Annotated in this window: 54 protein-coding genes, 2 tRNA genes, 1 other RNA gene and 3 pseudogenes (1 of these 60 cut by a window edge); 26 read left to right on the top strand and 34 right to left on the bottom strand. The window is 67.7% G+C overall.

Features of this window, described 5'->3' with window-relative positions:
• Positions 1–43, bottom strand: the start of a protein-coding gene (locus tag ON37_RS01070; RefSeq protein ID WP_040715436.1) for a serine hydrolase. 866 nt of this gene lie to the left of the window's left edge; the window shows 43 of its 909 coding nt (coding positions 1–43); it begins with the start codon at positions 41–43; its stop codon lies off the left edge, out of view.
• Between the two features lie 2 nt (positions 44–45).
• Positions 46–939, bottom strand: a complete 894-nt coding sequence (locus ON37_RS01065; protein ID WP_083892625.1) for a LysR family transcriptional regulator — start codon at positions 937–939, stop codon at positions 46–48.
• A gap of 128 nt (positions 940–1,067) precedes the next feature.
• Here ON37_RS01065 and bla point away from each other — a divergent pair, with 128 nt between their 5' ends.
• Positions 1,068–2,018 carry a class A beta-lactamase gene (gene bla / locus ON37_RS01060; protein ID WP_040715487.1) on the top strand — a complete coding sequence of 317 codons (951 nt, stop codon included), beginning with the start codon at positions 1,068–1,070 and terminating at the stop codon, positions 2,016–2,018.
• Between the two features lie 105 nt (positions 2,019–2,123).
• Here bla and ON37_RS01055 read toward each other — a convergent pair whose 3' ends face one another.
• Together ON37_RS01055 and ON37_RS01050 are read right to left on the bottom strand one after the other, a co-directional pair.
• A complete protein-coding gene (locus ON37_RS01055; RefSeq protein WP_210742390.1) occupies positions 2,124–2,831 on the bottom strand; it encodes a DUF8020 domain-containing protein in 708 nt (235 codons plus the stop codon).
• Positions 2,832–3,160: 329 nt separating this feature from the next.
• A complete protein-coding gene (locus ON37_RS01050; protein ID WP_040715433.1) occupies positions 3,161–3,868 on the bottom strand; it encodes a DUF8020 domain-containing protein in 708 nt (235 codons plus the stop codon).
• Between the two features lie 177 nt (positions 3,869–4,045).
• Here ON37_RS01050 and ON37_RS01045 point away from each other — a divergent pair, with 177 nt between their 5' ends.
• On the top strand, positions 4,046–5,197 hold the full coding sequence (locus ON37_RS01045) for an LLM class flavin-dependent oxidoreductase (RefSeq protein ID WP_040715431.1): 1,152 nt from the start codon (positions 4,046–4,048) through the stop codon (positions 5,195–5,197).
• Between the two features lie 24 nt (positions 5,198–5,221).
• Here the strand turns inward: ON37_RS01045 and ON37_RS01040 are convergent, their stop codons facing one another.
• Positions 5,222–6,544 (bottom strand): carotenoid oxygenase family protein, encoded by a 1,323-nt coding sequence (locus tag ON37_RS01040; protein ID WP_040715429.1) that lies wholly within the window; start codon positions 6,542–6,544, stop codon positions 5,222–5,224.
• Between the two features lie 57 nt (positions 6,545–6,601).
• Positions 6,602–7,177, bottom strand: a complete 576-nt coding sequence (locus ON37_RS01035) for a hypothetical protein (RefSeq protein ID WP_040715427.1) — start codon at positions 7,175–7,177, stop codon at positions 6,602–6,604.
• Between the two features lie 112 nt (positions 7,178–7,289).
• Between ON37_RS01035 and ON37_RS01030 the strand changes: the two genes are divergently transcribed.
• Positions 7,290–7,835, top strand: a complete 546-nt coding sequence (locus tag ON37_RS01030) for a PadR family transcriptional regulator (protein ID WP_040715426.1) — start codon at positions 7,290–7,292, stop codon at positions 7,833–7,835.
• 173 nt (positions 7,836–8,008) lie between these two features.
• Here ON37_RS01030 and ON37_RS01025 read toward each other — a convergent pair.
• Positions 8,009–8,584: pseudogene (locus tag ON37_RS01025) on the bottom strand (HhH-GPD-type base excision DNA repair protein); the annotation flags it as partial.
• Positions 8,585–8,724: 140 nt separating this feature from the next.
• On the opposite strand from ON37_RS01025, the gene ON37_RS01020 reads away from it, so the two are divergent.
• The gene (locus ON37_RS01020) at positions 8,725–9,564 is read left to right on the top strand and encodes a methyltransferase domain-containing protein (protein ID WP_040715424.1); all 840 of its coding nucleotides are present in this window, start codon (positions 8,725–8,727) and stop codon (positions 9,562–9,564) included.
• Positions 9,565–9,642: 78 nt separating this feature from the next.
• On the opposite strand, the gene ON37_RS01015 is transcribed toward ON37_RS01020, so the two are convergent.
• Both ON37_RS01015 and ffs read right to left on the bottom strand, forming a co-directional pair.
• The gene (locus ON37_RS01015; protein WP_040715422.1) at positions 9,643–10,929 is read right to left on the bottom strand and encodes an aspartate aminotransferase type Ic; all 1,287 of its coding nucleotides are present in this window, start codon (positions 10,927–10,929) and stop codon (positions 9,643–9,645) included.
• A gap of 121 nt (positions 10,930–11,050) precedes the next feature.
• Positions 11,051–11,145, bottom strand: an RNA gene (ffs, locus tag ON37_RS31430) — signal recognition particle sRNA small type.
• Between the two features lie 167 nt (positions 11,146–11,312).
• Here ffs and ON37_RS30715 point away from each other — a divergent pair.
• From ON37_RS30715 to ON37_RS01000, 3 genes are all read left to right on the top strand, one after another.
• Positions 11,313–12,311, top strand: a complete 999-nt coding sequence (locus tag ON37_RS30715; RefSeq protein WP_051031018.1) for a hypothetical protein — start codon at positions 11,313–11,315, stop codon at positions 12,309–12,311.
• 55 nt (positions 12,312–12,366) lie between these two features.
• A tRNA-Ser gene (locus ON37_RS01005) sits at positions 12,367–12,451 on the top strand.
• 244 nt (positions 12,452–12,695) lie between these two features.
• Positions 12,696–13,094, top strand: a complete 399-nt coding sequence (locus ON37_RS01000) for a subtilase-type protease inhibitor (RefSeq protein ID WP_040715481.1) — start codon at positions 12,696–12,698, stop codon at positions 13,092–13,094.
• Positions 13,095–13,159: 65 nt separating this feature from the next.
• On the opposite strand, the pseudogene ON37_RS00995 reads toward ON37_RS01000, so the two are convergent.
• Positions 13,160–13,543, bottom strand: a pseudogene (locus ON37_RS00995) (winged helix-turn-helix transcriptional regulator); the annotation flags it as partial.
• Between the two features lie 76 nt (positions 13,544–13,619).
• On the opposite strand from ON37_RS00995, the gene ON37_RS00990 reads away from it, so the two are divergent.
• Positions 13,620–14,555, top strand: coding sequence for an NADP-dependent oxidoreductase (locus ON37_RS00990; protein ID WP_040715477.1), 936 nt, complete (start codon positions 13,620–13,622; stop codon positions 14,553–14,555).
• A 10-nt stretch (positions 14,556–14,565) separates the two neighbouring features.
• Here the strand turns inward: ON37_RS00990 and ON37_RS00985 are convergent, their stop codons facing one another.
• From ON37_RS00985 to ON37_RS00975, 3 genes are all read right to left on the bottom strand, one after another.
• Entirely contained in the window at positions 14,566–14,931 is a 366-nt protein-coding gene (locus ON37_RS00985) for an ArsR/SmtB family transcription factor (RefSeq protein ID WP_040715420.1), read from the bottom strand.
• 7 nt (positions 14,932–14,938) lie between these two features.
• On the bottom strand, positions 14,939–16,183 hold the full coding sequence (locus ON37_RS00980; RefSeq protein WP_040715418.1) for an MFS transporter: 1,245 nt from the start codon (positions 16,181–16,183) through the stop codon (positions 14,939–14,941).
• 366 nt (positions 16,184–16,549) lie between these two features.
• Positions 16,550–17,203, bottom strand: a complete 654-nt coding sequence (locus ON37_RS00975; RefSeq protein ID WP_083892618.1) for a maleylpyruvate isomerase family mycothiol-dependent enzyme — start codon at positions 17,201–17,203, stop codon at positions 16,550–16,552.
• A 95-nt stretch (positions 17,204–17,298) separates the two neighbouring features.
• Here ON37_RS00975 and ON37_RS00970 point away from each other — a divergent pair, with 95 nt between their 5' ends.
• Complete coding sequence (locus ON37_RS00970) at positions 17,299–17,703, top strand: MarR family winged helix-turn-helix transcriptional regulator (RefSeq protein WP_051031027.1); 405 nt, start codon at positions 17,299–17,301, stop codon at positions 17,701–17,703.
• Between the two features lie 127 nt (positions 17,704–17,830).
• The gene (locus ON37_RS00965; RefSeq protein ID WP_157171315.1) at positions 17,831–18,178 is read left to right on the top strand and encodes a hypothetical protein; all 348 of its coding nucleotides are present in this window, start codon (positions 17,831–17,833) and stop codon (positions 18,176–18,178) included.
• Between the two features lie 25 nt (positions 18,179–18,203).
• Here the strand turns inward: ON37_RS00965 and helR are convergent, their stop codons facing one another.
• The 3 genes from helR to ON37_RS00950 form a co-directional block, all read right to left on the bottom strand.
• The gene (helR, locus tag ON37_RS00960) at positions 18,204–20,393 is read right to left on the bottom strand and encodes an RNA polymerase recycling motor ATPase HelR (RefSeq protein ID WP_174362051.1); all 2,190 of its coding nucleotides are present in this window, start codon (positions 20,391–20,393) and stop codon (positions 18,204–18,206) included.
• Between the two features lie 216 nt (positions 20,394–20,609).
• Complete coding sequence (locus ON37_RS00955; RefSeq protein ID WP_040715413.1) at positions 20,610–22,040, bottom strand: WS/DGAT/MGAT family O-acyltransferase; 1,431 nt, start codon at positions 22,038–22,040, stop codon at positions 20,610–20,612.
• 164 nt (positions 22,041–22,204) lie between these two features.
• A complete protein-coding gene (locus ON37_RS00950) occupies positions 22,205–22,411 on the bottom strand; it encodes a DUF397 domain-containing protein (RefSeq protein WP_040715411.1) in 207 nt (68 codons plus the stop codon).
• 402 nt (positions 22,412–22,813) lie between these two features.
• On the opposite strand from ON37_RS00950, the gene ON37_RS00945 reads away from it, so the two are divergent.
• A complete protein-coding gene (locus tag ON37_RS00945) occupies positions 22,814–23,284 on the top strand; it encodes a DUF309 domain-containing protein (RefSeq protein WP_040715472.1) in 471 nt (156 codons plus the stop codon).
• Positions 23,281–24,201 carry a tRNA glutamyl-Q(34) synthetase GluQRS gene (gene gluQRS, locus ON37_RS00940; RefSeq protein WP_040715409.1) on the top strand — a complete coding sequence of 307 codons (921 nt, stop codon included), beginning with the start codon at positions 23,281–23,283 and terminating at the stop codon, positions 24,199–24,201. The genes ON37_RS00945 and gluQRS overlap by 4 nt, the downstream gene beginning before the upstream one ends.
• Before the next feature lie 17 nt (positions 24,202–24,218).
• On the opposite strand, the gene ON37_RS00935 is transcribed toward gluQRS, so the two are convergent.
• Positions 24,219–24,758 carry a DUF4190 domain-containing protein gene (locus tag ON37_RS00935; protein ID WP_040715408.1) on the bottom strand — a complete coding sequence of 180 codons (540 nt, stop codon included), beginning with the start codon at positions 24,756–24,758 and terminating at the stop codon, positions 24,219–24,221.
• 49 nt (positions 24,759–24,807) lie between these two features.
• Here ON37_RS00935 and ON37_RS00930 point away from each other — a divergent pair, with 49 nt between their 5' ends.
• Complete coding sequence (locus ON37_RS00930; protein ID WP_040715406.1) at positions 24,808–25,581, top strand: queuosine precursor transporter; 774 nt, start codon at positions 24,808–24,810, stop codon at positions 25,579–25,581.
• Between the two features lie 47 nt (positions 25,582–25,628).
• Here ON37_RS00930 and tgt read toward each other — a convergent pair whose 3' ends face one another.
• The 5 genes from tgt to ON37_RS00905 form a co-directional block, all read right to left on the bottom strand.
• On the bottom strand, positions 25,629–26,873 hold the full coding sequence (gene tgt, locus ON37_RS00925; protein WP_040715404.1) for a tRNA guanosine(34) transglycosylase Tgt: 1,245 nt from the start codon (positions 26,871–26,873) through the stop codon (positions 25,629–25,631).
• Between the two features lie 67 nt (positions 26,874–26,940).
• Positions 26,941–28,887 carry an ABC transporter ATP-binding protein gene (locus ON37_RS00920; protein WP_040715402.1) on the bottom strand — a complete coding sequence of 649 codons (1,947 nt, stop codon included), beginning with the start codon at positions 28,885–28,887 and terminating at the stop codon, positions 26,941–26,943.
• A gap of 70 nt (positions 28,888–28,957) precedes the next feature.
• Positions 28,958–30,694, bottom strand: coding sequence for an ABC transporter ATP-binding protein (locus ON37_RS00915; protein ID WP_040715400.1), 1,737 nt, complete (start codon positions 30,692–30,694; stop codon positions 28,958–28,960).
• 151 nt (positions 30,695–30,845) lie between these two features.
• A complete protein-coding gene (locus ON37_RS00910; protein ID WP_040715398.1) occupies positions 30,846–31,328 on the bottom strand; it encodes an RrF2 family transcriptional regulator in 483 nt (160 codons plus the stop codon).
• Complete coding sequence (locus ON37_RS00905; protein WP_040715397.1) at positions 31,328–31,924, bottom strand: TetR/AcrR family transcriptional regulator; 597 nt, start codon at positions 31,922–31,924, stop codon at positions 31,328–31,330. Before ON37_RS00905 ends, ON37_RS00910 begins: the two co-directional genes overlap by 1 nt.
• A 207-nt stretch (positions 31,925–32,131) precedes the next feature.
• Here ON37_RS00905 and ON37_RS00900 point away from each other — a divergent pair, with 207 nt between their 5' ends.
• Both ON37_RS00900 and ON37_RS00895 read left to right on the top strand, forming a co-directional pair.
• Positions 32,132–34,504 carry an MMPL family transporter gene (locus ON37_RS00900; protein ID WP_040715396.1) on the top strand — a complete coding sequence of 791 codons (2,373 nt, stop codon included), beginning with the start codon at positions 32,132–32,134 and terminating at the stop codon, positions 34,502–34,504.
• A 258-nt stretch (positions 34,505–34,762) separates the two neighbouring features.
• Positions 34,763–37,072 carry an MMPL family transporter gene (locus tag ON37_RS00895; protein WP_040715470.1) on the top strand — a complete coding sequence of 770 codons (2,310 nt, stop codon included), beginning with the start codon at positions 34,763–34,765 and terminating at the stop codon, positions 37,070–37,072.
• 25 nt (positions 37,073–37,097) lie between these two features.
• Here the strand turns inward: ON37_RS00895 and ON37_RS00890 are convergent, their stop codons facing one another.
• A complete protein-coding gene (locus tag ON37_RS00890) occupies positions 37,098–38,033 on the bottom strand; it encodes an LLM class F420-dependent oxidoreductase (RefSeq protein ID WP_040715469.1) in 936 nt (311 codons plus the stop codon).
• 256 nt (positions 38,034–38,289) lie between these two features.
• On the opposite strand from ON37_RS00890, the gene cutA reads away from it, so the two are divergent.
• Complete coding sequence (cutA, locus tag ON37_RS00885) at positions 38,290–38,622, top strand: divalent-cation tolerance protein CutA (protein WP_040715395.1); 333 nt, start codon at positions 38,290–38,292, stop codon at positions 38,620–38,622.
• Here the strand turns inward: cutA and ON37_RS00880 are convergent.
• Positions 38,603–39,844, bottom strand: a complete 1,242-nt coding sequence (locus tag ON37_RS00880; RefSeq protein ID WP_051031016.1) for a helix-turn-helix domain-containing protein — start codon at positions 39,842–39,844, stop codon at positions 38,603–38,605. The genes cutA and ON37_RS00880 overlap by 20 nt on opposite strands.
• A 249-nt stretch (positions 39,845–40,093) precedes the next feature.
• Here ON37_RS00880 and ON37_RS00875 point away from each other — a divergent pair, with 249 nt between their 5' ends.
• The 3 genes from ON37_RS00875 (at position 40,094) to ON37_RS32650 (ending at position 40,967) form a co-directional block, all read left to right on the top strand.
• On the top strand, positions 40,094–40,402 hold the full coding sequence (locus ON37_RS00875) for a hypothetical protein (protein ID WP_040715394.1): 309 nt from the start codon (positions 40,094–40,096) through the stop codon (positions 40,400–40,402).
• Positions 40,403–40,439: 37 nt separating this feature from the next.
• On the top strand, positions 40,440–40,676 hold the full coding sequence (locus ON37_RS00870; RefSeq protein ID WP_040715393.1) for a hypothetical protein: 237 nt from the start codon (positions 40,440–40,442) through the stop codon (positions 40,674–40,676).
• 93 nt (positions 40,677–40,769) lie between these two features.
• Complete coding sequence (locus ON37_RS32650; RefSeq protein ID WP_157171313.1) at positions 40,770–40,967, top strand: hypothetical protein; 198 nt, start codon at positions 40,770–40,772, stop codon at positions 40,965–40,967.
• A gap of 87 nt (positions 40,968–41,054) precedes the next feature.
• Here ON37_RS32650 and ON37_RS00865 read toward each other — a convergent pair.
• The 3 genes from ON37_RS00865 to ON37_RS00855 all read right to left on the bottom strand — a co-directional run bounded on the left by ON37_RS00865 (position 41,055) and on the right by ON37_RS00855 (position 42,224).
• A tRNA-Ser gene (locus tag ON37_RS00865) sits at positions 41,055–41,145 on the bottom strand.
• A gap of 63 nt (positions 41,146–41,208) precedes the next feature.
• A complete protein-coding gene (locus ON37_RS00860) occupies positions 41,209–41,691 on the bottom strand; it encodes a nucleoside deaminase (RefSeq protein ID WP_051031014.1) in 483 nt (160 codons plus the stop codon).
• A complete protein-coding gene (locus ON37_RS00855) occupies positions 41,688–42,224 on the bottom strand; it encodes a tRNA adenosine deaminase-associated protein (RefSeq protein WP_040715392.1) in 537 nt (178 codons plus the stop codon). Before ON37_RS00855 ends, ON37_RS00860 begins: the two co-directional genes overlap by 4 nt.
• 58 nt (positions 42,225–42,282) lie before the next feature.
• Here ON37_RS00855 and ON37_RS00850 point away from each other — a divergent pair, with 58 nt between their 5' ends.
• Positions 42,283–43,233 carry a prephenate dehydrogenase gene (locus tag ON37_RS00850; RefSeq protein WP_040715390.1) on the top strand — a complete coding sequence of 317 codons (951 nt, stop codon included), beginning with the start codon at positions 42,283–42,285 and terminating at the stop codon, positions 43,231–43,233.
• Positions 43,234–43,237: 4 nt separating this feature from the next.
• Here ON37_RS00850 and ON37_RS00845 read toward each other — a convergent pair whose 3' ends face one another.
• The 3 genes from ON37_RS00845 to ON37_RS00835 form a co-directional block, all read right to left on the bottom strand.
• The gene (locus ON37_RS00845) at positions 43,238–43,813 is read right to left on the bottom strand and encodes a putative glycolipid-binding domain-containing protein (protein WP_040715388.1); all 576 of its coding nucleotides are present in this window, start codon (positions 43,811–43,813) and stop codon (positions 43,238–43,240) included.
• A 118-nt stretch (positions 43,814–43,931) separates the two neighbouring features.
• The gene (locus ON37_RS00840; RefSeq protein WP_245552917.1) at positions 43,932–45,911 is read right to left on the bottom strand and encodes an ABC transporter ATP-binding protein; all 1,980 of its coding nucleotides are present in this window, start codon (positions 45,909–45,911) and stop codon (positions 43,932–43,934) included.
• Positions 45,835–47,742, bottom strand: a complete 1,908-nt coding sequence (locus ON37_RS00835) for an ABC transporter ATP-binding protein (RefSeq protein WP_306306443.1) — start codon at positions 47,740–47,742, stop codon at positions 45,835–45,837. The genes ON37_RS00840 and ON37_RS00835 overlap by 77 nt, the downstream gene beginning before the upstream one ends.
• Positions 47,743–48,042: 300 nt before the next feature.
• Between ON37_RS00835 and ON37_RS00830 the strand changes: the two are divergent.
• From ON37_RS00830 to ON37_RS00820, 3 genes and pseudogenes are all read left to right on the top strand, one after another.
• Positions 48,043–49,191: pseudogene (locus ON37_RS00830) on the top strand (DNA cytosine methyltransferase); the annotation flags it as partial.
• A gap of 105 nt (positions 49,192–49,296) precedes the next feature.
• Positions 49,297–49,713 carry a very short patch repair endonuclease gene (locus ON37_RS00825; RefSeq protein ID WP_040715384.1) on the top strand — a complete coding sequence of 139 codons (417 nt, stop codon included), beginning with the start codon at positions 49,297–49,299 and terminating at the stop codon, positions 49,711–49,713.
• A gap of 142 nt (positions 49,714–49,855) precedes the next feature.
• On the top strand, positions 49,856–50,641 hold the full coding sequence (locus ON37_RS00820) for a DUF998 domain-containing protein (protein ID WP_083892616.1): 786 nt from the start codon (positions 49,856–49,858) through the stop codon (positions 50,639–50,641).
• Here the strand turns inward: ON37_RS00820 and ON37_RS32645 are convergent.
• Both ON37_RS32645 and ON37_RS00815 read right to left on the bottom strand, forming a co-directional pair.
• A complete protein-coding gene (locus tag ON37_RS32645) occupies positions 50,589–50,744 on the bottom strand; it encodes a hypothetical protein (protein WP_157171312.1) in 156 nt (51 codons plus the stop codon). The two genes, ON37_RS00820 and ON37_RS32645, sit on opposite strands and share 53 nt — an antisense overlap.
• A 75-nt stretch (positions 50,745–50,819) precedes the next feature.
• Positions 50,820–52,379 carry an esterase-like activity of phytase family protein gene (locus tag ON37_RS00815; protein WP_040715383.1) on the bottom strand — a complete coding sequence of 520 codons (1,560 nt, stop codon included), beginning with the start codon at positions 52,377–52,379 and terminating at the stop codon, positions 50,820–50,822.
• Between the two features lie 113 nt (positions 52,380–52,492).
• Between ON37_RS00815 and ON37_RS00810 the strand changes: the two genes are divergently transcribed.
• Positions 52,493–53,269 carry a maleylpyruvate isomerase family mycothiol-dependent enzyme gene (locus tag ON37_RS00810; protein ID WP_040715381.1) on the top strand — a complete coding sequence of 259 codons (777 nt, stop codon included), beginning with the start codon at positions 52,493–52,495 and terminating at the stop codon, positions 53,267–53,269.
• 9 nt (positions 53,270–53,278) lie between these two features.
• Here the strand turns inward: ON37_RS00810 and ON37_RS34605 are convergent, their stop codons facing one another.
• Together ON37_RS34605 and ON37_RS00800 are read right to left on the bottom strand one after the other, a co-directional pair.
• Positions 53,279–53,533: a hypothetical protein gene (locus tag ON37_RS34605; protein ID WP_040715380.1), complete on the bottom strand. Its 255-nt coding sequence runs from the start codon at positions 53,531–53,533 to the stop codon at positions 53,279–53,281.
• Positions 53,534–53,560: 27 nt separating this feature from the next.
• Positions 53,561–54,103: a PIN domain-containing protein gene (locus ON37_RS00800; RefSeq protein WP_245552914.1), complete on the bottom strand. Its 543-nt coding sequence runs from the start codon at positions 54,101–54,103 to the stop codon at positions 53,561–53,563.
• A gap of 620 nt (positions 54,104–54,723) precedes the next feature.
• Here ON37_RS00800 and ON37_RS00795 point away from each other — a divergent pair.
• Both ON37_RS00795 and ON37_RS32640 read left to right on the top strand, forming a co-directional pair.
• Positions 54,724–55,530 carry an alpha/beta fold hydrolase gene (locus ON37_RS00795; protein WP_040715461.1) on the top strand — a complete coding sequence of 269 codons (807 nt, stop codon included), beginning with the start codon at positions 54,724–54,726 and terminating at the stop codon, positions 55,528–55,530.
• Positions 55,531–56,162: 632 nt separating this feature from the next.
• Positions 56,163–56,444 carry a hypothetical protein gene (locus tag ON37_RS32640; protein WP_157171311.1) on the top strand — a complete coding sequence of 94 codons (282 nt, stop codon included), beginning with the start codon at positions 56,163–56,165 and terminating at the stop codon, positions 56,442–56,444.
• Positions 56,445–56,719: the final 275 nt, after the last annotated feature.

Genomic DNA, 56,719 nt, shown 5'->3' with positions numbered 1-56,719 from the left:
TCAGTTCCGTGCGTGCCCGGCGCAGTGCCGTCGAGACGCCCACGTTCAGCTCCGTTCGTTCGCGACGACGGCATCGGGCACACCCAGACAGCGTCCGATCGATTCCGGCGCCACCGCGCGGATGCGTTCGGCGTCCTCGGGCAATCCGGCCGCGATGTCGTATCCGCGGGCCGGTTCCAACTCACCGATGGCTCGCCAGTGCAACCCCAGGTCCGCGGCCTGAGCGGGTGAGCACAGCAGCAGGTCCGCACTGTCGAAGACCTCGGCGACCGCGGTCACCAGCGATCGGGCCACCACGACCTGCGCCGGCCGCAGCCCGAGCGCATCCCGGCAGCGGGTGATCCGATCCCGGATGTGCGGCAGATCGTCCTCCGGCTGGATCCACACCCGGCGCCGCCGCTGTCCCTCCGAAAGCCGCAGTACCCGAAGGGTTTCCAGATAAATCGGGGTGCGATCCGAGCCGGTGGCGTCGGCCAGCCCCAGGGGCACCCGCCAGGCACCGCGATCGTCGGGCACCGCCACTATCGCCGCCCGGACCTCATGGGTGCGGACGAGCTCCGCGCGGCGGGGCGGATCGGCCGGTTCCGGTTCCAGCCGCACATCCGCCTGCCGGCAATCGGCGATCAACCGGGCCACCGGCACCGGACCGCAGATGGCGGGCAGCGCCAGCCGAAACGGACGCTGCCGGGCGCGTTCGGCGTGCAGGTCCAGGGCTTCGGCCGCTTCCACCAACCGTCGCGCCGAGGGCAACATCTCGCGGCCGAACGAAGTCAGCGCGGCGGTGCGCGAGGTTCGCTCCAGCAGCCGAGCGCCGAAGTGGCGTTCCAGCGCCGCGATTCGCCGGCTGGCCACCGACTGCGGGATCTGCGCGGCGGCCGCCCCCGCCGTGAAACTGCCGAGACCGCTCACCGCGACGAATGCCTTACAGGCGGCCACCATGTCCACGACCGCGCAGTCTATGCCGAATCGGCATTGATCCCGCCACAACTGTCTTGGACAGCATGCTCTGGGTCCTGCCACTCTGGCTGCGAGCGCTCACCGCCACCCGCACGCCAGGAATGGATACGATGACTTCTCGCCGCACCAGGCCCCCGCGCGTCCGCCGCGCGACCGTACTGATCGCGTTCGCCGCCCTCGTGCCGCTGAGTGCTTGTGGCGCCGACACCGGCGCACCGGCCACCCCGGCGGCCACCTCCACCTCGGCAGTTCCCCTTACCGGCGAATCGCTGGGCGAACTGCACCATCTGGAAGCCCGGCTACGGGGACGGCTGGGCCTCTACGCCCTCGACACCGGAACCGGCCGGACCGTCGAATACCGTGCCGACGAGCGCTTTCCGTACTGCTCGACATTCAAGGCGCTCGCCGCGGGCGCGCTGCTGAGCACGCTGCCGCCGGCCGAACTCGATCGCCACGTCAGCTACACCCGGGCCGATCTGGTTCCCAATTCCCCGATCACCGAACCGCACGTCGAACAGGGCCTGACGCTGCGGGAGATCCTCGATGCCGCCGTCCGGTTCAGCGACAACACGGCCGGCAATCTGATGTTCGCCGAACTGGGCGGACCGCAGGGCCTACAACAGCGCCTGCGCGATATCGGCGATGCGACCACGCGGATGGACCGCACCGAAACCAGTCTCAACGAGGCCGTTCCGGGAGACGAACGCGACACCTCGACGCCCCGCGCGCTGGCCGCCGATCTTCGTCACTACGTGCTGGATCCGTCGGTGGCCGCCGACGACCGCGAGGTCCTGACCGGGATGCTGCGCGCCAACACCACCGGCGGTGCGCTGATCCGCGCCGCCGTACCGACGGATTGGCAGGTGGGCGACAAGACGGGCGCGGGCGCGTACGGAACGCGCAACGATGTCGCCGTGGTGTGGCCGCCGGGGCGGGCACCGATCGTGCTGGCCGTACTGACGACCCGCGATCGGCCGGACGCCGAATACGACAATGCCGCCGTCGCCCGCGCCGCCGCGATCGCGGTCGCCGGCCTGGACGGCCCGCCCGTGCCGCGCTGAGCGATGGACAACGTTGCGGCCCATGCGGGTCCGTAGCGCGGAGACGCCGGGCGCCCCGGGTCGGTGCCGATCGACCCGGGGCAACCCGGCGGATACCGTTTCGCCCTACTTGGCCGGAGCCGCAGGGTGGAACGGCGCGTTGATGGTCGTGAAGTACTGGACCGCCGCCAGGATCGCCACGGGTGCGGTCACCAGCAGCTGCCCCGCGAGGGTGCCCAGGGCACCGACCGCCACGATGCCGCCCAAGCAGCCGACCACCGCGGCGGGCACGAAGCCGCCGAACAGCCCGACGATCGCCGCCGAGGCCACGGTCGCCCCCGCGATACCGCCGAGGACGCAACCGGCCGCGCCGCCGGTGAGGCCGCCCACCAGCGTGCCGATGGTGGCTCCCGTGGAGATGGTGTTCACCATGCGAGTCCAGGCCGCCTGCTCACGGTCGTACGGCGTCTTCCACGGCGCGCTGTCCTCGAACGGCAGCGCGACCGGCTTGTAGACCGCATGCTGCACGTCGAACTGCGGCGTCAACGTCGCGGTGCGGCCCGAAATGTCCGCGGCGATCGGGAATTCGAAATCGTCTACCCGGAACTTCAATTCGGTGCCGGCCAATGTCGTTCCGTCGGCGGCCTTGATCTTGAATACGCCGTTCTCGTTCACCAGTGAGCCGGCGTCGGTCGAGATGACGGTCGACTTCTCGGTGGTCGTCGCGGTGTATCCGACGGCACCGGAATCCACTGCCGGCGCCGCTTGTACGCTTCCCGCCGCGACGCCGGTCGCGGCGGCGACCGCGACCGCGACCGCGGCGAATTTCCTCATCTGCACTGCTCTGTTCCTCATCTTTCGGCTGCGGCTGATTCGCGCAGCGGCTGGCCGTCCTCGTATCGCGGAGCCATACATCGCCGGGGGTAACCGAATGCATTCGTCCGGATCGGCGTATTCCAGTGTGTGCGAAAGAAAGAAATACAACGAGGTTAACAACCAGTGCGATTCGAATAGACGAGACGCTGCAAACTAATTCGATCTCACAAATTAAAAGAGCGTATCCGACTTAATTTTTCGCACAAAAAAACACCTCCGCACCGAGTGGTGCGGAGGTGTTTTCGCTCGATGACCGCCCGAGGCTCAGCGCCGGCCGGGCAGCGGGCTCACTTGGCGGGAGCCGGCGCCGGCGGGTTGAACGGCGCGTTGATGGTGCTGAAGTACTGCACCAGAGCGCCGATGGCGACCGGTGCGGTCACGAAGATCTGACCGGCCAGCACACCCAGGAAGCCGACGGCGGCGGCACCGGCGACACAGCCACCGAGCGGGCCGAGGCCGAACAGGGTGGCCAGCGCACCGGTGGCGACGACACCGAGGGCAGCGCCCGCGATGCAGCCGACCGCGGCGCCACCGATACCACCGACCACCGTTCCGATGGTGGCGCCGGTGGCGACGGTGTCCTTCAGACGGGTGAAGGCCGCGACCTCACGCTCGTAGGGGGTCTTCCAGGGGGCCGACTCCTCGAACGGCAGCGCGACCGGCTTGTACACCGCGTGCTCCAGATCGAACTGCGGAGTCAGGGTGGCGGTGCGGCCCGAAATATCGGCAGCGATCGGAAATTCGAAATCGTCCACCCGGAACTTCAATTCCGTTCCCGCCACCGTGGTTCCGTTCGCGGCCTTGATCGTGAACACACCGTTCTCGACGGCCAGGGACCCGGAATCAATGGTCACGGTCGCCGATCTGTCGTCGCTGGAAGCCCGGTAACCGACGGCGTCCGCGGGTGCGGCGGGAGCGGCGTTCACGGTTCCCGCCAGGGCGCCCAGGGTGGTTGCGACCAGCGCCGTGAGTACGGCGAATTTCCTCAATTTCACTGCTACTGAATCCTCAATCTTCCGACTGCCGGCGGGGCCGGGCAGTACAGGTAGCCGTGTCCGGCACGACACACGGCTCGGGACAGTTTGCGGACATACGACGGAGCCGAACCAGAGTAAGAACCAGCCCGATTTCAACCGGTGACTCGCTCCAGGTCGTCGGCCATCATCGCTCGAATGAGTCTGTCGTTCCACTGGTTCCTTCCCACCTATGGCGATTCCCGCAATCTGGTCGCCGGCGGCCACGGCACCTCGATGTCCGGTGACCGCCCGGCATCGCTGCGCTATCTGAATCAGATCGCCGGGGCCGCGGAGGAGAACGGCTTCGAGGCAGTGCTCACGCCCACCGGCGCATGGTGTGAGGACGCGTGGCTGACCACGGCGATGCTGGTGGAGACGACCGAGACGCTGAAGTTCCTGGTCGCTTTCCGGCCCGGCGTGGTGAGCCCTACGCTGGCCGCGCAGATGGCCGGCACCTTCCAGCGGCATTCCCGCGGGCGGCTGCTGCTGAACGTGGTCACCGGCGGCGAACCGCACGAGCAGCAGGCCTACGGCGACTTCCTGGACAAGGAGCAGCGGTACGAGCGCACCGGCGAATTCCTGCACATCGTGCGGGAGTTGTGGGAGTCGGTGGAGCCGGTCACCTTCGAGGGCCGGCATCTGCAGGTACGCAACGCGCAGTTGAACAATCGACCGGACCCCATTCCGCCGGTGTTCTTCGGCGGCTCCTCGGCGGCGGCCGGGCCCGTCGCGGCGCGCTACGCCGACACATATCTCACCTGGGGTGAGCCGCTGTTCGCGGTGAGCAAGAAGTTGGAGTGGATTCGCCGCCTCGCGGTGGACCAGGGCCGCATCCTCGATTACGGCCTGCGCATCCACGTGATCTCGCGCGACACCTCCGAACAGGCCTGGGCCGAGGCCGACCGCCTGCTGGCGGCGGTGAATCCCGCGGATATCGAACGCGTACAAGCGAATCTGGCCAAGAGCGAGTCCGAGGGCCAACGCCGGATGCTGGAACTGCACGGCGGCAGCACCGATCGGCTCGAGATCGCCCCGAATCTGTGGGCCGGGGTGGGGCTGGTGCGTGGCGGCGCCGGAACGGCTTTGGTCGGCTCACACGAAGAGGTGGCCGAGCGCCTGATCGAATACTCGCGGCTCGGCATCACCCACTTCATCCTGTCGGGGTATCCGCACGTCGAGGAGGCGTACTGGTTCGGCGAGGGGGTGCTGCCGATTCTGCAGCGGCGCGGACTCTGGCAACCGCCCGCGGACCGCGAAACGCGCGTCGCCGCAACACCGTTCGCCACCGCGGCCGCGAGCAGTAGCTGACGGCCGCCCGGTCGGCGATGGTTCTCATCGCGGGTCGGCGATCCAGCTGCCGTGGAATCCCGCGGGCACTCGCCTCGGTAGCCGGATCGCGGCGGTGCGGCTGAGATCGCCGGCATCGAGCACCACCAGCTCGGAACCGTGCCCGGCGCGGTCGGAGACTATCGTCAGCAGCCAGCCCTCGTCCTCGGCGCGGGCGTCGGCCGCGGGCACGAAAACCGCTTCGCCGGGCGCGAACTCGGCGCCCAGCTCGTGTGCTGTCGAGTTGCCTCGGTGCAGATCGTATTTCACGATCGCGGAATCGGCGGCGGCGTACAGGTAGCGGGCGGGCAGGCCGGTGCGGGCTTCGTCGTGCGTAGGGAACTCGACGTCCCGGTCGTCGCATGCGGTTTCGGTGACGGTGCCGGCGTGGATATCGAGTATCCAGCGGTGCAACGCCGCGGTGGCCGTCCCGGGCGATCCCGTACCGCCACCTCCGATTCCGGACCACAGGGCCGAGAAATCCGCCGGGGCGTACCGCACCGCGTCGAGTACGACCCGGCCGTGGGCGTCCTCGTGGGCATTGCCGACATGGAAGACGTAGCAGGGGTCGATGTCGAACCACCGCACCGGGCCGCCGGCGCGCGGCATCACCCCCAACCGCGCCGGATAGGTGTCCTCCCAGCGAAACGGCATGCTGCCCAGCAACTTCGGGTCGAAGACGACCGGCAGATCCAGCCACACCACGTACTGCTCGGTGATCGCGAAGTCGTGCATCATCGTCGGTCCGCCCACCTCGACGACTCGGCTCTCCACCAGTTCGCCTGCCGCCGAGAGACGGTGATATGTCAGGTACGGCGGCGCGAAACCGTAACCGAAGAAGAGCAGTTCGCCGGTGCGTGGATCGCGTTTGGGATGCGCGGTCATCGCGGTGGTGAGGCGGCCGCCGAAATCCCGGCAGCCGGCGGTCTCCACCTCCGGCGTCAGCTCGTAGGGCAGGCCGTTCTCGACCAGGGCAAGGATCCGGCCGGCATGCGAGATCACATGGGTGTTGGCCGGCACCGCCGCGCGATCGAGGGTGCCGTCCGCGCGTACGAAGGGCGCGTCCGAGGTGAATCGTGTGGTCCGCACCCAGCGATTGCGGTACCACTCCGCGCGGCCGTCGCGCAGCCGCACCCCGTGCACCATGCCGTCACCGGCGAACCAGTGTGCGCTCGGGCGGCCCGGTCGCGGGTTCGGCCCGTTGCGGAAGTACCGGCCGGTCAACTCCACCGGCAGGACCCCGTCGACCGGAAGATCGTGGGCCTCGATTTCGTCGGATACCGGTGCGAGCAATCCGGTCAGCCACGGAGCCGTCGACGATTCGGACATGGATATTCCTCTCTGGATGGGCGGATCGGTTCGGGTCGGACGTCGGGCGGCGGCCCCTCACGCGGTGGGGTTCAGCGCGGTGACCGACCGACGGCGGACGAGTTCGGGGTAGCGAGCGGTGAAGAGGGCGGCCACGGCGACGAAGCCGACCTTGCAGACGATCAGGGCGGCGAGGGCATGCGGTGTCCGGTGCTGAACGTAGGCCGACAACAGCGCTTCGGCGGTGAAGCACAGCGCCCACACCGTCGTGATGATCACGTTGGTACGCACGAAAGCGGTGGTGCCGGCGATCTGCTCGGGTACCCGGCGGCGCGCGATACCCAGCGTGAACGGCCGGCGCAGCGCCAGACTCAGCCACGCGGTCGCGGCCAACCAGCCCATTGCCAGCGCCGTCCCGTAATCGAGCACCGGCGAATCGGGCCTGGCTACCGCCACGAGCCCGAACAGTGCCATGAATCCGGCGGTGGACAGGTCCAGGATCAGTTCGTCGAGGCCGCAGCCGGCGCGGCGACCGACACCGATCAGCACCCCAGCGCTGATCAGACCGCCGATCGCGCCGACACGGTTATCCACACCGCTCCCCACCGCGAGCACGATCCACGGCACGAAGCTTCGGGCGTAGTACTTCCACACGGGCTGCGACCTTTCGTCGACCTACATGTCACATCTGACATGTCGAAGTTAGAAGGTGCGGCCACAACATGTCAATACTGAAATGTCAGTGTCGACATGTTAGGTTCGAGGCATGAGCCTCCGATACGCCGTGCTGGGGCTGCTCGCCGACCGCGGCGCAGCCAGCGGCTACGACCTGCTGAAGATCTTCGAGATCTCGCTGGGCAATGTCTGGCCGGCGACCCAGAGCCAGCTCTACGGCGAACTGGGCAAACTCACCACCGACGGCCTGATCGAGGTCACCGAAGAGGGCCCGCGCGGGCGCAAACAGTACGAGATCACCGAGTCTGGCCGAAAAGAGTTGCGGCACTGGATGATCGAGGTCGAACCACAACCGGTGCGGCGCGACGAGGCGATGCTGCGGGTCTTCCTGCTCGGCACCGTCGAACCGGAACAGCGCCGCGCCTACCTCCGCAAATCGGCCGCGAGACTGGAGCGGCGACTGGCCGAACTGCGCGAGCTGGAACGCAGTATCGACTGGGACGACGACGACCTGTCCCATTACGGCCGGCTGGTGATGGATTACGGCAAACAGCTGCTGGCAATGCGCGGCCGCTGGTTCGCCGCAGCCGCCGAACGGCTCGAATCCGCATCCGGCGAGACGGCCCGCACACCGTAGCCGACGATCCGCGGCGCCCCTGGCCGGAGCACCGTGGCATGGAACTACTTCGCGGACCGAGCTTTTGCGGTCCCGGGCTTCACGGCCTCGGGCTTCGCATCAGTGCCCTTCGCAGTCCGGGCCCTCGCAGTCCGGGCCTTCGTGGTCGCCGTCTTCGTGCTCTTCGCGGCGGCGCTCTCCTTGGCCGCCGCCTTCATCTGCTTCTTGAAGGCCCGAACCTCGAGCAGCGAGTCGCTGTCGACGATATCGGCGGCCGAGCGGCGGGAGTTCGGCTCGGAATAGGCGCCCGCGGCCTGCTCCCAGCCCGCCGGACGCACGCCGAGTTGTTTTCCGAGCAGCGCGAGGAAGATGCGCGCCTTCTGATCGCCGTAACCCGGCAGCTCCTTCAGCCGCCGCAAAACCTCTTTCCCGTCCGGATCGTCACGAGTCCAGATCTCCGAGGTCTTGCCGTCGTAGTGTTCGACCACGTAGCGGGCCAGTTCCTGGGTACGCCGGGCCATCGACCGGCCGTAGCGGTGAATGGCGGGCGGGGTGGCCCCCAATTCCTCGAATTCCTCGGGATCGGCCGCGGCGATCTTGTGGACATCGAACCCGTCCATCCGGTCGGCGATCTTCTTCGGACCGCGAAAAGCGTGTTCGAGCGGAAACTGCTGATCCAGCAGCATCCCGGTCAGCAGGGCGAAATCGTCCTCCGACAACAGCTTGTCCGCCTCCGGCTCCTGCGCGAGGCACAGTTTGCGGCTCACCATGTATCGATCATGGCAGACGGCCGGATTTCCGCCTACCGGCCACCGTGACCGACCTCACATGCCTACCCACCCGTAGGTTCTCCGCGCGCGTAGGGTGAACAGCCATGCCCGACACTTTGGCAACACCAACGGTGGAAGATATGGCGCCCACACACAGCTCCTCGGCAGACGGTTCCTCCCGTTCGGGTCTGCGACCAGACCGTTTCGATCGCGCGGGTCGCGACCAACTCATCGACGTCAACGATCTCCAAGCCGCACTTCCCGGTATCCGGGGCCTGCGTCGCTGGGCACACGATGCCCTGGCCGTCGCACCCGGCGAGAGCGCGGTGGACATCGGATCCGGCACCGGCTCGGAAGTCATGGCCTTCGCCGACGCGGTCGGCCCGACCGGCGAGGCGGTCGGCGTCGAGCCCGATCCGAACCTGCTGGCCGCCGCGGAACGCCGCGCCGCTCAGCACAATTCGTCCGCCCGTTTCGTCCCCGGCGACGCCTACGGCCTGCCCTTCGGCGGCGACACCTTCGACGCCGCCCTGTGCGAGCGGGTATTTCAGCATCTGACCGCCCCGGCCCGAGCGGCCGGTGAAATCGCCCGGGTGCTGAAGCCCGGCGGACGCGTGGTGGTGATGGACAGCGACTGGGGAACCGCCATCGTGCACCCCGGCGACCGGTCGGTCGTGCGCGAGGTGATCGAAACCCTGATCACCAACACCACCAACCCGTTCTCCGGGCGGCGGCTGCCGGGCCTGCTCACACAGGCCGGGCTCGTCGTCGACGACATCGGTTCGCATGCGCTGGTCCAGGACGCCGCCGCCGGTGCCGGTGCGCTGGTCGCCCGCATCTCGGCGATGGCGGTGGCCCGCGGCGCGATCAGCGAGGCCCAGCGGGAACAGCTGCTGACGGAACTGGAGGCCGGAGCCCGGTCCGGGGATATCCATCTCTCGGTGACGATGTTCGCGGTACTCGCCCACAAGCCGCAGTAGTCACCGCACGACCGAAACGGCCGATGGTTCCCGCCCGGTGATCGGGGGAACCATCGGCCGTCCGGGTTCGGTGACCGCCTACTTCTCCAGCAGTTTCTCGGTGGCCGCGAGCAGGACGCAGGTCGCGAGGCCGTCCATCGCCTTCTCCAGATCACCGAGCGACGGGAAGCTGGGCGCGATGCGAATGTTCTTGTCCTCCGGGTCCTTTCCGTACGGGAAGGCCGATCCGGCCGGGGTCAGCGCGATACCGGCCTCCTTCGCCAGCGCCACCACCCGCGTGGCCGTACCCTCGACCACGTCCAGGCTGATGAAGTAGCCACCCTTCGGCTCGGTCCACGACGCGACCTTCGACGCGCCGAGCCGATCCTCCAGAATCTTCAGGACCAGTTTGAATTTCGGTTCCAGCAGCGCCCGGTGCGCCTGCATGTGCCGGCGCACGCCCTCGGCGTCGCCGAAGAAGCGCAGATGCCGCAACTGGTTGATCTTGTCCGGGCCGATGCTCTTCTTCGCCGCGTATTTCAGGTACCAGTTCAGGTTCTCGCTGGACGAACCGAAGAAGCTGACACCAGCGCCGGCGAAGGTGATCTTCGAGGTGGAGGCGAAGACGAAGGGCCGGTTGGCGTGACCGGCCGCGGCGGCCATGCCGAGCACGTCGTACACCGGCGCCGCGGTATCGGTGAGCGGATGCACCGCATAGGCATTGTCCCAGAACAGCCGGAAGTCCGGAGCGGCGGTGGGCATTGAAACCAGTTCGCGCACAACCTCTTCGGAGAAATTCACGCCGGTCGGGTTGGAGTAGTTGGGCACCGCCCACAGACCCTTGATCTGCGCGTCGGCCGCGACCAGCTTCGCGATCTCGTGCACATCCGGCCCGTCGTGATTCATGGCGATCGGAATCATCTGCACCCCGAGCGATTCGGTGATCCCGAAGTGGCGGTCGTAGCCGGGGCTCGGGCACAGGAATTTGATCGGCTCGTCCGCCCAGCGGCGCTGCGAGTCGGCGGTGCCGTGCAGCATCGCGAAGACGATGACGTCGTGCATCAGCTCCAGGCTGGCGTTGTTGCCGGCGAGCAGATTCTCCACGGGAATGCCGAGCAGCTCACCGAAGATCGCCCGCAGCTCCGGCAGGCCGTGCAGGCCGCCGTAGTTCCGGCAGTCGGTGCCGGTGCCGTCGCGGAAGTCGTCGGGGCCGGGCAGCGCGAGCAGACCGGTCGAGAGGTCCAGCTGCTCCGGCGACGGCTTACCTCTGGTCAGATCCAGCGTGAGCTTCTCGGTCTGGAGCTTCGCGTAGTTCGCGGTCTGCGTCTCGTATTCGGATACGAGTTCCGCATGGCTCATCAAACCGATCTGCGTTTGCCGGGGCATCCTGAGCAGCCTTTCAAGCAGCGAGGTAACAGGTTGACGGACGGTGCGCTTCTGGCGCCGGTCCAGCCGACCACGTTACTCGTCGTTTGCGCCGCGTGGCAGCCGACTTTCCCCGGAAAAAGAAAGGGGACCCCGCGCACCCGGCAGAGCCCGTTGACCCTTGCTGCCTTCCGGCCCTGGGGGAGTTCACAGGATGCACGCCGCGCGGGATCCGTCGGCCAGTGTAGTCACATCTGCCCGCAGACGACCAATCCATGCCGTCGATCGGCGATCGCCACCGGATAGGGCGCCCGCATCACCCCGGGAGAGGAATGGCGTGGAAGTCGATACGATCACCTCCGACATTTTCGAGGGGGCTTCCGCGCCAGGACCGGAGGAAAGACGTGACAGGCAGCAACCCACCGCACGGTGGTTCCGATCATCAGGGGCAGGGAAATCCGCCCAACGAAACCGTGCACTGGTGGTCCACGCCGGCCACTCCCGAGCAGCCGCTCACCGGCACCGATCCGACGGTCATGGGGGGCAGGCCGGGTCCGGTGACCGGCACCGATCCAACCGTCCTGGGCGCCGGGTTCGATGCCTACCACAGCGCGCCACAGCTGCCCTACGCCCAGCAGCCACCCTCCCAGCCGAGTTACCCCCAGCAGCCACCCTCTCAGCCGAGCTACCCCCAGCAGCAGTTCGCGCCGCCCTACGCCCAGCAACCGATGTATCCGCAGCCGGGTAAGAAGAACAACACGCCGTGGATCGTCGGCGGGGTGGTCGGCCTGGTCGTGGTGATCGGAATCGTCATCGGCGTGATCGCACTCACCGGCGGCAGCGACAGCGGCGGCGGCAAGACCGGCGTCGGCGGTGACAAGAAGGTCGACGGCAACTACTCGATGGGCAACATCACCGATGCGTGCTCCCTGATCGATCCGACCGTCCTGCGCAAATGGGCACCCAACCCGAAGAGCAAGCCCGAACACACCGAACGCGCCCCCGACCCGAAGTTCGGCGGCGGTTCACTGAGCTGCCGCGTGGGCTACGACGGCGCCGGCAAGTACGGCACCAACGGGTCCGATATCGACCTCGACGCCGACTTCCAGAGCAAATACGGGGAGCCGGAATTCAACAGCTGGAAGAACTACGACACCAAGACCACCGGCAGCGGACGCACCTCCGGCGCCATCGCCGGCATCGGCGAACAGGCCTACTACGCGACCTACCAGCAGGACTACTCGAGCTTCGACACCCTCGACTACACCTGCGCCGCCCTGGACTCCAACGTCTCGGTCAAGGTGAAACTCAGCATCCAGACCGACTCGACGATCGACACCACCGAGGTCGGCAACGTCTGTAAGGACCAGCTGAAGAAGGCCCTCGCCGGCCTGCACAAATAGGCCGCTACCAGCCCCATTTGTTGTTCCCCCGGGTCGACCCGGTATATTGCTCAGCGGAGGATTCGCCTAGTGGCCTATGGCGCTCGCCTGGAACGCGGGTTGGGTTAACGCCCTCAGGGGTTCAAATCCCCTATCCTCCGCAGAGATCGGCCCAGGTCAGCTGTGCTGACCTGGGCCGTTCTATATCCGGAGACCGGCACGGCCGAGAAGTTCTGCTCAGCTGCCGACGCAGCACCGGATACGGATTCGCGGCCCACCGCCCTGCCTTCCATCGAGACGGGATTGCCGCCGGTACAGTCCGATGCGATCAACCAATGGTTCCTGACTGTCTCGTGCTTTGCGACCGTGCAAAACCAATGCTGAACAGTTGCGGAGGTTGTGCTGATGCGCCGTCTCGTCCGAGTCCTCACGATCGCGGCCGTAGTCCTGTCCGCCGAGCTCATCCTCGCCGATGCCACCGCCGCGGCGCCCGAACCGCGGACCGCGCTCGTCCTGTCGATCAGCGAAGGAACCGAGCTCGCATCGAACGCTCGGACTGTGCAGTTGCTGTGCGAACCGACGGGTGGCGACCATCCGAAGGCGCAGCAAGCGTGCGACGCTCTCGCACGCGTCGACGGCAACTTCGACGCCCTGGATATCGAGCTGATCTGCACACCGGAATACCAGCCCTTCACGGCAACCGCGGATGGGCTGTGGCGGGGTCGCCGGGTTCACTACCAGCAGACTTACCCCAATTTATGCTTCCTGGAAAGTCACCTGTCGCCGGTCTTCGACTTCTTCTGATCGCTCGACGATTCCTGGCCGCGCCCATCCGGCAGCCGGGGTTCGCTCCGAGTGCCGGTGTCCGAATGCCGCGCGCGGGCGGCCTCGACTTCGTCCATATGCTCCTCGGCCCAGTTCTTGATGGCCTGCATCACCGGCAGCAGGGACCGGCCCAGTGGTGTGAGTTCGTAGTCGACCCGTACCGGCACGGTCGGCTGCACCGTCCGAGTCACGAGTCCGTCGCTTTCCAGGTTGCGCAGCGTCTGGGTGAGCATCTTCTGGCTGACGCTGGCCAGTCGCCGCTGCAGATCGCTGTAGCGCTGTGGCCCGTCCGCCAGGGCGTTGATCGCCAGGCTCACCCACTTGTCGGAGATCCGGTCCAGCAGTTTACGGGCGGGACATTCGGCCAGATATGCGTCGTAGGCAGTGCCGCGCTCGCTGCGAAGCTGGGCCGCGGTGCGGGTCGGCATCGGTCACCTCCGGGTGCGATAGGCACTTCGAAGTGCGTACTTCCTGTCGAAGAGTAACTCTCCGACAGTGGTGTACATGAGTAGCGGAGAAATGATGCGGGCCGTCGTGGCCCGCGGGTACGGCGGGCCCGAGGTGCTGGAGATCGTCGACGTCGCGATTCCCGAACCGGGCCCGGGGCAGGTCCGGATCGAAGTCGAAGCCGCCACCGTCAACCCGGTCGATCTGGCCACTCGCTCGGGCGCGCTGGCCGAGGCCGGGTTGATGGCGCCGCGGGCGATCACCGGAATGGGTTGGGACGTGGCCGGATCCATCGACCGGCTCGGCCCGGACGTCTCCGGGTTCGCGGTGGGACAACGAGTGATCGGCCTGCGCGATCTGCTCGACCGCTCGCTCGGAACCTATGCCGACTACGTGGTGCTCGACGCGACGGCGGTGTCGCCCATCCCCGCCGGGTGGTCCGGCGTCGAGGCCGCCACCCTGCCGCTCAACGGCCTCACCGCCGCGCAAGCGCTCGATCTGCTGGGCCTGCGGGAAGGTGACACCCTCCTGGTCACCGGCGGGACCGGGGCCGTCGGGGGATTCGCTGTCGAACTCGCCGCGCGGCAAGGCGTTCGGGTGCTCGCCCAGGGCTCGGACCCGGCCTTCCTCCACTCCGTCGGCGCGCACTGGACCCTTCCGCGCGAGGCCGACCTGGCGACCGAGGCCCGTCGGTTGGTGCCCGGCGGCGTGCATGCCGCGCTCGACACGGCGGGCCTCGGGGCTCGGGCGCTGGCCGCCGTGCGGAATCGGGGCTCCTTCGTCACGGTGGTGGGTGGTGCCGATCCGATTCCCTTGCGCGGCATCGCCGTTCACCACGAATGGATCCACGCCGACGGCGGAACCCTCGCCCGCCTGGTGGACCAGAACCTCACCACCCGCGTCGCCGACACGCTCCCGCTGGCCGATGCCGCGGTGGCACACGAGCGGCTCGCCGCCGGCGGTTTTTCCGGCCGCTTGGTTTTGACGCCCTGACCTCGGCCGCCTACTCGTGTGGCAGTTCGCCCGTCACGATGTGATCGGCGAGGTTCATACCCTCGCGGACCAGGCGGGCGAGGTGGCCGTCGCGGATGCGGTAGATGATGCGGCGGCCGGCGCGACGGGTTTCGACCATGCCGGTGAAGCGGAGTTTCGCCAGGTGCTGGCTGACCGCGGTGCGCGAACCGCCGCATGCCTCGGTCAGGGCGGTGACATCGGCTTCGCCGGCAGCGAGCACGCACAGGATGTGCAATCGAGTGGGGTCGGAGAGCATTCGGAACACCGCGGTGGCGGCGTCGAGATGGGCGGGATCGGGTTCGGCGGCGTGGACCAGGCTTGGCGCCGCGATCGCGCGGGTTTCCTCACCGGTCATGGCTGCCTCACCGACTTCCTGTCGCCGCCATCTGCGCACCTGACGATTCGTGTGCCGGCCACGCGCGCGCGGCGACCACCGCGGCCAGTGTAGCCAGCGCGGCCAGCACGATCGCGGCATCGGCCTGGCCGGCGGCGGCGCCCAGCCAACCGGCGATCGGGTAGGTCAGCAGGAAGCACGCGTGCGAGAGCGAGAATTGGGCGGTGAACACCGCGGTCCGCGAGTCGGAATCGGACTGGGCGCGAAGCAGACGCGCCGCGGGGGTGTTGATCAGCGAGCTGCCCGCTCCCAGCAGCACCCAGGCCGCCACCAGCAGGGCCCAGCCCGGCGTGGGCGCCGGCCGGAACGCGGCCAGCGCCGCGGCGCCGATCAGGCCGATCGGCAGGATCGCGCAGCCGGTCATCATGAGGCGACGGTCGGAGATACCGGTGAGCAGCCGCGGGATCGCCAGCGCGATCATCATCGATCCGCCGCCGTAACACCCCAGTGCGAGCGCCAGCCCGGATGCCGATCCGTGCAACAGCACCCGCACGTAGACGACGCTGTCGACGATCACCAGGGCGGTCGCGGCGGCGACCGCCAGATTCATCGCGAGCAGTCCGCGCAGGACCGGGCGAGTGGCCATGTAGTGCGCGCCACGAGTGATGCGGGTGCGCAGCGGGACCGCACGGTTCGGCGGGGTCAGCCGCGGCAACCGCGTACCGCCGACCATGACCGCGGAGGTCACGAAGCCGACCGCGGTGCCGACGAACAGCAGGTGGTAGCCGATCACGGTCAGCAACGCCGCCGCCAGCACCGGACTGAGCAGCGCTTCCAGGTCGTAGGCCGCCCGGGACAGCGACAGCCCGCGGGTGTAGTCCCGCTCGTCGGGCAGGATCGACGGGATCACCGCCTGGAAGGCCGGGGTGAAGGTGGCCGAAGCCGCCTGCAACAGGAAGATGAGCCCGTAGATCTCCCAGATGTGCGTGACCAGTGGGAGCAGCAGCGCGATGACGGCGCGGACGACATCGGCCGACACCAGCAGGGTGCGGCGCGGCACCCGGTCGGTCAGGGCCGAAATCACCGGCGCGACACCGACATACGCGATCATCTTGATCGCCAGCGCGGTGCCGAGCACCGCACCCGCGGCACGTCCGGCGAGGTCGTAGGCGAGCAGGCCCAAGGCCACCGTCAGCAGTCCGGTGCCGACCAGCGCCACCACCTGCGCGGTGAACAATCGCCGAAAACGGCGATGGCGCAGCACCTCCAGCACCCGAGCCTCCGCAACCGTCGCCGACGAACCGAACAGTCACAGCATAGGCCAATAAGTGCGCAAGTGCGCACATGTATTAAGGAACGTCCGAGCAGCGACCACACCGCACACCCCGCCGCGCCCGAATCGCGAAAACACGGCCGCCCGGATCGGTGGCGGGGTCCTCGCCACATCCCGCCGAACGCATCGAACACCCGCTCGGCGATTCCCGCCCGGCTTCGCCCGCGGCGCGACCCTGCTGCTCATGCCGGCCGCGTCGACGAGTGGGAACCCGAGGAGGTGTACCGGGGCCCCGAGCTGGAACGACTCGGCAGTGCACGGGACCTCGCCGGGCCTTGCGGCCCGCAGGGCAGCCGCGGTGATCGCTCAGGCCGGCGCGAGGCGGCGCCGGAGGTGGTCGATCCCGTCACCGGACAGTTCGCGCAGGGCGATGGGGCGGCCGGTCATCAGGAGCAATAGAGCCAGCGCCGGGCCGTGAATCGGGGTGCCGCTGCCGACCGACCAGTCGATATCGTCGGCGATCAACTCGAAATCGCGCAGCCGGCGCCGCGCCCGGAACGGCCAGCCCATGCCCCAGACCCGGCTCGCGGCCGCGGCGGCATCCCCGGGCCGCACGGCGATCGAACGGTTCAGCGGAAGCGCGATGTCCTGACCGTGAACGATGGTGTCGAACAACAGATTTCGCACATTGGTGACGGCGGGCATGGTGCGGGCGGGAGCGGCCGCGCGCAACTCCGCGGCGAGATCGGCACCGGGACGGTCCGCGTAGGCGACGGTCAGCCGGTCGACCATCGCGTTGTACCGGCCCCCGGCCAGGACGAAGGCCCGGGCCGCCGGCCCCAGCGCCAAGGGCCGGGAGCCGAGGACGAGATGGGCAGCCACGTCCCGGATGCGCCAGTGCGCACACAGCGAGGGCGCCTCCCATTCGGCTTCGGTGAGGCCGGACAGCAGGTCGGCGATCGCCACCCGCTGCTGTTCGATGACGCGCCAACAGTGCTTGTCGTCGGCCCACATCGGCATTCTCCTCACATTAGTAAGCCTACCTGACTAATTTAATCAGCCTGGCTGACTATATTCAAGATGTGACCGAATCCGACCTCAACATCGGCGTGCTGATGTTCATCCCGTACCGAGCGATGGAGGCTCGGGTTTTCGGCGCGCTCTCGGCCGCGGGTTTCACCGACCTCACCCTCGCGCAGGCCCGGCTCGTCGCCCGGCTCGGACCGGACGGCACCCGGCTGACCGAACTCGCCGAACAGGCCCAGGTCACCAAGCAGACCGCCGGCGCGCTGGTCGACCAGCTCGAGCGCGGCGGCTACGTGGAACGGATTCCCGACCCGAGCGACGGCCGGGCCCGGCTGATCCGGCTCGCGCCGCGCGGCGCCCGGGCCGCCGCGGTGGCGAATTCGACCGCGGCGCGCGTCCAGGACGAATGGGCCGCCCACCTCGGTCCGCGTCGGATGGAGCAGTTGCGCGCCGCCCTCGACCGGCTGCGCGAGATCACCGACCCCTATACCTGACCTCCCGGCCACCACCCGTGATCGCTTGTCCGGGTAATCAGTTCGCCGATCTCACCCCGCCGGACGCGGGCGACCCGGCCGGGTAATCGGCGAGCTATTGTCGGCACCCCGGTTTATGATCGAACACATGTTCGAACATTGGCCGGAGCAGGGAGGGGAGCAGGGAGAACTGCCACTACACCGGGTGGTGGTTCCGCCGATGCCCGTGCTGGTCGATATCGCCGCCGCTATCCCGACACATCCCCACCTCGCCGAACACGAGGCGGTGGCCGGCCCGGTGCGAGCCGGCGGGCTGGACATGACCGGGCGGATCCCCGGGCGACTGCATGCCTGGGCGCGCGCCGCCGACGGAACCTGGTTGGGACTGGTGGAGTTCGAGTTGACCACCGGCAACCGCCGCAGCCGGCTACCGGTCACCCAATGGTGCCCCGCCCATGCATTGATCATGCGCGGCGGTTGCGGGCCGCCTGCCTAGACGGCCCGCGAAAACCCCACCCGGACTACGCCTTTCCCGCCGGAGCGGGAGCTTCGATCGGGGTCAGTCCCCGTAGCGCCGACGGCAGAGGCTCCCGATGCAACACACCCAGCCGCTGGGTGGCCCGGGTGAGTGCGACATAGAGCTCGGCCGCCCCGCGCGGGCCGTCGGCGAGGATTCGCTCCGGTTCCACGACCAGAACCGCATCGAATTCGAGGCCCTTGGTCGTCGCGGCCGGCACCGTTCCGGGCATGCCGGGCGGGCCGATGACGACGCTGGTGCCCGCGCGACCGGCTTCGGCTCGCACGAATTCGGCTATGGCAGCGGGTATTTCGTCTGCGGTGACCCGACGCGACCAGGGCTGCACACCGGCGGCTCGCACCGATTCCGGCGGCTCGACGTCCGGCGCGAACTCGGCGAGTACGGATGCGGCGACGGCCATGATCTCGGCCGGGGTGCGGTAGTTCATCGACAGCGACCGGTAGAGCCAGCGACCGGGCGCATAGCGATCGAGCATGTCCTTCCACGATCTCGCACCGGCGGGCGATCGGCGTTGCGCGAGATCGCCGACCACCGTGAACGAGCGACCGGGACAGCGCCGCATCAACACCCGCCAGTCCATCTCGGACAGCTCCTGCGCCTCGTCCACGACGATATGCCGATAGGTCCAATCCCGGTCGGCCGCAGCGCGTTCCGCCAGTTCCCGAGTGTCGCGTTCGGCGAACCGCTCGGCCAGATCCTCGGCGTAGAGCAGATCGGTGGCGAACAGATGGTCCTCATCGTCCATCATGTCCTCGCGACCGGTCATCAGGTCCAGTACCCCGGCGGCGTAGTCGGCAGCCGCCTGCCGCTCCCGGTCGGCGGCGGAATCCGCCGGCTTCTCCCGCCCCAGCAGATCCACCAGTTCGTCGAGCAGCGGAACATCGGACACGGTCCAGGCCGCACCGTCGGCTCGCCACAGCGCCGGATCGGCGCCCGCGGCGCGCAACCGCTCCCGCGACGAATACAGCGAGGCGAGCAGGCCTTCCGGGGTGAGCACCGGCCACAACTGATCCAGTGCCGCCAGAAATTGCTCGTTCTCGGCGAGTTCGGCGGTCAGATCGGCCCGCATGTTCTCCCACGCCTCACGATCGTCGCGAGTCAGCCAGCCCTTGCCGATCCGGGCGATCGACCGTTCGGTGAGCACGTAGGTGACGATCTCGCGGAACACCGCCCGCGCCTCGTTGTGCGGCAGACCGCTCGCGCGTGCCTCCGACCTCGCCCATTCCGCGGTCTCGGCGTCGATGCGGGTGGTGACATCGGTCAGCTCGACGGTCAGCGGCCGCTCCGGCAGCCGTTGCCGGTCGGCGATCGCGGCCGCCAGGACGTCGAGGATGCCCAACGACCCTTTGATCCGGGCGGCTTCCTCGGTGTCGTCGGCCGTGACGTGCAGGCCGGGGACCAGACCACCGGTGGTGGTGAAGACCACGTTGGTCTCCCCCAACGAGGGCAGCACCCGGCCGATGTGGTGCAGAAACGCCGGATTCGGCCCGACCACGAGCACGCCGTGCCGTTCCATCTGCCGGCGCTGGGTGTACAGCAGATAGGCGACCCGATGCAGCGCGACGACGGTCTTGCCGGTACCGGGCCCGCCCTCGATCACCACCACACCGGCGTGGTCGAGCCGGATGATCTCGTCCTGTTCGGCCTGGATGGTCGCGACGATGTCCCGCATCCCGTCCCCGCGCGGGGCGTTCACGGCCGCAAGCAGCGCCGCATCCCCGCGGGCGCCCGCACCGGGGCGTCCGAAATCCTCGTCGGTGAAGTCCACCACCCGGCGCCCACGCGAGTGGAATTGCCGGCGCCGACGCATATTTTCCGGATTGGCCGCGGTCGCGACATAGAAGGCCCGCGCCGCAGGTGCTCGCCAATCGAGGAGCAACGGTTCGAATTCGTCGTCCGCGTCGAAAATTCCGATCCGTCCGATATACGACCGCTCGCCGCTGACGGTGTCCAGCCGCCCGAAGCACAATCCGTTGTCGGCCACGTCCAGCCGCTTGACCTCCCGAGCTCGCGCCCGCACCTCGGCATCCCGTTCGACCAGCGCCGCGCCGCCGCGCAATGCCGCGCGATACCCGGCCTTCGCTCGGTCCCGTTCGGCGTCCAACCGGGCGTAGAGCCCGTTCACATAATCGCGTTCCCGCCGCAATTCGTCTTCGTATCCCTGATCCGACATATGCCCTCACTTCTCCGCTCGACGATCGCGGTCACGCACCGGACATCCGTGTCCCACCTCGGCCGGCCATTGTGCGGCATCACCGGGGCCTTGCCGCAAGCCCCGGGGTCGGCTATATATTGAATATGGAAGGAGTGGGTCACCACCCTTCCATTCTTTGTAAAGGCCTCGTTGTAAAAGCCCTGAGAAGCCCTGTTCAGTGCGTTCTCCGTCGGCTCACCGGCCCGAGCGTGCGACGGCCTCGCGGATCGCTTCGCGCAGGAGCCGCGCGTAATCGTCCACATCCGGCACCGCCCGGGAATCGGCATGGATCGAGAGTGTGATCGAACTTCCCAGACCGTGCAGGCCGTGGGTCAGATGCATGACCGCGCCGAGGGCGGGGAAGCCGGCGGTGAACCGGACCCGCCCGCCCGCGACCGCGAGATCGCCCGGTCCCCGGTCGACGCTGGACAGGACGGTGTGGCCGGAAATCCGGTCGGGGACCGTATCGAGTGGATAACCGGCGATATCGCGGCGCAGCACCGGCGCGGGAATGGCATCGGTGACACGATCGCGGGCGGCCTGCAACGGGTGGGTGGCCCGATCGCGGCGGTCGGCGAGCGCCGCGGCGATCCGGTCGGCGCGAATCCGCAGATCGGGTTCCGCCACAGCGAGGTCCACGCCGAGGTCGCGATAGTTGTTGCGCGAGCGGGCCGCGGCCGAAGCCGCCGGTAGTGCCATCGAAACCTGCGCGCCGAGCCGATCGACGGATGCATCGTGTGCGGCGAGGTAGCGCTCGAGCGCCCGCGAAATCGCCGTCAGGGCGACGACGGTGACGGTACGGCCGGGAGCACGCAGGTCCTCCCCCACGATCATGCGGACTGCCCGATGCGTGGGTGCAGGCGGACGATTGATCACGGTCGGCTCGAAACCCGTTGCCGGCGGCGGTATCTCACCTGCCACGGTCCGGCGGTGCAGTTCGGCGTCGGCACGTGCCGCGGCCAGCCCGCGCCGGACCGTGCGTGCCATCGCCACGGGGAGCAAGACCGCCGAACGGGCCTCGGCCGCACCGTCTTCCACCACGCCCAGCAGAGCTCCCAGCCGACTCCGCCCGGAACGAGTCACCGATCCGGCCACCGCACCCGAACCGTTCCCTCGGGCCTCGGAGCCACCGTCACCCGGTTCGGCCTCGTCGGTCTCGCCGGCCAATCCGGTCAGCAGTGCGCGGGCGATTTCCGCCGCCCTCCTGCCGTCCGCCAACGCATGCGACAGTTGCAGCACCACAACCAGGGCCGGCTCCGCGCCACCCGGCGCATCACGAATGCCGCGGAACAGGTGCAACCGCCACGCATACCGTTCGGCGGGCACGCCCACGCCGAGCAGGTGCCCCAGCGTGGCCTCCACATTCATCCACAGTGGTGCGTCCAGGTCATGCACAACGAACTGATCCGCGTCGAAATCACCAGTCTCCCATCGCGGATAGGCCAGCCGCCGCTCACGAACCCGCAATCGCAGATCCGCGATCCGCGCGCTGCGTGCGCGCACGGCCGCGCGGAGCCGCGCCTCGGATGCCCCCGTGTCGTCGAAGCAGTACAGCAGGAACAGGTCGTTGCAGGCGCGGCGCGAGAGCCAGAACCTGGTGGCATCCTGCGGGGTCAGCACATCCACCCGCCGACGATATCCACAACCGCCCACAATTCCCGCACCGCAACCGTCGCCTGGCGGCCGTACCTCGCGGCCGTCGAGACGGGACGGCTGAGCCGTCGCACCTGCGCACCCAGCAACAAGGCCCCGAATCGGTGCGACTCGGGGCCTCTCCGGTTCGCCGTCGGTCAGGCGGGCCCGAGTTTCCCGGCCGTCACGCCCGAGACGAACGCATCCCACTCCCCGGGCGTGAATGCCAGAACCGGTCCGGCGCCACGGTCCTTGGTGTCTCGAACCCCGACATTGCCGTCGCGCAGAAATGCGACCTCGACACAGTTTCCGTCGGGCCCGCTGTATTTACTCTTGCGCCATACCGCACCGGAGAAATCAACCATCACCTCAGCCTCTCCTTTACCATCCGTCGATAACGCGAAAATCCTGCTGCACTCGCCGGGCGCCCCCGGTCACGACGACTGCGTAGACCTACGATGCGCCTGGTCACAGCGCACTACCTGCTCAATTCACCGATCGGTTCACGAGGTGCACACCGCCGTGGTGCAGCCCTCGGGGTAACCCCGGGAGAGCACCCTAGCAGCACCCCCAATCACTGTCTGCTGTCTTTTCGCTTTCAATCATCGAATTGCCGCTGCCGAATTCCGGTTCACTAATAGCGGAGGAATTGCCAAATGACAGGAGAATGATCCGGTAAACAAATCGCCGGCCTCGAATTCCGGGCGCCGATCGCCGCGGCGGGCACCCGATAAACCGTGCGGTTGCTCGGCGTGGATCATGGAGTCGTGGTGGAACGAGATCGCGACGATGCCGGACACGCCCGAAATGCCCGTCCTCGTGACCGATTCGGGCGCCCCCTACCGCCGGGTAGCGTAGGCGTTGCCCGAATTCCGGATGATCTCGACCTGCCACCCGACGAAACCTTGGACTACGCACAGCGCCTCCTCGACGAGGGTCTGGCCTTCAACGCACACGAGGTACTCGAGGCCGCCTGGAAGAACGGGCCGTTCGCGGAAAGGATGCTGTGGCAGGGCCTGGCGCAGTACGCCGTAGGCCTCACCCATATCCAGCGCGGAAATCCGAAGGGCGCTCGCACCCTGCTCGAACGGGCGGTGGGCCGGTTACGCGCCACCCCGGAGCCGCCGTACGGCATCGACGCTCCCGGGCTCGTCGCGCACGCCGAGGATCTGCTCGCGGATCTGGCGGCCGGACGCGACATCCGGGAGGACGACCTGCGGCCCCGGCTGCGCGGATGAGGCCGCATACCGCCGGCGCCGGCCGCTTCGCCCCCAGCCCGTCCGGAGATCTCCATCTCGGCAATCTGCGCACCGCGCTGCTCGCCTGGCTGTTCGCCCGCAGCACCGCACGCAACTTCCGGATCCGGATCGAAGATCTCGATCGCGTGCGCGCCGGTGCGGCCGAGCGCCAACTCGAGGATCTGGCCGCGATCGGTCTGGACTGGGACGGCCCCGTGCTGCGCCAATCGGAACGCACCCGCCACTACGACGCGGCCATCGAGCGGCTCGGCGCCGCCGGATTGACCTACGAATGCTATTGCACCCGAAGGGAAATACAGCAGGCGGCAACAGCGCCACACGGTCCGATGGGCGCCTATCCGGGCACCTGCCGCGACCTCACCGCGGCGGAGCGGGCGGCCAAACGGGCCGAGGGCCGCCCGCCGGCCCTGCGGTTACGCTCGCAGACAACGGAATTCGAGGTCGTCGACGAGATTCACGGCCGCTACCGCGGCCTCGTCGACGATTTCGTGCTGCGACGCGGCGACGGCACGGCCGCCTACAATCTCGCGGTCGTCGTCGACGATGCCGCACAGGGCTTCGATCAGGTGGTGCGCGGTGACGATCTGCTGCCCTCGACACCGCGCCAGGCCTACCTGGCCACGCTGCTCGGCCTCGCCGTCCCGGCCTACGCGCATGTGCCGCTGGTGCTCAACACCGACGGCGCCCGGCTGGCCAAGCGCGACGGAGCCGTCACGCTGCGCGACCGGATCGCGCTCGGCGAAACGCCGCGGGAGGTATGCGCGCTGCTCGCGGCATCGCTCGGATATTCCGGAGCGACGCCGCGCGCGCTGCTGGACCAGTTCACGCCCGCGAATGTGCCACGCGCACCGTGGATCCTGGATCCCGAACACCCGGACCCCGACCGGCGCGGGTGAGCTACCGGCCCGTCGTCCTACCAGTTCGCGGCCGCCACATTGATGATGATCCACACGATGGTCAGCGCGATCCCGACCGCACCGACCCAGATCCCGCCCAGCGCCATACCGCGGCCCTGGCCGCCGCGCTCCTTGATCTGATTCAGCGCGATGACCCCGAGGATGATTCCGACGATCGAGCCGATGCAGGTGCACAGACCCAGAATCGAAGCGATCAGCGAACCGATCGCCAGACCGTTCGTCCCCTGCTGCGGCGGCTGAGCGTAACCGTAGGGCTGATAGGGCGGCGCGCTCGGATATCCGTAGTTGGGCTGGCCGTACGGCTGCTGCGGCGGCTGGGGGTAGCTGGGATACGAAGGCGGGGGCGGGGTCGGCTGGGCCGGCTGCTGGTGGGGGCCGGACTGCTGATGCGGACCGGGTTGCTGATGCGGGGCGGAGGAGTATCCGGCCTGCGGATCAGGCGGCGGGGTCGCCGAGGGGTGGCCGCCCGAATCGGACGAGACACCTTCGCCGCCGTACTGTTTCCACCATTCGTCGGAATCGCCGGGATTCGTCATCGGTCCAGCCTATTCCACCGGGGCCTCCTGCCGGTATCGTGCACAGCTCGTGAGTGAGACACGAGAAACGACACCGACCGGGGAGTCTGGACGCCCCGCGGTCGAACACGCAGCATTCGCGCAGGCCGCGGGGGGTCCCTTCACATTGATCGTGACCTTGTTCACGGCCACCTTGATGATTTCGAATATCTGCGCCACCAAGGGCGTGCAGTTCTTCACCGGCCACGAGCTGTCGCTGGGGCCGATCGAGATCCTGCCGATCACCACCGACGGCGCCTTCTTCCTGTTCCCCCTCGCCTACGTCATCGGCGACGTGTTGAGCGAGGTCTACGGCTTCAAGGCCGCCCGCCGCACCATCTACTACGGCTTCGGCATGCTCATCCTGATGGTGGTGTGCTTCTGGATCGCCATCGGACTGCCGGCGGCCGGGTTCTACGAGAACCAGGACGCCTTCCGCACCGTCGCCGGGACCACGCCGCAGCTCGTCGCCGCCGGACTCGCCGGATATGTGGTGGGCCAGTTCCTCAATTCGATGACGCTGGTGCTGATCAAGGAGCGCACCAAGGAGAAGCATCTGTGGGCGCGGCTGCTGGGCTCCACCGTCGCCGGCGAATTCGGTGACACGCTCGTGTTCTGCTCGATCGCGGCGACCGCTATCGGGATCAACACCTGGGGCGCGTTCATCAACTATGTGATCGTCGGCTTCGTGTGGAAGACGCTGTGCGAGGTGCTGATCATGCCGATCAGCTACCGCTGCATCGGCTATCTGAAGAAGCACGAGCCCACCTACGCACCCCTGGACAAGCCCGCGCTCTACAGCTGACGCGAGACCCGGGCCGACCGGAACCGCACGGGGCAGGGCCTTTCCGTTCAGTCGAAACGGATCCGGCCCTGCCACCGGCCCAGGAATTCGGCCTTGAAGTCGTCGTAGTAACCGCCCTCGATGCTCGCGCGGATGTCGTCGACGAGCCGAATTGTGAAGCGCTCGTTGTGAATCGTGCACAACGTGGCGGCGAGCATCTCCTTCGCCTTGAACAGGTGATGGATATAGGCCCGGGTGTAGTGCGCGCAGGTGTAGCAGTCGCAGGTCTCGTCGATCGGCGTGAAATCACGGCGGAACCGGCTGGTGTTGATGTTGAACCGGCCGGCCGCCACGTAGATCGCGGCATTGCGCGCGACGCGGGACGGATTGACGCAGTCGAAGGTGTCGGCGCCGTTCTCGATCGCGACGAAGAAGTCCTCGGGTTCGCTGATCCCCAGCAGGTGCCGCGGCTTGTCCTCCGGCAGTTCGTCACAGCACCAGCCGACGATGGTGCCGAGATTCGCCTTCTCCAACGCGCCGCCGATGCCGTAACCGTCGAAACCCGTTCCGCCGCTGCCTCGCATCGCATCCAGATCGCGGCAGGCCTTGCGGCGCAGATCTTCGTACTGCGCGCCCTGGATCACCGCGAACAGTGCCTGATACGGCCGGTGCGCCCGTTCGGCGGTGAGCCGCTCGTGTTCGTCGATGCAGCGTTGCGCCCACTCGTGCGTGCGCCGCAGCGACTTCTCCTGATAGCCACGGGTATTGAACAGCGTGGTCAGTTCGTCGAAGGCGAACATGATGTCGGCGCCGAGCCGGTGCTGGATGCCCATCGACACCTCCGGGGTGAACCGGTGGTTCGATCCGTCCAGATGGGAGCGGAAGGTGACGCCGTCGTCGTCGACCACGGCCAGCCGTTCCTTCCCCTTGGCGATCACCTCGTCGCTCTGCACACCGACCGCCTCCATGGCCAGCACCTTCTTGAAGCCGACGCCGAGCGACATGACCTGGAAGCCGCCGCTGTCGGTGAAGGTGGGGCCGGGCCAATTCATGAACCGGCCCAATCCCCCGGCCTCGTCCACGATGTCGGAGCCGGGCTGCAGATACAGGTGATAGGCGTTGGCCAGCAGGGCCTGCGCACCGATCTCCGCCATCGTCTCGGGCAGCACCGCCTTGACCGTGGCCTTCGTGCCGACCGGGATGAACGCCGGGGTGGCGATCGGACCGTGCGGTGTGCTGATCACACCGGTGCGGCCGTGCCGGCCGGGCAGCCGGGTACCGATGGCGAAGGAGAACTGGTCGGGATCGGACACGCCGCTATCCTGCCAGTCGACATCCGCACCGATGCCGCGAGCCCGGCGCGCGCACCGGCCCGACGGGCTAGACGACGTCGACGGTCTCCTCGTCGACCAGATCCTGATCGACCGCCGCACCGGTGAACTGCGCGTTGTAGAGCCGGTAGTAGGCGCCGCGCGCGGCCAGCAGCCGTTCATGGGTGCCCTGCTCCACGATCCGGCCGCCCTCCATCACGACGATCAGATCGGCATCGCGGATGGTCGAAAGCCGATGTGCGATAACGAAACTGGTGCGATCGCGACGCAGTGCGGCCATCGCCTGCTGGACCAGCAGTTCGGTGCGGGTGTCGACCGAGCTGGTCGCCTCGTCCAGGATCAGGATGGCCGGTTTTGCCAGGAAGGCGCGGGCGATGGTGATCAGCTGCTTCTCGCCGGCGCTGACACCCGAACCCTCCTCGTCGATCACGGTGTCGTAGCCCTGCGGCAGCGAATGGACGAAGCGATCCACATAGGCCGCACGGGCCGCCTCGAGGATCTCCTCCTCGCTCGCCCCGGTCTTGCCGTAGGCGATGTTCTCGCGGATCGTCCCGCCGAACAGCCAGGTGTCCTGCAGCACCATGCCGATGCGGGAACGCAGCCGATCCCGCGAGATGCGGGTGATGTCCACCCCGTCGATGGTGATCGCACCGGAATCCAGCTCGTAGAACCGCTCCAGCAGGTTGACCAGCGTCGTCTTACCGGCACCGGTCGGGCCGACGATCGCGACCACATGACCGGGCTCGGCGACCAGCGAGAGGTCCTCGATGACCGGCTTGTCGGGCTCGTAGCGGAACGACACCGCGTCGAATTCGACCCGGCCGTGCTCGAGCGAGCGTTGGTCCTCCTCGCCCGGGTCCGGAATCTGCTCGTCGGCGTCGAGGATTTCGAAGATGCGTTCCGCCGACGCGACGCCCGATTGCAGCAGGTTGACCATCGAACCGATCTGGGTCAGCGGCTGGCTGAACTGGCGCGAGTACTGGATGAAGGCCTGCACCTCACCCAGCGACAGACTGCCCGAGGCCACCCGCAACCCACCGACCACGGCGATCAACACGTAGTTGAGGTTCCCGATGAACATCATCACCGGCATGATCAGCCCGGAGATGAACTGAGCCTTGAAACTGGCCTGATAGAGCTTGTCGTTGCGTTTGTCGAACTCGGCGCCGACCTCGCGGACGCGGCCGAACGCGGTGACCACCTCGTGCCCGGTGAAGGCCTCCTCGACCTGCGCGTTGACCAGGCCGGTGTACTTCCACTGATCGATGAAGTGCGGTTTGGACCGCTTCGCGATCTGGGCGGTGACGATCACCGCGGCCGGCACCGTCAACAGCGCGATCAACGCCAGCAGCGGCGAGATCCAGAACATCATGATCATGATGCCGAGCACCGACAGCACCGACATGACCAGCTGACTCATGGTCTGCTGCAGACTCTGCGCCACATTGTCGACATCGTTGGTCACCCGGGACAGCACATCACCGCGGGCGTTGGTGTCGAAATAGCTCAGCGGCAGCCGGTGGATCTTGTCCTCGACCTCGCTGCGCAACCGCTGCACGGCCCGGTTGATCACCGTGGTGAGCAGATAGGCCTGCAGCCAGTTGAACACCGACGCCAGCACGTAGAGCACCAGGACCAGCAGCAGTACCCGGCCGACCGCACCGAAGTCGACGCCGACACCGGGCACCACGTGCATCGCCGAGAGCATGTCGGCGAGCCGGTCCTGCCCCTGCTCCCGCATCGAAGCGACGGCCTGATCCTTGGTCAGACCGGCCGGCAACTGCTTGCCGACGACCCCGTCGAAGATCAGGTTGGTGGCCTTGCCGAGAATCTGCGGACCGAGCGTATTCATCACGACGGCGGCGACGGTCAACAGGAAGATCGCGACCACGAACGTCCGGTCCGGAGCCAGCCGCTGCAACAGCCGCTTCAGCGTGGGCCCGAACGATTTCGCCTTCTGCCCGGGCGCCCCCGGCATCGGCCCCCCGGGCCTCATCGGGCCGCCTCCTGTGTTCTGCGGGACACCCGCACCCGGACGGCCCGATCAGCGGCTGCGCGAAGGTAGCTCATCGGGCCGCCTCCTCGGGACTGAACTGCGATTCCACGATCTCCCGGTACTCCTCGCATTCGCGCAACAGCTGGTCGTGGGTGCCGAGGCCGACCATGGCGCCGTCTTCGAGAACGACGATCTGGTCGGCGTCGCGGATGGTCGATACCCGCTGCGCCACGGTGATCACCGCGGATTCGCGCGTCTCGGGGCGCAGCGCATCGCGTACCCGGGCGTCGGTGGCCACGTCGAGGGCGGAGAAGCAGTCGTCGAACAGGTAGATCTTGGGCTTCTTCACCAGGGCGCGCGCAATCGCGAGTCGCTGCCGTTGTCCACCGGAGACGGTGGTGCCGCCCTGCGCGACCGGAGTCTGCAGGCCCTCGGGCATGGCTCGGACGAAATCCGCCGCCTGCGCGATTTCCAATGCGTGCCACAGCTGTTCGTCGGTCGCCTCCGGATCGCCGTAGCGCAGATTCTCCGCGATCGTGCCGGAGAACAAATACGCCTTCTGCGGCACCAGGCCGATCTGGGAGCGCAGCAGATCCATGTCGAGCCGGCGCACATCGGTGCCACCAACTCGCACCGATCCGTCGGTCACGTCGATCAGTCGGGGAATCAGATTGATCAGCGTGGTCTTGCCGGACCCGGTGGATCCGACGATCGCGGTGGTGCGTCCGGGCTCCACCCGGAAGCTGATATCGCGCAGGACGGGTTCCTCGGCGCCGGGGAATTTGAACTGCGCCGCAGACAGTTCCACGACGCCCGGATCACCGGCGAAGGTCTGCGGCTGCGCGGGCGGCACCACCGAGGAGTCGGTCTCGAGGACCTCGGCGATGCGTTCGGCCGATACCGCCGCGCGGGGCGCGATCATCGCCAGGAAGGAAGCCATCATGACCGCCATCAGGATCTGCATGATGTAGGACAGCAGCGCGGTCAGCGAGCCGATCTGCATCTCGCCGGAATCGATCGCGTGTCCGCCGAACCAGATCACCGCGACCGTGGTCAGGTTGCTGATCAGCATCACGGTCGGGAACATCAGCGCCGCCATCCGGCCGACGAACAGCGACGCCGTGGTCAGCTCCTCGTTGGCGACCCCGAAGCGCTGGGTTTCGTGCCGTTCGCGCACGAACGCCCGCACCACGCGAATACCGGTGATCTGCTCGCGCAGGACCCGGTTCACCGCGTCGATGCGCTCCTGGACACGCCGGAAGCCGGGGACCATCCGGGAGATGATCAACGCCATCGTCAGGCCGAGCAGCGGCACCGCGACCAGCAGAATCCAGGACAGTCCGAGATCCTGGCGCAGCGCCATGACGATGCCGCCGATGCACATGATCGGCGCCATCACCAGAATGGTCACGCTCATCACGACCAGCAGCTGCACCTGCTGCACATCGTTGGTGTTGCGGGTGATCAGCGAGGGCGCGCCGAAGATCCCGACCTCGCGCGCGGAGAAGGTGCCGACCCGGTGCAGCAGCGCCGCGCGCATTTCCCGCCCCGCGCCCATCGCGGCCTGCGCACCCAGATAGACCGAACCGGCCGACGCGAGAATCTGCACGCCCGACACCAGCAGCATCCACAGACCGGTGGTCCAGATGTAGCCGATATCTCCCTTGGTGACGCCGTTGTCGATGATGTCGGCATTCAGGCTGGGCAGATACAGCATCGCGATGACGGAGATGAGCTGCAGCACAACAACCCCCACCAACTGGGTGCGGTAGGGGGCGAGAAAGGCGCGCAGCAACCTGATCAACATGATGGGTGCAGGCTACCGTCATTCCGAGGCGCCGGCGGAAACATTTTCCGGCGGGCGACATCGCTTCCCGGATGCGGCGGACGCGGGCCGCCCGCCGGGATCGCCGCACCTCGGCACGCCGGGCCGTCCGGCGGCGTCGCGATCGGCCGGATCAGTCGGCGGTGGGCGGGACCGGCGCCGGGCGACGGGTCCACGCACCGGGATCGCGGACCAGTTCGGCGATGAAATCGGGCAGCCGGTCGGTGGCGATATCGGCGATCGACACCTGCTCCAGCACGGCACGAATATTGACCCGCAGCGCGATCCACACCCGCTGCAACGGCTCGGCCACGCCCGAATAGACCACATCCTCCGGCCGCTGCCCACGCACCGAGGCCAGCGGACCCTCGACCGCGCGGATCACATCCGCGATGCTGATCTCGGTGGCCGCGCGGGCCAGCCGGTAGCCGCCGTCGGGACCGCGGCGGCTGACCACCAGATCGGCCCGGCGCAGTTCCCCCGCAATGGCTTCCAGAATTTTCGGCGAAATCTGCTGCGCCGTGGCGATCGTCTCGGCCTTGACCGAATCCGGTTGGGCGCGAGCGATTTCCAGCAATATACGGACCGCGTAGTCGATCCTGGCCGAGATGTGCACTAGCGCGATTCACCCGGCCCGTTCAGCACACCGAGGGCGGCCTCGATCAGCACGCGCTCGACGACCTCGTCACCGGCGTCGGGCACGAGTTCATCCGACCAGAGCGCGGTACCCAGCACTTCGAGCGCGGCACTCGCCCGCAACTGCGCCTCGGCCGAGGGTTCCGGTCCGGCCAGCCACACGCACAGGCGGCGGTGCATATCGAACATGTCCGGATGCCGATCTCCGATGGCGTTGATGATCGCCACCGTGTCACGCACGCACATCGCGCCGGCGGTCCGGTGCCGTAACAGGGTGCGGAGCTGGTGATGCAGCACTTCACGGGCGCCGGCGGGACTGTGCGGCACACCGTCGAGTTCGTCGACGACCTGCTTCATATCGTCGAAGATCGGCTCGATGATCGCGAGCAGCAGATCGAGCTTCGAGGCGTAGTGATAGTAGAGCGACGCCTTTGTGATTCCCACCGCATCCGCGACCTCGCGCAAACTGGTCTGCTCGAATCCCTTGGTCGAAAACAACCGGATCGCCGCCTCGCGAATCGCATCTTTGGTGCTCTGACCTGCGACAACTGATCCGGAGGTAGTTCGGGCGCTCATGCGATGATCCTCTCATCAACCGATCGAAACGCCAGGACGCGCCCCGAAAATTGAGGTTGGTCCTCCGCTTACGGATTCGGTAGTCTACCTACCGCACGGTAGGCAGAGCGCGTCGATGGAGGCGGATCGCAGTGCGGCGTCCGCAGTAGTGCTGTCTACGGGGCCTGAACTCAGCACCGCAAATCAGCTATCGCTAGGAGATACCGCGTGTCCGTGTACCTCTATCGGTGGGGGAAGTTCGCCTTCCGCCGAAAATGGATCGTGCTACCGATCTGGTTGCTGATCTTCGTGATTGTCGGCGCCGTCGGCGTCGGGCTGAAGAAGCAGAGCCAGGACGACTTCAACATGCCCGACCTGCCCTCGCAGAAGGCCACCGACATCCTGGACCGAGAATTCCCGGGACAATCGGCCGCCTTCAAGTTCGACGCGGTCACCGGCACCTATGTCGTCGCGGCCCAACACGGCAAGCTGACCGATCCGGACAACCACCGAGCCCTCACCGCGCTGGTCGAGAAGATCAACAATCTCGACATCGTCGACGAGTCCAAGATCAAGGCCGATCCTCAGCGTCCCGGTGTCCTGGTCGACCCCGTCACCGCCACCACCGCGATCGGCTGCACCTCGGGTGACCGTACCGACCCGAACTTCGTCGCCAAATGCGGTCTGGCGCCGCTGAATGTGCTCGGCAAGAACAACAATGCCGATACCGTCGCCTACTTCAGCGTGCCGTTCGACATCAAGTCGTTCTCCGACCTGACCCAGGCCGACCGGGACAAGGCCTACAAGGTCGCCGATGAGGCGCGCCAGGCCGGCCTGGAGGTCGAACTCAGCGGTTCCATCGCCACCGAGCAGATGGAGCCCGGCGGCGCTTCGGAGATGATCGGCTACGTCGTGGCGTTCATCGTGATGATGGTCGCGTTCGGCGCGTTGCTGGCCGCTTTCGTCCCGATTCTGACCGGCATCGTCGGCGTCGGGATGGCGTCGGCGCTGATCATGGCCGGTACCTCGGTCGTGAACATCCCGAACTTCACGACCGTGCTCGCCTCGATGATCGGTATCGCGCTGTCCATCGACTACGCGCTGTTCATCGTCTCGCGCTACAAACACGAACTCGCCGTGCAGGATTCGCCGGAGGAAGCGGCCGGCGTGGCCATCGGCACGGCCGGCTCGGCCGTGGTCTTCGCCGGGATGACCGTGATCATCGCGCTGTGCGGGCTGAGCATCGTCGGCGTCAGCTTCCTGACCTGGATGGGCCTGGGCGGCGCGCTCGCGGCGTTCTTCGCGATCCTGGTCGCCCTGACCCTGCTGCCCGCCGTGATGGGAGCCTTCGGCCGCTTCCTGTTCAAGCCGAAGCTGCCGCTGGTGGCGCGCACCGACACCGAGGACGACAACGCCGTCACCAACGGCAAGCGGTTCGCCCGCGTGATCGCCAAGGCCCCGTGGCTGACCCTGGGCGCGAGCGTGATCGTGCTCGGCCTGCTCGCCGGACCCGCGGTGAATCTGAGCCTCGGCCTGCCGGGCGAGGACAGCCAGCCCAAGACCACCACCGTCCGCAAGGCCTACGACCTGCGCACCGAGGGCTTCGGCGAGGGCAGTAACGGCACCCTGCTGGTGGTGGCGGATCTGACGAAGGTCCGGCCGGAGCAGCGGCAGGAAGCCGTCATGGCGTTGCACGACAAGCTGGCCGCCTATCCGGGCATGGACTTCGTGACCATGCCGTCGACGAACAAGCTCACCGCCGGCAAGACGCCGGATTTCGTCAACAGCACGGGCGCTCAGCTGACCGCGGTACCCGACTACGGGCCGAACAACTCCGACACCCAGGACCTGGTGAAGCACGCCCGGGATGCGGAAGCGGACCTGCAGGCGAAGTACGGCATGGAGTACGGCATCACCGGCAGCACGGCGATCTACTCCGATGTGTCGAACGCCCTGCTCGGCAAGATCGTGCCCTACATGACGATCGTGGCGATCGCGGCCTTCCTGCTGCTGGTACTGGTCTTCCGGTCGATTCTGGTGCCGCTGACGGCCGCACTCGGCTTCCTGCTCTCGATGGCCGCGACCTTCGGCGCGACCGTGCTGATCTTCCAGCAGGACAAGCTCGGCCTGATCGGTGACCAGCATCCGATCGTGAGCTTCCTGCCGATCATGTTGATCGGCCTGGTCTTCGGGCTCGCGATGGACTACCAGGTCTTCCTGGTCACCCGCATGCGCGAGGAGTACATCCACGGCAAGTCACCCGAGGAGGCCATGGTGGCGGGCTACCACCACGGCGCTCGCGTCGTCACCTCCGCGGCCATCATCATGATCTCGGTCTTCGCCGGATTCGTGCTGATGCCGGATGTGACCGCGAAGTCCATGGGCTTCGCCCTGGCGGCCGGCGTGCTGTTCGACGCCTTCCTGGTGCGCATGGTGCTGATCCCGTCGCTGCTGGTACTGCTGGGCAAGTGGGCGTGGTGGATGCCGAAGTGGCTCGACCGGGTCCTGCCCGATATCGACGTCGAGGGCACCAAGCTGCGCGAACTGCAGCAGCGCGCCCGCGACGCCGCGTCCGAGAAGCAACCGGTTCCGGTCGGCTGATCACCGGGATCCGACGGGCCCCCATCCGAGTTTTCGGGTGGGGGCCCGGTTCGTATCCGGACCCGTGCCAACTCGATCACCCGGGAGTTCTTGATCTGACAGCAACTACCCAGCAGACTCGGACCTGACGCTCTCCATCTCGGCCACTCGACGGACCCAGGCGGTCCGGCGGGTGCATCGGCAACCGCACAGCTCGATCAGCGATCGGCCCCGGTTCGCGCGGATCGGAATCGAGGACCGCGACCACTAGGAGTGCCCGTGTCCGTGTATCTGTATCGATGGGGAAGATTCGCCTTCCGGCACAAATGGATCGTGTTGCCGGTCTGGCTGATCCTGTTTCTGATCATCGGTTCGCTGGGCACGCAGCTGAAGAAGCCGATGAACGACGACTTCACCATTCCGAATCTGCCCTCGGAACGTGCCACCGAGATCATGGACAAACACTTCCCGGGAATGTCGGAGGCGTTCAGCTTCGAAGCGGTGACCGGCACGTACGTCTTCGGCGCGGCGCCGGGGCAGAAGCTCACCGACACCTCCCAGCGCGCCGCCCTCGACGGCGTGATCGCGAAATTGAACGGCCTGAACATCGTCGACCACACCACCCCGCTGGTGGATCCGGTCACCGCCACCGAACGGATGGGCTGCCTGAGCGGCGACCGCGGTTCGCCGGAATTCGTCTCCCGATGCAGCGCCGCGCCACTGAACGTGTTGAACCGGGAGCATCCGGATACCGTTGCGGTGCTCACGGTTCCGTTCACCATCGCGAAATTCACCGACATCACCGAGGCCGATCGCCAGGCCGCCTTCGGGGTCGGCGACGATGCCCGCGCCGCCGGACTTCAGGTCGAGATGAGCGGCTCGCTGGCCATGGAACAGTCGCAGCCGAGCGGCCAGGCCGAGATGATCGGTATGGCCGTCGCACTGGTGGTGATGGTGGTGGCCTTCGGTGCGATCGTGGCCGCCTTCGTACCGATCATCACCGCGATCGTCGGGCTCGGGCTGGCCACATCGGTGATCTTCCTCGGTACCTCGTTCATGTCGGTGCCGAGTTTCACGACCTTCCTGGCCTCGATGATCGGTATCGCACTGTCCATCGACTACGCCCTGTTCATCGTCTCCCGCTACAAACACGAACGGGCCGTGCAGAGTTCACCGGAGATCGCCGCGGGTACCGCCCTGGGGACGGCCGGTTCGGCAGTGGTTTTCGCGGGCGCGACGGTGATCATCGCGCTGGTGGCGTTGGCCATCGTGAACATCCGCTTCCTGACTTTCATGGGGTTGGGCGGGGCGATCGCGGCGGCCTTCGCGGTACTGACCGCCGTCACCCTGATGCCGGCGCTGCTCGGCGCCTTCGGGAAGTACCTGTTCACACCGAAGCTTCCGGTGATCGCGCAGCACGACCCCGAGGACGATGCGGTGGTCACCAACGGCATGCGGGTGGCCCGGGTGATCGGCCGGATGCCGTGGCTCACGCTGGTCGCGAGCATCATCGTGCTGGGCCTGCTGGCCGCGCCCGCGCTGAGCCTGAATCTGGGCCTGCCGGGTGAGGACAGCCAGCCGAAGACGACGACCATCCGGAAGGCCTACGACCTGCGGACCGAGGGATTCGGCGAAGGCAGCAACGGAAAACTCGAGATCGTCGCGGATCTGACCGATGTACCCACCGATCAGCGGCAGCCGGCGATGACCGCGCTGCACGACGAATTGGCCGCATATCCCGGGATGGACTACGTCACCCAGCCGCAGCCGAGCAAGGACGGCGCGGGCGCGCTGATGACCGCGGTACCCACCACCGGCCCCAATGACCAGGCCACGAAGGATCTGGTGCGCAATGCCCGCGACGCCGAATCGAAACTGCACGCCGAATACGGGATCGAATACGGAATCACCGGCACCACAGCCATTTACGCGGACGTCGATCACGCGCTGCTCAGCAAGATCCTGCCCTATCTGGCGATCGTCGCGGGCGCGGCGTTCCTGTTGCTGATCGCGGTCTTCCGGTCGGTGCTGGTGCCGTTGACCGCCGCGCTGGGATTCCTGCTCTCGATGGCGGCGACCTTCGGGGCGACCGTACTGATCTTCCAGAAGGGGGCGCTCGGGCTCATCTCCGAACCACGGCCGATCGTGAGCTTCCTGCCGATCATGTTGATCGGCTTGGTGTTCGGCCTCGCCATGGACTACCAGGTCTTCCTCGTCACCCGGATGCGCGAGGAGTACGTGCACGGCAAGGCGCCGACCGATGCCATGATCTCGGGCTACCACCACGGTGCCCGGGTGGTCACCTCGGCGGCGATCATCATGATCTCGGTTTTCGGTTCGTTCCTGCTGGAATCGGATGTGACCGCGAAGTCCATGGGTTTCGCGCTGGCGGCCGGCGTCCTGTTCGACGCCTTCCTGGTGCGGATGGTCCTCATCCCGTCGCTGCTGGTGCTGATGGGTGAGGCGGCCTGGTGGATCCCCAACTGGCTCAGCCGGATCGTGCCGGACATCGACGTGGAGGGCGCTCGCCTGCGCGAACTCCACATCGACGATCCGGACGAACCACGCAGCCCGGTGAAGGTCGGCTGAGCCGACGCTCCGGCCGGGCGACCGGTCAACCCAGCTGGGGAGCCACCTCGGCGGCGACCAGTTCCAGGTGCGCGAGATCGGAGAGGTCCAGCACCTGCAGGTAGAGCCGGCTGATGCCGGTGGCCTCGCGGTAGCGGCCGATCTTGTCGACCACCTCGGCCGGGGTGCCGGCCAGACCGTTGACGCGCAACTCGTCGACCTCGCGGCCGATCGCCTGTGCGCGGCGGGCAATTTCGGCCTCGTCCCGGCCCACACACAGCACCTGCGCGGCGGAGCGGACGATCCCGTCGGGATCGCGACCGATCTCAACGGCAGCGGCCGCGACCCGATCGAATTGCGCGGCAGCCGTTTCCGCGTCCACGAACGGCAGGTTGAATTCGTGGGCGTAACGCGCGGCCAGCGCGGGGGTGCGCTTCTTACCCGCACCACCGATGATCACCGGCGGCCCCGGCTCCTGCACCGGCTTCGGCAGGGCCGGACTGCCTTGCAGCTCATAGTGTTTGCCCACGAAATCGAAGGTGGCGCCGACCGGAGTGCGCCACAGGCCGGTGATGATCGCCAACTGCTCGGCGTACCGGTCGAACCGCTCCCCCAGGTCCGGCAGATCGATGCCGTAGGCGCGGTGTTCGTCGCCGAACCATCCCGCGCCGAGCCCGAGTTCCACCCGCCCACCGGACATCTGGTCCACCTGCGCCACCGAAATCGCCAGCACCGACGGATGCCGGAACGTCGCCGCGGTCACCAGCGTGCCCAGCCGGATCCGGGAGGTCTCGCGCGCGAGCCCGGCCAGCGTGATCCACGCGTCGGTCGGGCCGGGCAGTCCGGAAACGTCACCCATCTTCAGATAGTGGTCGGACCGGAAGAACGCATCGAACCCCGCCTCCTCGGTCACCTTCGCCACCCGGAGCAGATCGTCGTAGGTAGCCCCCTGCTGAGGCTCGGTGAAGATTCGTAGTTCCACGAACACCAACGTACCTGCGCAAAGGGGTGCGCCGATCAACCGGCCATCGCCGCGACCGCCCCTGCGGCCTCGGCGCGGCAATTCCCCGCCGGGGTGTCGTGCACGAAGACCACCTGCGCCGACGACACTGAATTTCGCTGAATCACCCTGAATCCGGGTCCCTCGTTGGGAACCCGTCGGGAATCTTCGGGCCGAATTCCTATGCCGGAACGGCGTCAAGCCTGTGTCGGGCGGCCCTGTCGATATCGTGGCTGGCATGGCGACAGCGCGAGTATGGGCGGTTACGTCGACGACGCCGACAGAGGATGACGCTCGAGCGATCGCGCGAGCGGTGGTGGGCGAACGGCTGGCAGCGGGCGCGGAGATTACGGGCCCGGCAGTGTCGGTGTTCTGGCATCTGGGCGAGCTCGGCGAGGGCCAGGAATGGCGGGTGACTGTGCGAACGGCGGCCACGACGCGGGACCGTCTCGCGGCACGGATCGCGGAGTTACATCCGTGGGACAGTCCGGAGGTGACCGCGACGCCGGTGGAATGGTGCTTGGACACCTACGCCGAATGGGTGGAACGGACTACAGGCGCACCGGAATAGGCGGGCGCACTGCGGCGGTGCGGCGCGCCAGTTCGGCGCCGCCGTCGATTCCCGCGACGACGCAACGCTGTGTCACGTCCCGGAGCCGTGCCACGGGCCGCGCAGATGCGACCCGTCCGGCGAGGGTGAGCGCTTTCTCTGCGGTCGATACGGCCGCGGTGTCGGCGCCGGCATCGATGTAGGCATCGGCCAGCCAGCCCAGATAGAGCGCCTTGTCCCGTGCCCAGTGGTCTGGGTAGCTGGCAAGGGCGCGCTCGAGCGGAGCTATCGCCTGGTCCGGTTGACGCAGCACCGACCACACGCGCCCGGTCATGATGTCGAGTTCGGAATGGTCGACCCACGCACACCAGGGCGGCGCGTCAGTGTCGTTGTCCTGCAACGCGTCGCGGGCCGTTTCCAGCGCGCGGGCCGCGCCGTCGCGGTCCCCGGCGGTGGCCAGCGACCACGCACGCCGCGATTGCAGCAATGCGCGAGCCTTGGGCGGCGCGTCGGTGCCGATGGCCTCACACCCAGAATCGGCGGCCCGTACGGCGTCGGTGGTGCTGCTGGCGTACGCGATATGCACGAACGCGTTGGCGGCCAGTTCCCGGCTCGCTGCTTCGTCGGCGGCCCGGCGGCTGTATTCGAACAGGTCGACTGCGGTCGCGGTGAATCCGGCATCAAAGGCGGCCCATCCGGCTTGCTGGCCTTGCTCGGCGGCCAGCTCGGTGAGCTCGCGTTGGGTGCCGAGTGAGTAGCTTGCGCGGCTGAGCGTCTGTTCGGTGCGAGCGAGTTCGGCGAAGTAGACGCGGAAGGTGTCAGCGCCGCCGAGATAGCTGTCGACGTCGACCAGGCGCGCGAATCTGTCCCGCATTTCCGCGATATCGGCCGCGCCGACCCGCCCGGGTACATCGGTGAGCGTCACTGCGGCGGCGCCGACACCGGCCAGCGCCAGGAAGTCTCTGCGTTTCGTGGCATCGTCCTTTTCGCCATCGCGTCGGGTCCGCTTCGGATGCAGACCCAGCGCATTGTGTGTTTCTACCCCGAACACTGCCATGAGCGCAGCGCGTGTTGCGTCCCTGGGCCAAGAGATTTCGCCGCATTCGATCCGCGATACCGCCTGCGCGTCGAATGCGGACGCGCGGCCGGTGGCGAGTTCGATGTGCCGACGCACCAGCTCAGCGAGCTCGCCCTGAGTCCATCCTCGCGCCAGCCGTAGCGATCTCAGCAGATCGTTCGTCATAGGTTCCCCACAGGCGCCCGCCCTTATTTGCCGAGTGTTTTGCGCTGTCCCGCACCGCCGGCCAACACGATTCTTGGAAGTGGTTCCGACGCCGGGCGCCGCGAAGACCCCGGCGTCGGTTCTTCCCACTCGATGGCGGAAGGGGTGTGGCATGTGGATCGTATTCTTGCTCACCGCAGGGCTTTTCGTACTCACTGTGGCACTGTTCCGGCTGCCGCTTCGCGGAGAGCGCCGCGAGGATGGCCAGCAGTGAAGGGCGCTCACCCGATCGCGTTGGGATGGGTACACCCGGAATCGACAGCGCTGGACTGGGATATGGCTCAGGTTCGCCGGTTGGCACGCCACCTCGGCTACGCGCTTGTGTGGCCGCCGGAGACGAGCCGGATACCGCTCGCCGATCAGGCACGCGCGGCCGGTGCCGATGCGGTGATCACGCCATCGACCGATCACATCGGCATTCTCACGCTGCACGCGGTGATGTGCGTGGCCGACGTGGAGACGGTCACGCCGCGACTCTCGTTCGCACGCTGGCCCGCCGAATCCAAGGTCGACGAATAGCCAGCTCCCCCCGAGAGTCCCGGATAACGGTGCCGATATGAAGGCAACCGGGGATTGGGTGGAGTTGGCCGGCACCCTCATCACGATGTACGGGCTGTGGTTCGCGGCAGAGGCAGAATCCACCGCTCAACAAGCCCTGTCCGAGCTCAGGGCGAGCACCCGCCTCGATGCGGCGACGGATCTGAGTATCGCGCTGTTCGGGATCGCCACGACCGCTGTCGGCATCGTGCTCGGCATGGTCGCCGTTGGTCGGTTTTCGTGGCTCCCTTGGTAGCTGGCACCGGAAAAATTCATGTCCCGGCCTGACTCCCGCGGCGTCCACCAAGTCAGGTTTTTTGGGGGGCGACAAAACGTACGGCACGGAGCAGTGACCAGCATATTCATCCAGTTCGGAGAGGCACGCCCCACCGACCTACCAAACTGGGGGGAGAGAAATCTACTGCCGAACCGGATGCTCGGGCGCAAGGATCCGGCCGTGACGCTGCGGGTGTACGCGGACCTGTTCGATTCGGACCTCGACAAGGCGGCCCAGCTGATGCACGACAACTACGCGCTGGCCGCCTGAGTTAGGAATTCGTTGGGAAAACCGGTGCCTGCGGCATCCCCGGTAGACGAAAAAAGTCCCCCACCTGGTAAGTCAGGTGAGGGACTGTGGCGGTGGCGGAGGGATTTGAACCCTCGGTGGGGGGTTACCCCACACACGCTTTCGAGGCGTGCTCCTTAGGCCGCTCGGACACGCCACCGCAGGTGACTTTACCGGACGGGGCGGCGAACTCGAAATCGGGTGGTCAGGCGGCGCGGGAGCGTCAGGGGCGCCGAGTGCGGAAGAAGGTGTCGAGCACGGCGGCGCATTCGGCTTCCAGGACACCGCCGCGGACCTCGGGGCGATGATTGAGCCGACGGTCACGCACGACATCCCACAGCGAGCCCACCGCCCCGGTCTTGGGTTCCCACGCACCGAACACCAGACGACCGATCCGGGCCAGGACCAGCGCGCCGGCACACATCGTGCACGGTTCCAGCGTCACGGCGAGGGTCGCACCCTCCAGCCGCCAGCCGTCACCGTAGACCTGCGCCGCCCGCCGCAGCGCCAGGATCTCGGCATGGGCGGTGGGGTCGCCGAATGCCTCCCGGGCGTTGCTGGCGCGCGCCAGCTCGCGGCCGGCGGCATCGAACACGACCGCGCCGACCGGAACATCGCGCGGGTCGGCCGAGGCCGCCGCGTCGAGCGCGGCGCGAATCAATTCCTCGTCTCCCGGCGCGGTGGCCGGGAGCGGCGCCGAACTCAACGGTGCAGCTTGTCCAGGACCGCGGAGAATTCGTCGGCGAAGCCGAGCCGCTGCGCGATCATCCCCAGCTGCTCGTCCGGGTAGAGATCGGTTTCGGTGAGGATGACGCTGAGCACGGGCTCGGGCAGACCCAGGTCCGAGAGCACGCCCAGATCGCCTTCCTCCCACGGTTCGATCTCGTCGAGTTCGTCCGGATCGATATCGGGGACCTCGACATTCAGCGCGTCGAGCACCTCGACGGCGATGTCGTAATCGATCGCGGCCGTCGCATCCGAGATCAGCAGCCGGCTGCCGGTGGGGCCCGGCCGCAGGACGATGAAGAACTCGTCGTCGACGTCCAGCAGTCCGAAGACCGCACCGGTGCTGCGCAGGGCGCGCAATTCGTTCTCGGCCGCGGACAAACTGCTCAGCGCCTCCGCACTGAGCGGACTGCATCGCCACGTGCTGTCCTCGCGGACGACCGCCACTGCGAACCCTTCCACATCGTCGTAATCGTCCGACGCGGCCCTGTTCGTGCTCGAGCGCTGTGCCATGGCCGCAACGGTAGTCGGCTTCGGCGGAAATGTTGAAGTCGTATGCGAATCTGATCCGATGACGGGCGATCGGAATTCCGCGGTGTGCGTACTGGGTACGGGTTTGATCGGTGGTTCGCTGCTGCGGGCGGCGGCGGCCGCCGGTTACCGGGCCTGGGCCTACAACCGCTCGGAGACCGGCGCCCGGGCCGCGCGCGCCGACGGATTCGACGTGGACTCCGATATCGCGAAGGTGTTGACCCGCGCCGCGGCCGAGGATGCGTTGATCGTGCTCGCCGTGCCGATGCCCGCGATCGCCACCGTCCTCGCCGATGTGCGCACATTCGCCCCCGACTGCGCGCTGACCGATGTGGTGAGCGTGAAGGAACCGGTGCGTGCCGAGGTGCGCCGCCAGGAGCTGGCCGCCCGCTACGTCGGTGGACATCCGATGGCCGGCACGTCCGAATCGGGCTGGGCCGCATCGACTTCCGAACTGTTCCGCGACGCGGCCTGGGCGGTGGGGGTCGACCCCGGCACCCATGCCGAAACCTGGGTCCGGGTCGCTCGGCTGGCGCTGGACTGCGGAGCGGTGGTGGTTCCGGTGGTGGCCGCCGAACACGATCGCGCGGTCGCCCGGATCTCGCATCTGCCGCACGTGCTGGCCGAGGCGCTGGCGGTGGCCGGGGCGGCGGGCGGCGATCTGGCCTTGGGCCTGGCGGCCGGCTCCTTCCGCGACGGCACGCGTGTCGCCGCGACCGCACCCGAGCTGGTGCGGGCGATCTGTGAACCCAACGCGGTGGCGCTGACCGAGGCCCTCGACGACGCCCTGCGGTTGCTGACCGCCGCCCGCGACAGCCTGCGCGCGGAAGGCAGCCTCGGCGAGCTGATCGACGCGGGCTACAGCGAACGCGACCGCTACGACACCCTGCGCCGCTGGGACATCACCGATATCCGGCCCGGCGATCAGGACTGGCTGGAGCGACTGCGCGCCGCCGGACAGCGCGGCGGGGTGATCCGCGCGCTGGACTGAGCGGTCAGATCCGTTCGGCCAGACCCGGGTAGTCGAGCACGAATCCCTCGTCGTCGACGGTGACGGTGGCGCTCGACACCGGGGAGAGCACGTGGATTCCGTCCGCCCCGCTGCTGTAGGTCAGGCTCGCTTCCTGCACCAGCAGATCCGGCACCCGGACATAGACGACCGGGACCTGGACGTCCTCGGTGCCGTGCGCCAGTCCGAAACGACGAATCGGCAGGGTGTTGAACAAGGGGCTGAGCACCACGTCGACGTCGAGCGCACCGCCGAACATCGAGCGCACATGCGTGCCGCCCGCGTCGACGAGCCAATAGTTCTCCTCGTCGCGCGCGATCGACGCATGCCGCTCACCCGCGGCGACGGTGCTGCGCAGCGACAACCGTTTGGTGCGGCCGACCTCGTCGGTCACCAGGTCGTAGGACGCGCTGAACGCGGGATGTTCGCCACAGGCGCCAGCGATGATCCGGCCGGAGGCACGGATCCGGTTGCCCGTGAGAACCACCCGCACCGATTCCATCCGAGAGGCGTCGTGGGCACGCCAGGTGAGCACCGCCGGCCAGCGTGGCGCCGCGCCCACGCCGCCGTCGCTCGCCTGGGCGGTGTCGGAATTGCCCTGGGCTGGCTTACTCACCCCTCTACCGTAGGTGACGAGCACGCCCGCGGTGCGGTCGCGGCGCGCGAGTTGTTCACCCGCGCTACACCAGCGATTCGCGCCACGCGGTGTGCAGGGCGGCGAATCGTCCCGTCGCCTCGATCAGTTCGGCGGGCGTGCCGTCCTCGACGATGCGGCCCGAGTCCATCACCAGCACCCGGTCGGCGATGGCGACCGTCGACAACCGATGGGCGATGATCACCGCGGTGCGCCCGCGCAGCACGGTCTCCAATGCGCGCTGCACCTGCCGCTCACCCGGAATGTCGAGACTCGACGTGGCCTCGTCCAGCACGATCACCGCCGGATCGGCCAGGAACACCCGGGCGAAGGCGACGAGCTGGCGCTGCCCGGCGGACAATCGCCCACCCCGCTTCCGCACATCGGTCTCGAATCCGTCCGGCAGCGACATCACGAAGTCGTAGAGCCCGACCGCCCGCGCGGCGGCGAACACCTCCGCGTCGGTGGCCTCCGGCTTGCCGAGCCGGATGTTGTCGGCCACCGACCCGGAGAAGAGGTAGGACTCCTGGGTGACCATGGCGACCGCCCGTCGCAGATCGGCGTCGGCGATCCGGCGCAGATCGATGCCGTCCAGCGTCACCGTGCCCGACGTCGGGTCGTAGAACCGCGAGATCAGTTTGGCCAAGGTCGACTTACCCGCGCCGGTGGCGCCGACGAGCGCGACGATCTGGCCCGCCGGCACCGTGAGCGAGAAGCGCGGCAGCACCGTCCGAGTGGTCCTGGGTCCCTCGCTGTCCGGTCCGCCACCGCTCACGTCGTCGCGTCCCGGATATCCGAAATCGACATCGGTGAGCCGCAATTCGCCGCGCACCCGTTCCAGCGGACGAGGCGCATCCGGCTCCGCCACACTCGGCCGCTCCTCGAGCACGCCCGAAATCCGTTCCAGCGCGGCAGCCGCCGACTGATAGGAGTTGAACACCTGCGCCAGCTCGTCGAGCGGGCCGTAGAACTGGCGCAGATAGAGCAGGAACGCGGCCAGTACGCCGATCTCGGTCTGGCCATGGATGACTCGCCATGCGCCGACCACCAGAATGACCACGTTGGTCGCATTGCTGATCAATCGCACCAGGCCGATGTAGGAGGCCATCCCGTACAGCGCGCTGATGTTGGCGGCGCGGTATTCGGCATCGGAGTCGAACAGGATGGTCTCGTTGCGCTGCTCGCGCCGAAATGCCTGCACCGCCCGGATCCCGCCCATCGTCTCGACGAAATGGACGACCACCTTCGCGATCGCACCCCGGGTGCGCCGATAGCCGGCGCGCTGGCGGCGCTGGGCCCAGCGGGTCACGAAGACCAGCGGAACGAATCCGGCCAGCACCACCAGCGCCAACGGGATGTCGAGCCACAGCAGGATCGCGGCGATGGTGACGACCGACAGCACCGCGCTCAGCGCGTCGTTGAGCGCGCGGTCGAGCAGATCCTCGAGCGATTCCAGGTCGCTGGTCAGTCGCGCGACGATCTTGCCCGAGGTGTAGTTCTCGTGGAAGTCGATCGACAGCCGCTGCACATGCGTGAAGACCCGCAATCGCAGATCGAACAGGACCTGCTGACTGAGCCGGCCCGAAACCCGCAGGAACAGGAAGGTCGTCACCCCGCCCAGCGCGGTGCAGCAGACGATGCCGCCGACCGCCGATGTCAGCGGCAGCCAGTCGCCCGCGATCGCGCGACCGACGCCGGTGTCGACGCCGTGCGCGACGAACAGCGGGGTGGCCACCAGCGCCGCGTTGTCCACCACGATCAGCACCAGCGCCGCCAGCGCCGACACCCGGTAGGGCCGGATCAGCGACCACAGCAACCGCCGCGACCGCGCGGCCAACGCCAGATTGACCGCGTCGGTCTGCTCCCCCTCCTCGGCGGCCACCCCACGCCAGTCGGACTCCTGGACAGGCGCCTCGGTGCCCCCTTTCGCACCGAGCTCGGTGTCCGGCTCAGCGTTCGTGCGCGAGTCGGCGCCCTCGGTCGGATTCGCCGGCATCGAGTTCGTCGGCATGGAGTTCGTCGGCATCGAGATCACCTCCCATCAATTCCCGGTAGCGCGAACAGGTTTCGAGTAGTCGTTCATGTGGTCCGTCGGCAATGATGCGGCCTCCGTCCAGGACCGCGACCCGGTCGGCCCAGGCGGCGGTGGACGGCCGGTGCGCGACCAGCAGGACGGTGGCGCCGGCCAGCGCCGCGCGCAGCCGCACCTGCACCTGCTCCTCGGTGGTCACGTCCAGCGCCGAGAGGGGATCGTCGAGCACCACGATGTGGCCGCCCGCGTGCTTGTCCCGATCCAGCACCGCTCGGGCCAGCGCCAGCCGCTGCCGCTGCCCGCCCGACAGGCTCAGGCCCTGCTCGCCGATCCGAGTCCGCAGGCCCCACGGCAGTTCGTCCACGAACCGCGCGGCGCCGGCCGTCTCCAATGCTCGGCGGATCTGTGCCGCCGTGGCGTCCGGATTGCCGAGCGTGACGTTCTCGCGCACGCTGGCGGAGAACAGCACCGGGTCCTCGAAGGCCACCGAAACCTGGGAGCGCAGGTCGGCCAGCCGCATCGAGCGCACGTCGACGCCGTCGATCGTGACCGCGCCGTCGGCGACATCGAACAATCGCGGAACCAGTCCGAGCAGCGCCGATTTACCGCTGCCGGTCGCACCCACCACCGCCACCGTCTCACCCGGCCGCAGCCGGAGCGAAATATCGTGCAGCAGGTCGTGTTCGGCGTCCGGGAAACGGAAACGCACCCGCTCGAACCGCAGTTCCCCGCGCAGCGGTTGCGGTACCGGCACCGGATATTCGGGGTCGGTGATCTCGATCGGAGTGTCGATCACCTCCCAGAAGCGTTGAGCCGCCGTGCGGGCGTGATTCGTCTCGGCGAGCAGGAATCCGAAACCCATGATCGGCCACTGCAGGTAGGTGGTCAGCGTGATACCCGCGACCAGCGCACCCACGGTCATCGCCTGCTGGGTCAGCAGATAGCCGCCGATCGCCAAAGCCGCGGCGATGCCCAAGGCGGACAACGTGTTCAGCGCCGTCCACAATCGCGCCGCCAGCCGCACCTTCGCCAGCTCCAGGCGCTGGAGTTCGCGAGCCTGGGCACGGAACCGGCGACCGAACCACGGACCGCGGCCGAAGGCCTTGAGCACCCGGATTCCCTGCGCCGACTCCTCCACGGTGGTCGCCAGATGGCCGGACTGGTCCTGCGCCCGCCGCGAGGCGAGGCCGTAGCCGCGTTCGAATTGCAGGGCCAGCAGCACCAGCGGAATCGCGATCAGCAATTCGATCAGCCCGATCTGCCAGCTGAGCACGAACAGCAGCGCCACACCGATCCCGAGGGTCGCGCTCAGCGACAGCAGCGAGGGCGCGACGAAGGCGAAAAACCTTCGCAGCGTGGACATATCGGTGATGGCGCGGGAGGTGAGCTGACCGGACTCCATCCCGTCGTGCACCCCCACCGACAACACCTGAAGTCGCTGGAAGAGCTGGGCGCGCAGGCCGACCTCCAGTCGGCTCGCGGGACCGGCCACCACGCGCCGCCGCCACCACGAGCTGACCGTGCTGAGCACCGCCAAGCCGACGATCAGTCCGATCGGCGCCCAGATGCCCGCGAAATTCCGCTCCGCCACCGGCCCGTCGATGATCCTCGCCGTCACCAGCGGCAACGCGATATCGCACAGCATGCCGAGGCCGGACAGCGCCGCGCTGCCGAACAGCGCCATCCGGTACGGCCGCATCTCGGGCCACAGGCGCCGCAGGGAGCCCGCACCCGTCACTCGGCCGGGATCGGACGTGCTTTCGGTGACCGTTCCGGTTCTGTCGTCCTCCGAATCGGATACGGTCTCCGTCGTCGCGACGGACACAACAATCCCCTTCCATGTCGTCGGTCGGGTCGTCTCTTCGCCGAATCGGCACCGCACACATCCCCCGGTCCCCGCCCCGAGCGCGCGTACGACCTTTCAGACTGCCAGCGACCCGGTTCCGCGCCAACCGATTTTTCATGTCCTCGGCCTCCGCTTCGCTGCGACGGCTCCCGGCCCGGGTGTCCGACCGCACTGCGAGTTGATCGGCAGGCCGGTTCAGGTGCTCGAGTACCCTGCACATCCGGGCCCTTCGCGATCGCGCCGGTGCCCGATGGGGATTCGGCGAAAGGACCACCGGCTGTGAACAACGCGCGGGTCGTCGGATTGTTCGCGGGAATCGGTGGTCTGGAACTCGGTTTGAGCGCGCACGGCTGGCGAACCGAATTGCTGTGCGAGATCGATCCCGGTGCCCGGGCCGTCCTGTCCGCGCATTTCCCGGATGTCGAATCGCACGCCGATGTCACGCGGTTGCGCGCGCTGCCCGCCGGAACCGAATTGGTCGCGGCCGGTTTCCCCTGCCAAGACCTGTCGCAGGCCGGGCGTACCGCCGGGATCACGGGAGCGCGGTCGGGCTTGGTCGACGAGGTCTTCCGGCTGGTCCGCCGCAAACGCGGCCCGCGCTGGCTGCTGATCGAGAACGTTCCGTTCATGCTGCAACTGGGCCGCGGCCAGGCGATGCGGCACATCACCGCCGCCCTCGAGGAGCTCGGCTACACCTGGGCATACCGGGTGGTCGACGCGCGGGCGTTCGGGCTGCCGCAACGGCGGCAACGAGTGCTGATGCTGGCCTCGCGCTCCGAGGATCCGCGCCCGGTGCTGTTCGGCGCCGACGCCGGACCGCGCACGATCGGCGATCCGAATACCGACCCCTGCGGTTTCTACTGGACCGAGGGGGTGCGCGGACTGGGCTGGGCGGTCAACGCGGTACCGACGCTGAAGGGCGGCTCCGGGCTCGGCATCGCGAGCCCGCCGGCGGTGCGCCTGCCCTCCGGCGAGATCGTCACCCCGGGCATCACCGATGCCGAACGGCTCCAAGGCTTTTCGCCGGGGTGGACCGTCCCCGCCCTGACCGCCCCCGGAGTCCGTCCCGGCCACCGGTGGAAATTGGTCGGCAATGCGGTCAGTGTGCGGATGGCCGCCTGGATCGGGGCGCGGCTGGCCGCGCCCACCGAGGAACCGGTCGTCGAGTACACCCCGCTGGCCGCGCATCGCTGGCCGACCGCGGCCTGGGGTCACGCCGGCACCGCCTATCGGGTACCGGTCTCGACCTGGCCGGTGCACGAACCGTACGAGGATCTGCGCTGGTTCCTCGACGATGCTCGGCTGCTGTCGGCCCGCGCGACCGCCGGCTTCCTGCGGCGCGCCGCCCGCGGCACACTTCGCTTCCCGCCCGGCTTCCTCACCGATATGGAGAACCATCTGCTGCGGATGGAAGGTGCCGCGCAGCCGGCGCGTAACCGTGGCGTGAGCGGAAACCGGCACGAGATGTCGAAAAGGTCACCGAACCCGGCCTCGGGAACATGTGTTCCGGCCGGCACGCTGTAAGGAGTGTGCATGAGTTCCGGCCGTCCCGTCACCGATGCGGTGACCAGCGCCCGGATGGCCCGGCAGCGGCGGACGGGTACCGCCCCGGAAACGGCGTTGCGGACCGAACTGCACCGGCGCGGACTGCGCTACTTCGTCGACCGCGCGCCCCTGCCCGGCCTGCGTCGCCGCGCCGATCTGGTGTTTCCGCGGCGCAAGGTCGCGGTGTACGTGGACGGTTGTTTCTGGCATTGCTGCCCGGAGCACGCCACCTATCCGAAGAACAACGCCGAGTGGTGGGCGGAGAAATTGGCCGGCAACGTGGCACGCGATCGCGATACCGACGAGCGACTCGATGCGGCGGGCTGGGTGGTCGTGCGGGTGTGGGAACACGAGGATCCGATCACGGCCGCCGATCGGGTCCAGTCGGCGCTGTCGGGGCGATAGGCCATGATGGAGGTTGCCGGTTCCGACAGCGTGAGCACGGCATATTCGGAACCGCACACGAGAGCGCAGAATGTGAGGATGCCGGACGTAGGGATGTCGAACGCGGGAATCTACGTGCAGCGAACGACGTGAAACGAGGGCAATGACGCCGAGCGAGCCGCCCGATCGAACGACCGGCGAATCCGGAGCGATCGCCGTACTGGAACGCTCGCACGTCTCCGGGCGGCGGCGGTTCCGCGTCGTCCGTTCCGCGATCGCGGCGGCAATCGCGGTCGCGGGCATCTGCTATTCCTCGTGGATTCTGGAGTTCGTCCTACCGATCCACCTGAACCCGATCAGGTCGTTCCTGAGCGAGTTGGACGCCGAGGGTCGGCCCTACCGCTGGGTGTTCGACCTCGGTGACACCCTCGCCGGTTCGCTGACCCTGATCTCCGCGGTCGTCGCGTTGTTCGTCTTCCGGCGCCGAGGGCTGTTCACGGTGGCGTGGATCGCGCTGGGCTGTTTCGGCGCCGCCACCATCGCCGATGCGCAGTGGCCGCTGCACACCTGTTCGGGCCCCTGCCCGCCCTCGGACAGCGGGATGTTCCCGCAACTGCATCAGATTCACGCGCTGACCAGCACGCTGGCGGTGACCTCGATCTTCGTGGCGATGATCGCCTTCAGCGTGGCGGCCTTCCGCTATCGGCGCTGGCCGATTCTGCGGCATTCCGGGCTGTGGATTCTGATCATCGGCTCCGCCGCCACCGCCTGGATGTTGATCGCCGACAATCTGCCCGGCAACTACGCGTTGGGTATCGCCCAGCGCATCCAGGTCGGATCCATGTCGCTGTGGCTGATCGCGCTCGCGGTCCAGATCTGGGTGGCCGAACGGACGATCACCGGCGAGCGGAAGGCCGCGGCGGCTCGACGGTCCGGGACCGCACCGTGACCAGCGAGCGGGGAGCCGATTCGGCCACCGCGCCCGCGATCGCCATCGCGGCGAAGACAGCCAGGATGGCGCCCAGGACGAGTACCTCGACAACTGTGTTCATATACCCACGGTGGCACCGCCGGCTGGCACGGGTTTGTGCGGAACTTGGGTAGAACCTGAGAATGCGAGGGGACGGCTAGCCCACGGTGATCGTCACGGTGTGGCTCGCGGTACGCCCCGGCAGCGCCCGGGTGTCGATGCGCAGGATCTCGCCGGTGTCCTGACGGCCGTCCGGCAGCGTCTTCGGTTTCAGGCCGAACGGCGGCTGCGTGCCGGTACTGCCGGCCAACCCGAAATCGCTGTCGTTGGCGATGTAGAGCGTCGCGCCGCCGTCGGTGGTGGCCACACCCTCGATCTTGTCGTGGCCGAAGAAGCCGCCCCGCGGGTCGAGCCCGGCGAGCAGGCCCGCCAGATCGAGATTCGATTTCTTCGCCACCGGCGTGATCCCCGCCCGGTTCAGCGCGGCCACCCCGTCCTCGGTGGATACCTTGCCGACGTAGGTTTCCAGCGGCTTGTCACCGATCAGCAGCCCCAGTGCCGGGTCGTAGTGCGCGCCCGGGACGGCGGCGTTCGGGCCGACATCGGTGGCGCCGGTGAGATCGATCGTCCACAGCTTCTTGTTCGCCTTCGGGGCCGGTTCGCCGTCGCGCTCGTCGACGAGGAAGGTGTGCGCGTCGAGGGCGGTGATGTCGGAGACGGCCAGCTTGTGCTTCGGGTCGGCGAGTGGGTAGACGTATTCGGCGACCGCGTGGGTCCGCAGATCGACGGTCACGATGCGGGTCATCGGCACCTCGCGAGCGGAGTCGAGTCCCGGTGTCTGCAAACCACTTTGGATGATGCCGACCAGGGTGCGGCCGTCCGGCGCGAGGGTGAGACCTTCCATGCCCTGGTTGGGGGTGCGCAGGGAAAGTTCCTTCGGCAGTCCGGATCCTGGTGCCAGCCGTTCGATCTCGCGGCCGGTGGCGTCGACATGGACCAGGAACGGTCCGTATTCGTCGGATACCCAGAACGTCCCGTCGGGCAGGGCGACCAGCCCCTCGGGGTCGAGACCGTGGTCGGTCGGCGGCAGGGGGCGCCCGGCCGGGTCGCGCATCGTCTCGCCGGTGGAGGCGGTCGAATCCACCAGGCCGTTGAACGGCACACCCGCGCGATTCTTCAATTCGATCGTCGATTCGAGGACCGCCGCGGTGCCACCGAGCCGGAACTTGCCGATCTTGGGCACGAAATCCGCTAGCGGAACGATCTTTTCGTTCTTTCCCGGCCCGTCGACGTTGGGTCCGCGGTCGGTGAGGCCGTAGAACTCGTCGTTCGATCCGGGCACCGGAGTCCACGCGGAACCGAATCCGCTGCCCTGCACCGTTACGCCACCGATTTGGCCGAGCGACGGGATATCGGTGGTGAACAGGTGGACCGCGTCGGCGGTGGTCACGGTGAACGTGTCGGTGCCGTGATAGCCCGGATCGGGCAGGTAGCGCAGTCCGCCGGCGGTACTGCGCTCCAGCCGGCCGTGCTGCGGGTCGCCGAAGGCCACCGCGGCGCCGCCACCGGTGCGAGCGGCCAGTTCGTCGAGCGAGATGGTGAGCGGACGATCCCGCTCGGTGTGCAGGTCCGGTTCGTCACCGCCCGGGGAACACGCGGCTGCCGCGCAGAGCACAGCACCCGCGAGGACAGTTCGGAGCAGATGACCGGTTCGCATCCGAAGTACCTATCCCGCCGAGACGACGATCAGTTGGCCGTGACCTGAACAGTTATCCGACGGCATGCCGGTTCGCCCAGCGCCCGTTCCCAGCGCTGGGTAGGGTCACCCCCGTGACCAGCGAAGCGCCGGAATCAGCCGCACCCGTCGAACTGCTCGAGACCGTGGACGCGGCGACCCAGACCCTGCTCGCCGCGGTGGAAGCCTTGGGCGACAGCGATATCGCCACCCCGTCTCTGCTGCCCGGCTGGACCCGCGGCCATGTGCTCGCCCACCTGTCCCGCAACGCCGACGGCCTGGTGAACCTGCTGCTGTGGGCACGCACCGGCATCGAAACACCCCAGTACGCAAGCCAATTCCTGCGTGACTCGGATATCGAGGCCGGGGCCCCGCGGCCGCTCGCCGAACAACTGGCGGACCTGCGGGCCTCCGCCGACCGCTTCCTCGGTCTGGCCCGCGCCATGCCGCCGGACCGGTGGGGCTACCGTGTGCGCGCCCGCACCGGTAAGGAACTGCCCGCCTCGGTGGTGCCGTGGTTGCGGTTGCGCGAGATAGAAATTCACCACGTCGATCTGAACATCGGCTACCGCCCGCAGGACTGGCCCGCCGCCTTCGTCGCCCGCATGCTGCCGGAAGTGACCGCGGGTTTCGCCCACGCCGCCGAATCGCACCGCCCCGCCGACGCGAAGCCGATGACCTCCGACCCCGACCAGCCCCCGCCTCCCACCTTCACCCTCGTCGCCACCGACACCGATTTCACCGCCACGGTGGGGCGGGACCCTTCCGACACCATCTCCGGTCCCGCAGCGGAGCTGCTGGCCTGGTTGATCGGCCGGAGCGACGGGGTCGGGCTGACCGGATATCTGCCGAACCTGCCGGCGTGGCTGTGAGGTCCGGCCTCACCGGCCCACCCGACCGGCCGCCTCGAGCCGGTCGGCGAGGAAATCCAGGACGCGATGCAGGGCGGCCTGTGTCGGCTCGCCGGGCTCGTCGACGAGGTGCTCGGTGAGCACCGAATGGGGGCTCAGCACGCCCTCGAGATTGGCCGCCGCATCGTCGAGTTCGATGGCGATGACCTGCCGGAAAATCACCCGGGACTTACCCTCGTGGGTGAAGATGGCGCGCTCGAAATCGCGCAGATCGTCGTCGCTCATATCGGCCCTTCACTAGCTGGGCCACCACTATCCGGCGAACAGACCGGTCGAGTCTTGAAAAAATGTTCCGCGCGGGGTGCTGTCCAATCGATGCGCGATTCGTACAGGGACCGCAAACGCCTCGGTGCCGAACCGTCGGGTCAGTCGGTGGCCCCGTCGGGACGGTGGGCCGCAATGATCATGACGAGACTGTCGAGGCCCTCGAAATCTTTCGGATTCGTTGTGTAGAGCGGCAACCCGTCGCGCCGCAGTGGCGGCAATCATGAGATCGGCCGTCCGGCGTCGTGGCTGAGGGCCGATCGCGTACACCGAGGCACAGATCAGTCCGAAGATCCGAGCGGCCTCACTGTCGTAGGGCAGCGCCTCGCCGAACGTCGCCTCCGTGTGCTGCAGCACAGCGATCGGCCGAGCGCGCCTGATCGGATCATCGGTGGCGTATGGCCCGCACGACAATTCACCCAATGTGACTGCGGTGATGGCGGATTCGACGGGTAGTTGAGCCGGATCGAACACCGAGAGCGCGGCGACAATGCTGATGTCGAGCACGCCCCTCGCCCGCGGATCGTTCACAGGCCGGTCCCTTCGAGCGGATCCTCACCGAGTTCGTCGCTGACGGCAGCATCCAGGTCACGCCGCAACTCTTCGTAGTCCAGCACGGGAGCGGTAGCGAACATCGCCTGCGCCTGGCTCGTATGAACGAAGCGGTGGCGCCTGATCGGCGTCACCTCGGCCAAACGGCTCCCCGTTGATGGTGAGCACATATTTCTTGCCCTCCCGCAGCCCACGGGTCACCACACCGGAGTCGTTGACGAATTGACGAACGCTGACCTCGGTCGGCTGGAACATCTCCGGGACGGTCATGGGTACACCTACCACGCCGTGGCACGCCTGAGCGCGCAACGCCTCCAGCCGGCCGTGGTGGGACAACCGGCACACGATTCTTCGACCCGAATGCCGTGTCAGCGGCCGTGTCAGATCCGCATCAGGCGGATATCAGCCGAGCCGGTGACCCTATCCACGTGAACGACACCGCAACCGCAGCTCCGAGATCTCGGAATGCGCTCCAGGACAACGTGATTCTCGAGGCGAACCATCCGGTTGCCGGTAACGACACCGCGGAACGGCACACCGGTCGTGACCGCCGTCCACTCCGTTCGCCCCACTCCCGACAAGGCAAGGAACAGATCGCGATGACGAACACCACTGCCCCCTCGACCGAGACCACCTGGACCGGCATGGTGCAGGTCGACGACACGGCTCTGGCGGTGACCGATACCGGCGGCCCCGGCATCCCGGTGCTCTACCTGAACGGCTGCTACGCCAGCCGGCGGCACTGGCGCAAGACGATCGCCGAACTCGGCCCCGGCTTCCGGCACATCACCTTCGACGGACGCGCCCGCGGCAAGTCGCACACCTCGGCCGACTACTCCTTCGAGGCAGCGCTGCGCGACATCGACGCCGTCCTCGCCGCCCGCGGCGTGGACCGGGCGATTCTGGTGGGCTGGTCCTACGGCGGCATCCTCGGCTGGCACTGGGCCGACCGCAACCCCCACCGCGTCGCCGCCATGGTGACCGTGGACGCCGCCCCCTACGGCATCACCGGCGAGGAGAGCCGCGAGCGCATTCGGAAGTTGTTCCACCGCATGCGTTTCCTGCTGCCCCTGGTCCGCCCGTTCGGCATGGCAGCGCGCATGTCGGCCGCCGCCCACGCCGAGATCGGCATCGAAGCCAACGAGATCGTCGACGCCAGCGCACCCGTCCTCCTACGCCTGACCTGCCCGACCCGCTTCGTCCTCGCCACCGGAGACAGCCTCGGCAGCGAAGCGGGAGAGATGGAAAAAGCCCGAGCCTCACTCGACCCGGTCTTCACCGGCAACCCGAACGTCCAGCTCGGCACAAAGGTCGAAAGCAACCACTCCAAGATCCTGAGCAAGGACTTCGCCGCAATCGCCCGAACCATCCGGGAAACAGCGACCCTCGCCGGGGATGTCGACTAGCCCACCAGCGCCACAGGTTGTGGCATTACACAGGCGCCTCTCGCAGCGACTTTGAACGCGGTCCGAACGTCGAGTGCCCCAGCCCATACGGACCCGACCACGACGATTCGGCGAAGGGCTCGACAGGATGACGGTTGCGACGACCGCGACGGACGTTCCAGGGCGAATGCATCGGTCGTACCCGCGCACGAGACCGCAGATGCGAAACGGCCCCTCGCCTGTCACCAGGTGAGGGGCCGTACTGCGCGCCCGGAGAGACTCGAACTCCCAACCTTCTGATGGGTTCGACCGTCCGTGGCCGTCTGTCGACATCCACTAGTAGCGTTGTGTAGGAACAGATTTCGGCGCGACGGCGCGGCTGGAATCTGCCTCGATCCGTCCTTGTACGCGGACGTTTGTACGGTGAAAGTAACGGCTCATCGAGTCGTTCTGGCATCTCTTTCTCCGCTGAAATCAGTTGAACTTGTGACACCCTGGTGGCAATGACTGATGGGGGTTGTGTGCTTACGGGTGTTGTGCCGATTCTGGTAGTCGGGTTGAGGTGGGCATGCTGGAAGTGTCATGAACAGACGCTGTGTGTAGTTGGCTTATGCCTAGAGCAGTCCCGCGAGATCCGGACTGGCGAGACAGCGATGAAATTCGCGCGGGGTCTGCTTGTTGATGCCGGCCGAACCGATGCCGCATCGCTGCTGGTGCAGCATTACACGCGCTCAGGAGATCCGACCGGGATTGCCTCGGATTGTTCGTGGTGCGGAGCGCTGCAAGGCAACTTCCATGTCCGCTCCGAGGCCAGAGAGCGTCTTGCGTATGGCTGCGGCCTGGAAGCACTCGAGGTCTTGGCCGATGGCTCATGCACACGGGCCGAATGGATCGAACTGGACGATGATCCGGGCGGTGGCCTTCTTACCTACTGACCTTCCATAATTCGGCAGGGCTTGCTGGCGACGTGCGGTTTGGCCCTGGTGGTGGTCGGCATGCGTCCATGGGTGGGCTGGCTCCCGCCTGCCCGATAAGGCCTGCCCTTCGCGCGTAGAGGCTCCGGGGTCAAGGGTGGGCGAATGCCCATCAGCAAAGCTGACGCCATCGGCGCCCTTGACGCTGGAGGGGCGCGGGAACACAATGCAGGCCGACCACCACCAGGGCCACGCGGCCGAAGGACGCGCAAATCAGTAGGCCGGCCGAATCGCTG

Origin of the sequence: Nocardia veterana NBRC 100344 (assembly GCF_000308855.1) — a bacterium.
In the GTDB taxonomy this organism is placed as follows: Bacteria; Actinomycetota; Actinomycetes; order Mycobacteriales; family Mycobacteriaceae; genus Nocardia; species Nocardia veterana.
The sequence above is the reverse complement of the archived record's forward strand: the minus strand, read 5'-3'. Positions and strand labels throughout refer to the sequence as shown.

Coding starts and splice junctions, on each gene's coding strand:
- ON37_RS00820 (WP_083892616.1), top strand. CDS start 49,856: ATGACGCCGAGCGAGCCGCCCGATCGAACGACCGGCGAATCCGGAGCG.
- ON37_RS00920 (WP_040715402.1), bottom strand. CDS start 28,887: ATGAGGCCCGGGGGGCCGATGCCGGGGGCGCCCGGGCAGAAGGCGAAA.
- ON37_RS00815 (WP_040715383.1), bottom strand. CDS start 52,379: ATGCGAACCGGTCATCTGCTCCGAACTGTCCTCGCGGGTGCTGTGCTC.
- cutA (WP_040715395.1), top strand. CDS start 38,290: ATGGCGACAGCGCGAGTATGGGCGGTTACGTCGACGACGCCGACAGAG.
- ON37_RS00905 (WP_040715397.1), bottom strand. CDS start 31,924: ATGAGCGCCCGAACTACCTCCGGATCAGTTGTCGCAGGTCAGAGCACC.
- helR (WP_174362051.1), bottom strand. CDS start 20,393: ATGTCGGATCAGGGATACGAAGACGAATTGCGGCGGGAACGCGATTAT.
- ON37_RS32640 (WP_157171311.1), top strand. CDS start 56,163: ATGAAATTCGCGCGGGGTCTGCTTGTTGATGCCGGCCGAACCGATGCC.
- ON37_RS00880 (WP_051031016.1), bottom strand. CDS start 39,844: ATGACGAACGATCTGCTGAGATCGCTACGGCTGGCGCGAGGATGGACT.
- ON37_RS00870 (WP_040715393.1), top strand. CDS start 40,440: ATGAAGGCAACCGGGGATTGGGTGGAGTTGGCCGGCACCCTCATCACG.
- ON37_RS00855 (WP_040715392.1), bottom strand. CDS start 42,224: ATGGCACAGCGCTCGAGCACGAACAGGGCCGCGTCGGACGATTACGAC.
- ON37_RS00975 (WP_083892618.1), bottom strand. CDS start 17,203: ATGCCGATGTGGGCCGACGACAAGCACTGTTGGCGCGTCATCGAACAG.
- ON37_RS00950 (WP_040715411.1), bottom strand. CDS start 22,411: ATGGTTGATTTCTCCGGTGCGGTATGGCGCAAGAGTAAATACAGCGGG.
- ON37_RS32645 (WP_157171312.1), bottom strand. CDS start 50,744: ATGAACACAGTTGTCGAGGTACTCGTCCTGGGCGCCATCCTGGCTGTC.
- ON37_RS00915 (WP_040715400.1), bottom strand. CDS start 30,694: ATGTTGATCAGGTTGCTGCGCGCCTTTCTCGCCCCCTACCGCACCCAG.
- ON37_RS34605 (WP_040715380.1), bottom strand. CDS start 53,533: ATGAGCGACGACGATCTGCGCGATTTCGAGCGCGCCATCTTCACCCAC.
- bla (WP_040715487.1), top strand. CDS start 1,068: ATGACTTCTCGCCGCACCAGGCCCCCGCGCGTCCGCCGCGCGACCGTA.
- ON37_RS00990 (WP_040715477.1), top strand. CDS start 13,620: ATGAGTAGCGGAGAAATGATGCGGGCCGTCGTGGCCCGCGGGTACGGC.
- ON37_RS01045 (WP_040715431.1), top strand. CDS start 4,046: ATGAGTCTGTCGTTCCACTGGTTCCTTCCCACCTATGGCGATTCCCGC.
- ON37_RS00840 (WP_245552917.1), bottom strand. CDS start 45,911: ATGCCGACGAACTCCATGCCGACGAACTCGATGCCGGCGAATCCGACC.
- ON37_RS00795 (WP_040715461.1), top strand. CDS start 54,724: ATGACGAACACCACTGCCCCCTCGACCGAGACCACCTGGACCGGCATG.
- ON37_RS00825 (WP_040715384.1), top strand. CDS start 49,297: ATGAGTTCCGGCCGTCCCGTCACCGATGCGGTGACCAGCGCCCGGATG.
- ON37_RS00935 (WP_040715408.1), bottom strand. CDS start 24,758: ATGACGAATCCCGGCGATTCCGACGAATGGTGGAAACAGTACGGCGGC.
- ON37_RS00985 (WP_040715420.1), bottom strand. CDS start 14,931: ATGACCGGTGAGGAAACCCGCGCGATCGCGGCGCCAAGCCTGGTCCAC.
- gluQRS (WP_040715409.1), top strand. CDS start 23,281: ATGAGGCCGCATACCGCCGGCGCCGGCCGCTTCGCCCCCAGCCCGTCC.
- ON37_RS00850 (WP_040715390.1), top strand. CDS start 42,283: ATGACGGGCGATCGGAATTCCGCGGTGTGCGTACTGGGTACGGGTTTG.
- ON37_RS00970 (WP_051031027.1), top strand. CDS start 17,299: ATGTTCATCCCGTACCGAGCGATGGAGGCTCGGGTTTTCGGCGCGCTC.
- ON37_RS01040 (WP_040715429.1), bottom strand. CDS start 6,544: ATGTCCGAATCGTCGACGGCTCCGTGGCTGACCGGATTGCTCGCACCG.
- ON37_RS01065 (WP_083892625.1), bottom strand. CDS start 939: ATGGTGGCCGCCTGTAAGGCATTCGTCGCGGTGAGCGGTCTCGGCAGT.
- ON37_RS01015 (WP_040715422.1), bottom strand. CDS start 10,929: ATGCCCCGGCAAACGCAGATCGGTTTGATGAGCCATGCGGAACTCGTA.
- ON37_RS01020 (WP_040715424.1), top strand. CDS start 8,725: ATGGCGCCCACACACAGCTCCTCGGCAGACGGTTCCTCCCGTTCGGGT.
- ON37_RS01030 (WP_040715426.1), top strand. CDS start 7,290: ATGAGCCTCCGATACGCCGTGCTGGGGCTGCTCGCCGACCGCGGCGCA.
- ON37_RS00965 (WP_157171315.1), top strand. CDS start 17,831: ATGTTCGAACATTGGCCGGAGCAGGGAGGGGAGCAGGGAGAACTGCCA.
- ON37_RS01055 (WP_210742390.1), bottom strand. CDS start 2,831: ATGAGGAAATTCGCCGCGGTCGCGGTCGCGGTCGCCGCCGCGACCGGC.
- ON37_RS01000 (WP_040715481.1), top strand. CDS start 12,696: ATGCGCCGTCTCGTCCGAGTCCTCACGATCGCGGCCGTAGTCCTGTCC.